Annotated in this window: 44 protein-coding genes (2 of these 44 only partly in view); 15 read left to right on the top strand and 29 right to left on the bottom strand. The window is 67.0% G+C overall.

All coding sequences use genetic code 11. The features are described 5' to 3' along the window. Nucleotides 1–1,160, bottom strand: partial view of a diguanylate cyclase gene (locus AC07P1_RS23210; protein ID WP_494698065.1) — the start only. 1,957 nt of this gene lie to the left of the window's left edge; 1,160 of the gene's 3,117 nt are visible here — the first part of the coding sequence; its start codon is at nt 1,158–1,160; its stop codon lies off the left edge, out of view. 384 nt (nt 1,161–1,544) lie between these two features. Between AC07P1_RS23210 and AC07P1_RS23205 the strand changes: the two genes are divergently transcribed. Continuing rightward, the gene (locus tag AC07P1_RS23205; RefSeq protein ID WP_494698064.1) at nt 1,545–3,128 is read left to right on the top strand and encodes a DEAD/DEAH box helicase; all 1,584 of its coding nucleotides are present in this window, start codon (nt 1,545–1,547) and stop codon (nt 3,126–3,128) included. Between the two features lie 183 nt (nt 3,129–3,311). Beyond that, the gene (locus AC07P1_RS23200; RefSeq protein WP_494698063.1) at nt 3,312–5,324 is read left to right on the top strand and encodes an acyltransferase family protein; all 2,013 of its coding nucleotides are present in this window, start codon (nt 3,312–3,314) and stop codon (nt 5,322–5,324) included. Nucleotides 5,325–5,351: 27 nt separating this feature from the next. Here AC07P1_RS23200 and AC07P1_RS23195 read toward each other — a convergent pair whose 3' ends face one another. The 16 genes from AC07P1_RS23195 to AC07P1_RS23120 all read right to left on the bottom strand — a co-directional run bounded on the left by AC07P1_RS23195 (nt 5,352) and on the right by AC07P1_RS23120 (nt 25,713). Continuing rightward, a complete protein-coding gene (locus AC07P1_RS23195; RefSeq protein ID WP_494698062.1) occupies nt 5,352–6,209 on the bottom strand; it encodes a methyltransferase domain-containing protein in 858 nt (285 codons plus the stop codon). A gap of 165 nt (nt 6,210–6,374) precedes the next feature. After that, nucleotides 6,375–8,333, bottom strand: coding sequence for a hypothetical protein (locus AC07P1_RS23190; protein ID WP_494698061.1), 1,959 nt, complete (start codon nt 8,331–8,333; stop codon nt 6,375–6,377). 1 nt (nt 8,334) lies between these two features. Beyond that, a complete protein-coding gene (locus tag AC07P1_RS23185; protein ID WP_494698060.1) occupies nt 8,335–9,657 on the bottom strand; it encodes an NAD(P)/FAD-dependent oxidoreductase in 1,323 nt (440 codons plus the stop codon). A gap of 9 nt (nt 9,658–9,666) precedes the next feature. Then, entirely contained in the window at nt 9,667–10,059 is a 393-nt protein-coding gene (locus AC07P1_RS23180; RefSeq protein WP_494698059.1) for a GtrA family protein, read from the bottom strand. Continuing rightward, a complete protein-coding gene (locus AC07P1_RS23175; protein WP_494698058.1) occupies nt 10,059–11,033 on the bottom strand; it encodes a glycosyltransferase family 2 protein in 975 nt (324 codons plus the stop codon). The genes AC07P1_RS23180 and AC07P1_RS23175 overlap by 1 nt, the downstream gene beginning before the upstream one ends. Then, a complete protein-coding gene (locus tag AC07P1_RS23170) occupies nt 11,023–11,709 on the bottom strand; it encodes an NAD-dependent epimerase/dehydratase family protein (RefSeq protein WP_494698057.1) in 687 nt (228 codons plus the stop codon). The genes AC07P1_RS23175 and AC07P1_RS23170 overlap by 11 nt, the downstream gene beginning before the upstream one ends. Before the next feature lie 11 nt (nt 11,710–11,720). Further along, nucleotides 11,721–13,799, bottom strand: coding sequence for a DUF7024 domain-containing protein (locus AC07P1_RS23165; RefSeq protein WP_494698056.1), 2,079 nt, complete (start codon nt 13,797–13,799; stop codon nt 11,721–11,723). Beyond that, the gene (locus AC07P1_RS23160; RefSeq protein WP_494698055.1) at nt 13,796–14,197 is read right to left on the bottom strand and encodes a GtrA family protein; all 402 of its coding nucleotides are present in this window, start codon (nt 14,195–14,197) and stop codon (nt 13,796–13,798) included. The genes AC07P1_RS23165 and AC07P1_RS23160 overlap by 4 nt, the downstream gene beginning before the upstream one ends. Then, a complete protein-coding gene (locus AC07P1_RS23155) occupies nt 14,190–15,170 on the bottom strand; it encodes a glycosyltransferase family 2 protein (protein ID WP_494698054.1) in 981 nt (326 codons plus the stop codon). The genes AC07P1_RS23160 and AC07P1_RS23155 overlap by 8 nt, the downstream gene beginning before the upstream one ends. Continuing rightward, on the bottom strand, nt 15,167–18,292 hold the full coding sequence (locus AC07P1_RS23150) for a glycosyltransferase (protein WP_494698053.1): 3,126 nt from the start codon (nt 18,290–18,292) through the stop codon (nt 15,167–15,169). The genes AC07P1_RS23155 and AC07P1_RS23150 overlap by 4 nt, the downstream gene beginning before the upstream one ends. A gap of 8 nt (nt 18,293–18,300) precedes the next feature. Next, on the bottom strand, nt 18,301–19,629 hold the full coding sequence (locus AC07P1_RS23145) for an FkbM family methyltransferase (RefSeq protein WP_494698052.1): 1,329 nt from the start codon (nt 19,627–19,629) through the stop codon (nt 18,301–18,303). Continuing rightward, nucleotides 19,626–20,849: an ABC transporter ATP-binding protein gene (locus AC07P1_RS23140; RefSeq protein WP_494698051.1), complete on the bottom strand. Its 1,224-nt coding sequence runs from the start codon at nt 20,847–20,849 to the stop codon at nt 19,626–19,628. Before AC07P1_RS23140 ends, AC07P1_RS23145 begins: the two co-directional genes overlap by 4 nt. Continuing rightward, nucleotides 20,849–21,643 (bottom strand): ABC transporter permease, encoded by a 795-nt coding sequence (locus AC07P1_RS23135; RefSeq protein ID WP_494698050.1) that lies wholly within the window; start codon nt 21,641–21,643, stop codon nt 20,849–20,851. Before AC07P1_RS23135 ends, AC07P1_RS23140 begins: the two co-directional genes overlap by 1 nt. A 151-nt stretch (nt 21,644–21,794) precedes the next feature. Continuing rightward, nucleotides 21,795–22,538: a Crp/Fnr family transcriptional regulator gene (locus AC07P1_RS23130; RefSeq protein ID WP_494698049.1), complete on the bottom strand. Its 744-nt coding sequence runs from the start codon at nt 22,536–22,538 to the stop codon at nt 21,795–21,797. An 86-nt stretch (nt 22,539–22,624) separates the two neighbouring features. Then, nucleotides 22,625–23,845: a tetratricopeptide repeat protein gene (locus tag AC07P1_RS23125; protein ID WP_494698048.1), complete on the bottom strand. Its 1,221-nt coding sequence runs from the start codon at nt 23,843–23,845 to the stop codon at nt 22,625–22,627. After that, entirely contained in the window at nt 23,842–25,713 is a 1,872-nt protein-coding gene (locus AC07P1_RS23120) for a CHASE2 domain-containing protein (RefSeq protein WP_494698047.1), read from the bottom strand. The genes AC07P1_RS23125 and AC07P1_RS23120 overlap by 4 nt, the downstream gene beginning before the upstream one ends. 229 nt (nt 25,714–25,942) lie before the next feature. Here AC07P1_RS23120 and AC07P1_RS23115 point away from each other — a divergent pair, with 229 nt between their 5' ends. From AC07P1_RS23115 to AC07P1_RS23090, 6 genes are all read left to right on the top strand, one after another. After that, a complete protein-coding gene (locus AC07P1_RS23115; RefSeq protein ID WP_494698046.1) occupies nt 25,943–27,274 on the top strand; it encodes a FecR family protein in 1,332 nt (443 codons plus the stop codon). Nucleotides 27,275–27,676: 402 nt separating this feature from the next. Further along, on the top strand, nt 27,677–30,553 hold the full coding sequence (locus tag AC07P1_RS23110; protein WP_494698045.1) for a DUF4214 domain-containing protein: 2,877 nt from the start codon (nt 27,677–27,679) through the stop codon (nt 30,551–30,553). Between the two features lie 143 nt (nt 30,554–30,696). After that, nucleotides 30,697–32,235 (top strand): class I SAM-dependent methyltransferase, encoded by a 1,539-nt coding sequence (locus AC07P1_RS23105; RefSeq protein WP_494698044.1) that lies wholly within the window; start codon nt 30,697–30,699, stop codon nt 32,233–32,235. A 192-nt stretch (nt 32,236–32,427) separates the two neighbouring features. Next, nucleotides 32,428–34,254: a type I secretion system permease/ATPase gene (locus AC07P1_RS23100; protein ID WP_494698043.1), complete on the top strand. Its 1,827-nt coding sequence runs from the start codon at nt 32,428–32,430 to the stop codon at nt 34,252–34,254. A gap of 2 nt (nt 34,255–34,256) precedes the next feature. After that, nucleotides 34,257–35,618, top strand: a complete 1,362-nt coding sequence (locus tag AC07P1_RS23095) for an HlyD family type I secretion periplasmic adaptor subunit (protein ID WP_494698042.1) — start codon at nt 34,257–34,259, stop codon at nt 35,616–35,618. A gap of 5 nt (nt 35,619–35,623) precedes the next feature. Further along, a complete protein-coding gene (locus AC07P1_RS23090) occupies nt 35,624–36,976 on the top strand; it encodes a TolC family outer membrane protein (protein WP_494698041.1) in 1,353 nt (450 codons plus the stop codon). Between the two features lie 72 nt (nt 36,977–37,048). Here the strand turns inward: AC07P1_RS23090 and AC07P1_RS23085 are convergent, their stop codons facing one another. Continuing rightward, on the bottom strand, nt 37,049–37,936 hold the full coding sequence (locus tag AC07P1_RS23085; RefSeq protein ID WP_494698040.1) for a sulfurtransferase: 888 nt from the start codon (nt 37,934–37,936) through the stop codon (nt 37,049–37,051). Nucleotides 37,937–38,057: 121 nt separating this feature from the next. Here AC07P1_RS23085 and AC07P1_RS23080 point away from each other — a divergent pair, with 121 nt between their 5' ends. The 3 genes from AC07P1_RS23080 to dnaE all read left to right on the top strand — a co-directional run bounded on the left by AC07P1_RS23080 (nt 38,058) and on the right by dnaE (nt 42,217). Further along, a complete protein-coding gene (locus tag AC07P1_RS23080; protein ID WP_494698039.1) occupies nt 38,058–38,294 on the top strand; it encodes a ParD-like family protein in 237 nt (78 codons plus the stop codon). After that, complete coding sequence (locus AC07P1_RS23075; protein WP_494698038.1) at nt 38,294–38,569, top strand: type II toxin-antitoxin system RelE/ParE family toxin; 276 nt, start codon at nt 38,294–38,296, stop codon at nt 38,567–38,569. Before AC07P1_RS23080 ends, AC07P1_RS23075 begins: the two co-directional genes overlap by 1 nt. Before the next feature lie 84 nt (nt 38,570–38,653). Continuing rightward, entirely contained in the window at nt 38,654–42,217 is a 3,564-nt protein-coding gene (gene dnaE, locus AC07P1_RS23070; protein WP_494698037.1) for a DNA polymerase III subunit alpha, read from the top strand. Between the two features lie 162 nt (nt 42,218–42,379). On the opposite strand, the gene AC07P1_RS23065 is transcribed toward dnaE, so the two are convergent. From AC07P1_RS23065 to AC07P1_RS23055, 3 genes are all read right to left on the bottom strand, one after another. Continuing rightward, nucleotides 42,380–42,613: a DUF6139 family protein gene (locus AC07P1_RS23065; protein WP_315214039.1), complete on the bottom strand. Its 234-nt coding sequence runs from the start codon at nt 42,611–42,613 to the stop codon at nt 42,380–42,382. Nucleotides 42,614–42,677: 64 nt separating this feature from the next. Continuing rightward, entirely contained in the window at nt 42,678–44,729 is a 2,052-nt protein-coding gene (locus tag AC07P1_RS23060) for a glycosyltransferase family 9 protein (RefSeq protein ID WP_494698036.1), read from the bottom strand. A 57-nt stretch (nt 44,730–44,786) separates the two neighbouring features. Continuing rightward, entirely contained in the window at nt 44,787–45,644 is an 858-nt protein-coding gene (locus AC07P1_RS23055; RefSeq protein ID WP_494698035.1) for a glycosyltransferase family 2 protein, read from the bottom strand. A gap of 242 nt (nt 45,645–45,886) precedes the next feature. On the opposite strand from AC07P1_RS23055, the gene AC07P1_RS23050 reads away from it, so the two are divergent. Beyond that, nucleotides 45,887–46,933 carry an O-antigen ligase family protein gene (locus AC07P1_RS23050; RefSeq protein ID WP_494698034.1) on the top strand — a complete coding sequence of 349 codons (1,047 nt, stop codon included), beginning with the start codon at nt 45,887–45,889 and terminating at the stop codon, nt 46,931–46,933. Beyond that, a complete protein-coding gene (waaF, locus tag AC07P1_RS23045) occupies nt 46,930–47,967 on the top strand; it encodes a lipopolysaccharide heptosyltransferase II (RefSeq protein ID WP_494698033.1) in 1,038 nt (345 codons plus the stop codon). Before AC07P1_RS23050 ends, waaF begins: the two co-directional genes overlap by 4 nt. Before the next feature lie 8 nt (nt 47,968–47,975). On the opposite strand, the gene AC07P1_RS23040 is transcribed toward waaF, so the two are convergent. The 3 genes from AC07P1_RS23040 to AC07P1_RS23030 all read right to left on the bottom strand — a co-directional run bounded on the left by AC07P1_RS23040 (nt 47,976) and on the right by AC07P1_RS23030 (nt 50,374). After that, nucleotides 47,976–48,710, bottom strand: a complete 735-nt coding sequence (locus AC07P1_RS23040) for an alpha/beta hydrolase (protein WP_494698032.1) — start codon at nt 48,708–48,710, stop codon at nt 47,976–47,978. 17 nt (nt 48,711–48,727) lie between these two features. Then, nucleotides 48,728–49,390, bottom strand: coding sequence for a DUF3108 domain-containing protein (locus AC07P1_RS23035; protein WP_494698031.1), 663 nt, complete (start codon nt 49,388–49,390; stop codon nt 48,728–48,730). 66 nt (nt 49,391–49,456) lie between these two features. Then, on the bottom strand, nt 49,457–50,374 hold the full coding sequence (locus AC07P1_RS23030; RefSeq protein WP_494698030.1) for a LysR family transcriptional regulator: 918 nt from the start codon (nt 50,372–50,374) through the stop codon (nt 49,457–49,459). Nucleotides 50,375–50,488: 114 nt separating this feature from the next. Between AC07P1_RS23030 and AC07P1_RS23025 the strand changes: the two genes are divergently transcribed. Further along, on the top strand, nt 50,489–50,884 hold the full coding sequence (locus AC07P1_RS23025; protein WP_494698029.1) for a RidA family protein: 396 nt from the start codon (nt 50,489–50,491) through the stop codon (nt 50,882–50,884). Here AC07P1_RS23025 and AC07P1_RS23020 read toward each other — a convergent pair. The 5 genes from AC07P1_RS23020 to AC07P1_RS23000 form a co-directional block, all read right to left on the bottom strand. Next, nucleotides 50,856–53,075 carry a tetratricopeptide repeat protein gene (locus tag AC07P1_RS23020; RefSeq protein ID WP_494698028.1) on the bottom strand — a complete coding sequence of 740 codons (2,220 nt, stop codon included), beginning with the start codon at nt 53,073–53,075 and terminating at the stop codon, nt 50,856–50,858. The two genes, AC07P1_RS23025 and AC07P1_RS23020, sit on opposite strands and share 29 nt — an antisense overlap. Nucleotides 53,076–53,097: 22 nt before the next feature. Continuing rightward, nucleotides 53,098–53,313: a hypothetical protein gene (locus AC07P1_RS23015; protein WP_315214063.1), complete on the bottom strand. Its 216-nt coding sequence runs from the start codon at nt 53,311–53,313 to the stop codon at nt 53,098–53,100. A gap of 22 nt (nt 53,314–53,335) precedes the next feature. Continuing rightward, nucleotides 53,336–55,009: a phospholipase D-like domain-containing protein gene (locus AC07P1_RS23010; RefSeq protein ID WP_494698027.1), complete on the bottom strand. Its 1,674-nt coding sequence runs from the start codon at nt 55,007–55,009 to the stop codon at nt 53,336–53,338. A gap of 24 nt (nt 55,010–55,033) precedes the next feature. Beyond that, nucleotides 55,034–56,086, bottom strand: a complete 1,053-nt coding sequence (locus tag AC07P1_RS23005) for a DUF2278 family protein (RefSeq protein ID WP_494698026.1) — start codon at nt 56,084–56,086, stop codon at nt 55,034–55,036. A gap of 300 nt (nt 56,087–56,386) precedes the next feature. Beyond that, the gene (locus AC07P1_RS23000) at nt 56,387–57,205 is read right to left on the bottom strand and encodes a substrate-binding periplasmic protein (RefSeq protein WP_494698025.1); all 819 of its coding nucleotides are present in this window, start codon (nt 57,203–57,205) and stop codon (nt 56,387–56,389) included. Nucleotides 57,206–57,495: 290 nt separating this feature from the next. On the opposite strand from AC07P1_RS23000, the gene AC07P1_RS22995 reads away from it, so the two are divergent. Further along, nucleotides 57,496–57,671, top strand: partial view of a phosphocholine-specific phospholipase C gene (locus AC07P1_RS22995; protein ID WP_494698024.1) — the 5' end (the start) only. The gene runs 2,002 nt beyond the window's last position; 176 of the gene's 2,178 nt are visible here — the first part of the coding sequence; the start codon lies at nt 57,496–57,498; its stop codon lies off the right edge, out of view.

The following is a 57,671-nucleotide window of genomic DNA, read 5'->3' as shown; positions in this document are numbered from 1 at the left end:
CGCCCGTCCGGCGCCCGCGCCAGGCTCAGCAGCGCATTGCTGGCCGGCGCCGAGCGGCGGTCGATGCGGAAAGGCACGTGGCGCGTGAAGCCCTCGCTCGACAGGTTGGCCAGGGCGATGCCGTCGGTGAACGAGGCGATCCACAGCATGCCGCCGCGGTCCTGCATCACCGCGCGCAGGTTGTCGCCCGGCAGGCTGTATGGATCGTCGGCCGCGTGCACGAACTGGTCGAACTTGCCGGCGGCCTCGTTCCAGCGCAGCAGCCCGGCCGACAGGGTGGTGCACCACAGCACGCCCTTGTCGTCGACGTCGAAATTGGTGATGCGGCTGTACGGCGAATCGATCGCCTTGCGCGTGTTCCAGTCGCTCTTGCCGTCCCAGCGGATCACGCCCGACTCGGTGCCGATCCACAGGGCGCCGGAGCGGTCGAACTGCAGCGCGCGCACGATGTTGACGCGGGCGTCGGGCACCGGCGACGGATCGACCTGGTGGTGGCGGAACACCTTGCCGCCGGGCGCCAGGTAGTCCAGGCCGCCGGGCCAGGTGCCGATCCACACGCCGCCCTTGTCGTCCAGCGCCAGCGCGTTGAGGTCGTTGCTGGCCAAGCTGTCGGGGTCGTTGTCGTCGTGGGCGTAGACGGTGAACTTGCCGGTGTTGGGGTTGAAGTGCTGCAAGCCGCCCCAGCTGCCGATCCACATGCCGTCCTTGCCGTCGGAAATGATGTTCTTGACGATGCGGTGGTTCTTCGGCGCCTTGGGCGGGGCCACCACGGTGAAATTGTTGCTCTCCGGATTGAAGCGCGCCAGCCCGGCCTGGGTGCCGGCCCAGATGCGGCCCTGCTTGTCCTCGTAGATGGCCGAGACGCGGTCGTGCGGCAGGCTGGTCGGGTCGTTGGGGATGTTGGTGTACTTGACGGCGTGGTAGCCGTTGTAGCGGTACAGGCCGTTGGTGTGGGTGCCGACCCACACGTAACCTTTTCTGTCCTGCATCATCGACAGCATCGACGGCTCGTCGCCGCCCAGTGGCCCTAGTTTCTTGAAACGCAGCGACGGCGCCGGCGCCGATGGGCCCGGCGCGGCCGGGGCGGCGTGCGCGGCCGGCGAGACAACCGGCAGCGCGGCCGGCAGCGCTGCCAGCAGCACCGGGAAAATTGACAGCAATAGGCGATAGCCGCGGCGTAAGGCCGTTAATAGCACAAACATGGTGGAGTATCCGATGGCGTAACGAAGTGCACGTCAGCGAGCGATGTTAGGCTCGACTAAGATAGATTCTGAATAGAAACCGTATTATACATGCCAATGATGCAATGGTTTCGATATAAAAGCTGGCATTTTTAGCGTGTTTGCCGTATTTAGGGTATAGTTTACGGCGCTTATTGTCTCCTGCTCGTTGTATTTGCTGCCATAGCGCTGCCACCGCATCATCCTTTTCGCACTTCCCCGGTTCCGCCTGCGTCGTGGGGCGCGCCGCCGGGGCGGGCAGCGCAGAATTTGTCGTTAATTGAAGAAAGCTTGGCTGTCCGCCGCAGGACCGCCGCATACACTATGTCCGAAACCGAGATCACCACCCCGTCCGCCATCGAACCGGCCGCCGCCGAAGCCGCCACGCCAGAGGCGCAAGTGGCGCCAGCGGCGCAACAGTCCGCGCCGGCGCCGCTGGAAGTCCCGCAAGTGCAACAAGTCCGTTTCGCCGATTTCGGCCTGTCGCCGCACATCCTGCGCGCGCTCAACGACCAGGGCTATGTGCACCCTACGCCGATCCAGGCCGAAGCCATCCCCGTGCTGCTCAAGGGGCGCGACGTCATGGGCGCGGCCCAGACCGGCACCGGCAAGACCGCCGGCTTCGCGCTGCCGATCATCCAGATGCTGCTGGCCCACGCCAGCACCAGCACCTCGCCGGCGCGCCACCCGGTGCGCGCGCTGATCCTGACGCCGACCCGCGAACTGGCGGTGCAGGTGGCCGAGAACGTCAAGGCCTACGCCCAGCACACGCCGCTGCGCTCGACCGTCGTGTTCGGCGGCATGGACATGAAGGGCCAAACCATCATCCTCAAGGCCGGCGTCGAGATCGTCATCGCCACGCCGGGCCGCCTGCTGGACCACATCGAACAAAAGAACATCAGCCTCGGCCAGGTGCAGATGCTGGTCATGGACGAAGCCGACCGCATGCTCGACATGGGCTTCCTGCCGGACCTGCAGCGCATCATCAACCTGCTGCCGAAGCAGCGCCAGAACCTGATGTTCTCGGCCACGTTCTCGCCGGAAATCAAAAAGCTGGCCAACACCTTCCTGACCGACCCGGTCACGATCGAGGTGGCGCGCAGCAACCAGACCGCCGACAAGGTCACCCAGGTGGTCTACAAGGTGCCGGAGAACCAGAAGCACGCGCTGACCGCGCATCTGCTGCGCCAGCGCGAGTTGAAACAGGTGATCATCTTCTCCAACACCAAGATCGGCGCCTCGCGCCTGGCCAAGGGGCTGGAGCAGGAGGGCATGAACGCGGTCGCCATCCACGGCGACAAGACGCAGCAGGAACGCATGGCCGCGCTCGAGTCGTTCAAGAAGGGCGAGATCGACATCCTGGTCGCCACCGACGTCGCCGCGCGCGGCCTCGACATCACCGACCTGCCGTGCGTGATCAACTACGACCTGCCGTACAACGCCGAGGATTATGTGCACCGCATCGGCCGCACCGGCCGCGCCGGCGCCTCCGGCGACGCGCTGTCGATTTACTCCGACAAGGACGAGCGCCTGCTGGCCGACATCGAAAAACTGATCAAGCAAACCATCCGCCGCGGCGAGTTGACCGGCTTTAACCCGGCGCCTTCCCACGGCGACGGCGCCGAGCGCCGTCCGCGCCGCGACGACAGCGCCGGCCGCGCGCCGGCCGGCCGTCCGTCCGAGCGTTCGGACCGCGGCGAGCGTGGCGACCGTGGCGAGCGTGCTCCGCGCAGCGCCGGTTCGTCGCCGTACAGCTCGGGCGGCCGCCGCGACAAGGTCGATCCATGGTTCCTCAAGCCGTATGAGCCGGCCAAGTCGGCCGCGCCGGCGCCGGGCGCCACCCTGGGCGGCGCCACGGCCAAGCCGAAGCAGAAGCTGGCCTTCCTGCTGGGCGGCGCGCCCAAGTAAGGGCTTCGCCGGCCAGGATTGGCAGGCGCCATCGCCAGGTGGGCCGGCGGTTGGCCGGGCGGGGCAAAAGCGTTGTTTGAAGGAACGAAAAGGCCGCCGATTGTCCATCTGGCAATTGCTTTTCGACTACAATATCGCTTCGTCGGTTGCTTTGGCGTCTCAACGTCGCCCCCCGCTTGGCATATGAAATTAGAGAATCCCGCGTTTGCGGCCGCCTTGCCCGTGGCGCCGCCGTCCCACCCCGCTTACCGACCTGATATCGACGGCCTGCGCGCGCTGGCCGTGCTGTCGGTGGTGCTGTATCACGCCTTCCCGTCGGCGTTGCGCGGCGGTTTCGCCGGCGTCGATATCTTCTTCGTCATCTCCGGCTTCCTGATCAGCCGCATCCTGATCGCCGGCATCGAGGCAGGCACTTTCAGCTTCGCCGATTTCTACGCGCGCCGCGTGCGCCGCATCTTCCCGGCGCTGATCCTGGTCATGGGCGCCTGCCTGGCGTTCGGCTGGTTCGCGCTGTTCCCCGACGAATACAAAATGCTGGGCAAGCACGTGCTCGGCGGCGCCGGCTTCCTGTCCAACTTCTTCCTGTGGAAGGAAGTCGGCTATTTCGACACGGCCGCCGAGACCAAGCCGCTGCTGCATCTGTGGTCGCTGGGGATAGAGGAACAGTTCTATATCTTCTGGCCGGTGCTGATGATCCTGGCGTGGCGCCTGCGCGTCGGCCTGCTCAAGCTGGCCGCCGGCGTGCTGCTGCTGTCGCTGCTGGTCAATGTCGCCGGCGTGCATAAATTCGCCAGCGCGACGTTCTATTCGCCGGCGGGGCGCGTGTGGGAATTGCTGATGGGCGCCGTGCTCGCCTATCTGTCGCTCAAGGGCGTCGGTGGCGCCCCCCGCGGTGTCGAGGCGCTCATCGGCCTGGCCGGTCCGCGGGCGCGCAACGCCGCCTCGGCGCTGGGACTGGGGCTGCTGGCGGCGAGCCTGGCGCTGCTGCGCGCCGAGCGCCATTTCCCCGGCTGGTGGGCGCTGTTGCCGACCGTGGGCGCGGTGCTGGTCATCGCCGCCGGCCCGCTCGCCTGGGGCAACCGCGTGCTGCTGTCGAACCGGATCATGGTGTGGATAGGCCTGGTGAGCTACCCACTGTACCTGTGGCACTGGCCGCTGTTGTCGTTCGCGCGCATCGTCGAATCGGGCACGCCGTCGGACGGCATCCGCGCCGCCGCCGTCGCCGCCGCCGTGGCGCTGGCGTGGCTGACCTACCTGCTGCTGGAAAAGCCGCTGCGCGGCGCCGCCCACGGCAGCGGCAAGGTGGCCGTGCTGGCGGCGGCGATGCTGGCGCTGGCCGGCACCGCCGGCTGGGTGTACCAGCGCGACGGCCTGCCGTCGCGCGCCAGCGTGGTCGACAACGCCCTGCGGCAGCAGGATTTGATCCTGGTGGAGGACACCGCCAACGCGGCCGCCTGCAAGCGGCGCTACGGCTTCGACAGCCTCTACGAATACTGCCTGATGAACGATCCGGCCCGCGACCCGACCGTGGTGATGGTCGGCGACAGCCACGCCTACCACATCAGCGCCGGCTTGCTGAGGTACTACGGCGGCCAGGGCGAGAACCTGCTGTACCTGGGCACCCGCATCCCCTACGTGGGCCTGCCCGTCGGCGACGATCCGTATCAGCAGGCGACGCCCTTGATGATGAAGCTGGCGCTGACGCTGCCGGGCATCAAAACCCTGATCATCTCGACCAAGTCGAAGCTGCATACGGGCAATGACGACGGCCGCCGGCTGGTCGCCGCCTTGCGCGACACGGTGCGCCAGGCGCTGGCCGCCGGCCGCCAGGTCATCCTGGTGTACGACGTGCCGGAGCTGGACTTCGAACCGCGCGCCTGTATCGGCCGCGCCGGGGTGCCCAACTCCAGGACGCCCGCCGGCTGCGCGATGGCGCGCGCGGCGTTCGACCGCGCGGTGGCGCAGCACGACATCGCGCTGGCGGCCGTGCTCAAGGAATTCCCGCAAGTGCGCCTGTTCGACACGGCCGCGCCGTTGTGCGACGCCACGCGCTGCCGCGCGATGATAGACGGCGTGATGATGTACCGCGACACCCACCATCTGAGCTATCGCGGCGACCTGTACATGGGGGCGCTGTTCGCCAAACAGCAGGCCGCTTCGGGCGCCGGCGGCCCGGCGCCGGCGGCGCCGCCGTAAGCGCCGTCCCCTCGGGCAAGAAGCGCGTCAGTTCGGGCGCCTGCGGTAGACGCAGACCACGATGTCGCTGGGGAAGGCGCGCAGCACCGGCAAGGCCAGCATCACCGCCGCGTAGTTGGCGTACAGCGCGGCGGCACCGGTTTTTCCGGCACAGCGCAGGCGGGCCATCAGCCCGTTGGCGCGCACCGCCGGCAGCTCGGCGTCCAATTCCAGCGTGAAGCCGGCGCTGTCGGCCAGCCTGGCCAGATTACTCGGCCGGAAATAATGCACATGCGGTGACGGCAAGCCTTTTTGCCACAGCCGCTCGAACGGCCCGCGCCAGCCGACGCGCGCGAACAGTTTCGACAGGCGATAAAACAGTCCGCTGCTGCTGGGCAGGTTGAGGATCAGCACGCCGTCCGGGTTGAGCCGGTCGTGGCAGGCGGCCAGGGCGGCGCGGATGTCCGGGATGTGCTCGATGACGTCGTTGAAGACGATCACGTCGAAACGTTCGCCGTCGCGCAGCGCGCCGGGGAAATAGCCGTTGCGCACTGGCAGGCCGCGCGCTTCGGCGCCGGCCGCGACCGTGGTGTCGGGTTCCAGGCCGAGCACCCGGAAGCGGCCGGCCGCCGCCTCGAGGAACCAGCCGTGGGCGCTGCCGACATCGAGCAGGGTGGCGGCGGCGGGCGGCGCCAGCCGCGCCGCGTAGCCGGCGATGGTCCGGAAATTTTCCTGCCGTATCGCTTTCAGGCCCGCTTCGCGGTCGGCCTCGTTAAGCCGGGTGTGGGCGCCGGCGTCGTTGATGGTCGGCTCCAGGGCCGCGCTTTCATAGCCGCAGGCCGGACAAGTCCTGTGCCAGTCGGTCAAGCCGGGCACGGTGGGGGTGCCGCATACGACGCATGCCATGGACGCTCCTGATCATGTTGTGATGAAGCGTTTAAATTATGGCAAGATGAAGCAAAAGACAAGCGGTTTCTGTTATTCGCCCAAAAAGGGGGGGGCGGCCATGGCGCCCCCGGTCGCCGCCGGGATTTGCGCCGCCAGGCCGCCGGGGCGTTTCCAGATAAACGCTTATTGCTGCCCGAGGATCTGGAAACCGCTCATCGACACACCCAGCTGGCGGCTGTCGCGCGACTTGCCGTCGTCCGACGGACGGGTCGGGTTCGACGCGGCCAATTCGACCGTCGACACGCCGGCGCGGCAGTTGTCGGGCGGTATGCTGAAGCGGATCGGCGGCCCGTCGGGCACCACCGGTCCCTGCCACAACACCCGCTTGCCGGCCCGCACGGTCAGCGATTGCCGGCCGAACGGCTGCAACGTCAGCGCCACGCCGAACGCCTGGTCGGTGCGGTAGAACTGTTTGCCGCTGCAGGGGAAGTTGAGTTCCGATCGTTTGCCGATCGACCACACGCCCCACGGTTCCCGCTGGCCCCAGCCGCGTCCCAATACGAAGCCGCCGTTGTCGGCCAGACCCAGCTTGTACGGCTCGGGCGACACCGTCAGCAGCATCGCCATCGCCTGCGCGTCGCTCAGGTAGACATAGGCGAATTGCTGCGGCGCCTTGGCCGCGATCGCGCGCCGGTAGGCGCTCAGCTTGTCATTGTCGAACAGGCACTGGTTGGGCGACATCGCGCCGGGCGTGTTGACGTGGCCGATCAGCAGGGTCTTGCGGCAGTCCGGGCCGACGATCAAGTCGTAGGCGCGTTCCTCGCCGTGGCCGGAAAAGCGTTCCATGAAAATTTCCGGCGGCGGATCATACCAGGTTGGCAGCCTGGACTGCAGCGCGTACGACAGCGACGACGGCGTCACGTACTGCTCGGGCGTGCGTGGATCGTAGCGGCGGATCGAGGCGCCGGTCAGCACCAGGGCCACCAGCAGCGCCGCGTAGCCGCGCTTGCTGCCCCACGGGCATTGCTCGGCGATCCACAGCAACAAGGTGAACACCAGCGGCAGGTACCACAGCGCGTAGCGCGCCAGGCCCGGCGTGGCGCCGGAGTTGAGGTTGCTGGTCGACGACTGCGCGTAGAAGCTGACCACCAGGTAGGCCACGATGAACAACACCTCGTGCCAGCCATGGGACGCCTGCTTGGGCCCGCCGCGGCGCCAGCACCACAGCGCGGCACCGGCCAGCAGCGCGACCGTGCCCAGCGGCCAGTTCGGCAGCAGGCCCAGGTCCGGGTCGACGATCCACACGTAAAAGCTCGACAAGTTGCTGCCCAGCTCGGCGCCGCCGGCCAGCAGTTGCGGCGTGGGCACGCCGTAGCGCATCTCGTAGTAGGCCGGGTGCAGCAGCACGGTGACGGCGGCGGCCGCCAGCAGCAGCAATTCGGTCTTGCTGTAGCGCTGGCGCCATTGCAGCAGCACGCGGTAGGCCCAAGGAATGCCGGCGATCAGCGCGAAGCTCGGGTTCTGCGTCGACACCAGCGCGAACAGCAGCGAGGCGGCGGCGTAGCGCGAGCGGTGCATCTGCATCATGCCCAGCAACAGCAGGCAGACCGTGAACGGCTCGGTGTGCACCTTGTCGAGGAACCACAGCACCGGCGAGCCGACGATCATCAGCACCATCACGGCCGCGCCGCGCCAGCCGTAGTAGCGGTAGGCGGCGGCCGTGGTGCCGCCCAGCAGCAGTGCGTGCAGCGTCAGGAAGCTGGCGTGGATCGACAGCTGGACGCCGACCAGCAGCGCCGCCTTCTGGCACGCCAGCGCCAGCAGGCTGTAGAACCAGAAATGGTTGAAGTCGGTGGTGTCGCCCACCCGCAGTTCGCTGAAGGCCTCGTAGAACCAGGTGCGCGGCACCAGGCCGACCACGTCGGACCCCTTTTGCAACTGGTCGTAGGCGGCGTTGGCCGCGGCCGTCATCCACGGCCGCCAGCCCTCGCTCCAGGCGTAGAACATGGCGTAGTACTCGGAGCCGTCGCCGACCCGCTCGCCCGGGCGCCGGCCGAACCAGAGGAACAGCAGCGCGGTGGCGAGCGCGATCAGCAGATAGGGCAGGGCGCGGCGCGCCTCTTGCGGCGACAGGCGGGCCACCTCAGGCTTCCAGGCGCTTGGCGATCTCGGCGGCGACCGAGCGCCCCTCGCGGATCGCGTAGTTGGTGCCGCGGTCCTCCGGATAGATCTGCGCCATGGTGCTGATGGTGGCGTTGCCGAACGGCGTGGCGCGCCCCGGCACGTAGTCCGAGTAGCCGCGCTCGGTGATCGGCTGGGCGTAGTCGGCGCGCCAGACGCGGAACTCGTGGATCCATTCGCGCTTGAAGTCGGGGAACATGCGCTGCAGGTGGCCCAGCGCGAAGTCCAGGTAGGCCTCGTCGCCGTAGCTCCACAGCGGGTCGGCCTTGGGCAGGTAGCGCGACAGGAACACGATGTGCTTGCCGTCGTAGTTGGCCGGGCTGTCGAAATTGGTGTGCTCGATCACGCCGACGAACGGGAAGCCCGGATCGTTGACGTTGATCCAGTAGGTGTCCGACAGGCTGCGGTCGAGCTCGAGCACCAGGCACAGGTTGGCCAGGTAGCCGACCCGGCGCAGGCTGGCCAGCCAGGCGGCGTCGGCGCTGCCCTCGAGGATGTTGGCGATCACCGGGAAGGCCGGCGTGAGCAGGTATTCGCGGCCGCTCACCGGACCGGCCGGCGTGTGCATGGCCGCGATCGCGCCGTTTGCCGCGTCGACGCCGGTGACCGGCGTGTTGTAGCGCACCTCGCCGCCGAGGCGGGCGATCTCGTCGGCCATGGCCTGCGCCAGGCGGCCGAAGCCGCCCTTGAAGTAGGCCAGCTGCTCGCCGCCCTTGGCGTCGCGCGTGCTGCCGCGCAGCACCAGCTTCTTCCACATCCACACCGCGTTGACGACGTCGGCCACCACCGAGAACTTGTTCTCGATCAGCGGTTGCCAGACGATGCGGTAGGCGTTCTTGCCGCACAGCGGCTCGAGCCATTCGCGGATGGTGAGGTGCTCGATCGATTTCCAGTCCTTGACCTTGCGCACCTTGAGCACCATCAGTCCCAGGCGCACGCGGTCGATCAGCGGCAGCGGCTTGAAGCGCAGCAGGTCCAGCGGGGTCGACAGGCGCCAGTGGCGGCCGTTGAAGTACATGCCGGTCTTGGACGGCATGATCACCACGTCGCCCTCCATGCCCAGCTCGCGCACCAGTTCGGGCACGTAGACGTCGTTGTCGAACCAGTGGTGGTAGAACTTTTCGATGGTCACGCCATCGCGGAACTCGAAGGTGCCGGCCAGGCCGCCGGGGCCGGTGTCGGCCTCCAGCACCAGTACCTTGTGGCCGGCGCGCGCCAGTTGCAGGGCGGAGGTCAGGCCGGTGAAGCCGGCGCCGACGATAACTGCGTCAAAAGAGGTGGTCATGGATCGGGATCAGGTCGAAGGGTTTGCGCCGCGCTGGGCGGCGTTGAAGGTGAGGCGGCGGTTGAGCGTAAATTGCAGCACCACCACCATGGGCAGGGTCAGCACCTTGGCCAAGCGCGGGTCGATGCCGACGTGCTGCACCAGCACCCACAGCAGGACGGCCGAGGCGCCGAAGCCGACCGCGGCCACGCCGAGGAACATGGCCAGGCGCTGCGCGACGCGGTCGCGCATGCCGAAGGTGAGCACCCGGTTCAGCGCAAAGCTCAGCAGCGTGCCGGCCAGGTAGCCCAGCAGGTTGGCGCCCTGGTACCACAGGCCGGCCGTCACGCACAGGTAGAACACGGCGTAGTCGGTGCTCACGCCGAGCCCGCCGCACAGGCAATACAGGAGGAATTGCCGCATCAGCGCGCCTCCCCGCCGGCGCCGGCGTCCAGGCCGACGGTCTCGCCGACCACGTACTGCGGCCGCGAGTTCAAGGTCAGCAGCACCCGGCCCAGGTATTCGCCCAGCATGCCCAGGGCGACGAGCTGCACGCCGCCGATCATCAGGATGGTGACGATCAGCGACGACCAGCCGATCGGCATGGCGTCGACGGTGAATTTCTGGATCACCAGCAGCACCGCCAACACGAAGCCGAGGCCGGCGATGAGCAGGCCGGCGAACGAGGTCAGGCGCAGCGGCACGATCGAGAAGTTGGTGGCCATCTTCAGCCACAGCGAGATCGACTTGCGCAGGCTGTAGCCGCTGTCGCCGGCGTAGCGGTCGTGGTGGTCGACGTCGACCGTGCCGATGTTGCGCGTGACCGACAGGATCAGGCCGTCGACATACACGTACGGGCCGCGGTAGCGCAGCACGTCGCGGATGATCGAGGCCTTCATGGCGCGGAACGGCGACAGGTACAGGCCGGCCGGCTTGTTCATCAGGTAGCCGGCCACCTTGTCGTTCAGGCGGCTGCCCCAGATCTTCCAGCTGGCGTGCTTGCGGCTGCGAAAGCGCGCGTAGACGACGTCGCGCCCGCCGGCCAGCTCGGCGAGCAGCGCCGGAATGTCCGACGGCGCGTGCTGCAGGTCGTCGTCCATGGTCATGACGATCTGGCCGCGCGCCTCGGCGAAGCCGGCCATCAGCGCGTTGTGCTGGCCGGCGTTCATGCGCAGCAGGATGCCGCGCACCCACGGGTGGCTGGCCGACAGCGACTGGATCACCGCCCAGCTGCGGTCCGGCGAGCAGTCGCACACGAAGATCACTTCATAGTTCTTGCGCGCCAGCGGCAAGGTCTCCATCACCTCGTCGAGGCGCGACACCAGCTCGGGCAGCACCTTCTCGCTGCCGTACACCGGGATCACGAACGACAGGTAGGGCGCGGTGTCAGTCGGCATAGTATTTCCGTATCAGTTGGTGGATGTAGTTGTCGTCGATGACGATGCCGGCCTCGGCGGCGGCCGACATGGCCAGCTCGACGTCGATGTCGTAGCTGCCGCCCGACTCGATCAGGTCGAAGTAGGCGCGGCGGTCCATCACCGATTCGAAGATGCGCACCAGGTCCAGGATCGCCACCGGGAACGGGCAGGCGATGTTGGTGACGCGGTTGTCGGCGTCGCCGCGGGCGAGCAGGCGCGCGCCGATGGCGGCCACGTCGTCGACGTCGATCAGGTTGCGGCGCGCTTTGGTCCAGACGTGGAACATGTCGCCGCTGGAGATGGTCTGGTACAGATAATTGGTCAGCGTGTGCGGGTTGTCGATGCGGCCGACCACCTGCGGCAGGCGGAAGATGGCGTAGTGGGCGGCGCGCCCGGCGATGAGCGCCTCCTGCGCCTGCTTGTGCAGCACGTAGGGGGCGTTGGCCTGGTCGGGGTCGGCGATCGAGCAGCTGCTGAAATACACCAGCTTCTTGCGCTGGTCGAGCGCCTTTTCCAGCATGCGCCGTTCGCGCGCGAATTCCTCCGGATCGGTTTCGCGGGAATTCGACACGCCCGAGGCGAACACGATCACGTCCGTGTTGTCCGCGAGGTAGGGGGTGTAGGCCCTGGCCAGTAGTCCGTTACCGATAATCATAGTCTTTTTCTTCAGTTGGTTGTTGCGGTGTTTGCCGGCGCGATCACTTCGCCGACTTCAAGATAAATCAGGGCCATGCCCAGTTCGCGGGTGTCGCCGCCCATGCCCAATTGTTGCGGCGAGACGGCGTGCGGCACGTCGATCACCAGCGTGTGTTGCAGGCCGTCGCTGCGCAGGCGGAACGTGTGCTCGCTCAGCTGGCCCGACAGGGTGAACGGGCGCGCCTGGTCGCCCACGCGCAGCGTGAAGCGCTGGCCGGCGTTGGGGCCGAAGGCGCTGGCGTTGAGGAACACCGTCATGTCGCGCGGCAAGGGTTTGGTGAAATGCAATACCACGCGCTTGCCGTTGGACCAGCTGCCCCACGGTTCGCGCTCGGCCAGGCCTTCGAAGCCGCTCAGCGTGTCGTCGCGCTCGGGCAGGCAGAACATCACCTGCCGCGCCACCCGCGACGGCGGCAGCACAGTCAGAGTATAGTCGTTTGTCACCACCTGCGGCGCCAGTTCGGGCGGCAGCGCATGCTGGCCGATCACCATCAGGTGGCCCAGGCCGCGCGGCAGCAGGCTGGCCTCGACCGGGGTGCCCGGCGCCACCGGCATGATCCGGGTGGCGGCGCGGTCGACGTGGAACAGCGCGCGCGGCAGGCCGGCACCCTCGTCGCCGAGCAGCAGCATGGCGTCGCGCTGGTGCGGGGCGAGCTGGCGCGCGGCGACGCCGGCGCGGTCATAGGCGTCGGGCGCCGCCGCCTGCGCCAGGCGCTCGTGGGTGGTGATCTCGGCGCGCAGCGCGAAGGCCGGCAGCAGCAGCCACAGGAAGGCCGCGCGGCCCAGCCGCGGGCGCCAGTACCAGGCCGCGACGGCCGCCAGCTGCAGCCCCGCCAGCAGGTGGAAGATGTTGCGCTCGCCGGTCGCGCTGGCCAGCTCCGGGCCGTCGACATAGGAGAGTTGGTAGGTCGGCAGCAGCTTGAGCGTGGCGTAGCACAGCAGCGCGCCGGCGGCCAGCGCCAGCGCCAGGCGCACGCGCGGCGCCAGCGGCGCGGCCAGCAGCGGCGAGGCGGCGGCGATCGCCAGCAGCGGGAACACGAAGTCGTAATAGCGCAGGTGCAGGCGCACGCCCTCGAGCGGGCCGGCGTCGGCGATCGACGCCGTATAGGCCACCGTCATGCCCAGCGCCGCACCCAAGGTCAGCACGGTGTAGACCAGCGCGGCGCGCCCGTCGCGTCCGGCGGCGTCGCGCGCCGGCCGCCCGGCGGCGGCCGCCGCCAGGGCCAGCAACGGCAGCGCGAACAGCAGCGTCAACGCCATCGCGTGGCCGCGCAGGTTCCACAGCGCCGGCGCCAGCAGCCGTTCCAGCACGGCGCCGTGCTTGTTGCCGGCGTGGCTGCCGTAGAAGCTGCCCAGCAGGTCCAGTCCGGCCGGCCCGGCCAGCAGCCAGCCCAGCGCGAACTTGACCGCGAGCATGGTCGCGGCCAGCGCCAGCGCGCAGCGCACGCCGGCCGCCGGGCGGGCGTCGCGCCAGCCGCGCCACAGCGCGTGGACGACCAGCGCCGGCAGCAGGAACAGCGCATGCACCTTGACCAGGCTCATCAGGCCGAGCAGCAGGCCGGTCACCAGGCCGCCGCGCAGGCCGATGCCGCCGATCTCGGCCAGCACCGCCCAGCTCAGCACCCAGAAGCACAGGAAATACATCGATTCCGGCATGAAGTAGGCGGTGTACGAATTGGCGCCGCTGAGCACGCCGGCCAGGGCCACCGCCATCGCCGCGTCGCGCCCGGTCACCGGCCGCGCCACCAGGTAGATGAAGGGCGCGGCCAGCACGAACAGCGCGGCGTTGCCCAGCCGGGCGCAGCCGAGGAAGGCGTCGCCGCAGGCCGAGGTGGCGCCGAACAGCTTGAGGTACAGGTACGACGGCAAGGTGCTCTCGGCCAGCGGCAGCAGCCGCGCGAACTGGCTGTAGAGCCATTCGTCGGCGAACACCATCGGCAGCGGGCCGCGGTTGCGCAGCACCATGTACACGAACACGGCCAGCAGCGCGGCGCCGAACGCGAGGTGGGCGCGGCGCCCGCCGCCGAGCGATGGGGGGGATGTGGTCATACGGCCTTTCCGGAGGTGAACACCCAGTGCTTGCCCAGCAGGTAACCGTTGACGGCGACGATCGGCAGCGAGACCAGCTTGCCGGCCAGCGCGCCGCCGCCCAGGCGCAGCGACAGCGCCACCACGGCCAGCGTGAGCAGGTAGTTGACGAGCACCAGGCACAGGTAGCGCAGGAAGCTGGCGCGGCTGGCGTGGCTGAAGGTGACGCGGGCGTGGAAGGTGTAGTTGACCAGGAAGCCGGCGGCGAAGCCGACGCTGGTGGCCAGCAGCTCGGCCATGCCGCCGGCGATCAGCAATTGCATGACGGCGACGTCGAACGCGGCGCTGAGCACGCCGCCGAGCAGGTAGACGAGGAACTGGGCGCGCGCGCGCGGCGCCGACGGCGCGGGCTTAAGCACGGCGGAACCCCGTCATGCGGTGGATCGCGCGGCGCGGCACCGAGGCGATGTCGTACGCCAGGAACGCCAGCACCAGTTGCGCGCCCATCAGCACGGGCAGCGCCGACAGCATCACGGTGCCGGGCGCCGTGGCCACGCCGGCCTTGGCCGAGGCGATCCAATGGAAGAGGCCGTACACGGTGCCCCAGCCCAGCAGCGCCAGGCCGACCGGCAGCTCGACCGAGGCCAGCGACATATTGCGCAGATAGTAGTTGTAGAAGATGCGCTTGCCGAAGTTGCGCGCGTGCTTGAACAGGAATTCGCTGACGATCTTCGAGATTTTCAGGTTGCTGACCTCGTCGCCGTAGCTGGCGTCCATCGGCACGTCGACCGCCACCGCGTTGAGCGTGTTGAGGCGGAACAGCATGTCGGTCTCGAAGAAGTAGCGCTTGCTGATCTTGTCGAACGGCAGGTGGCGCGCGGCGTCGGCGTGGATCGCCGTGTAACCGTTGGTCGGATCGAACAGGTCCCAGTAGCCCGACGACAGCTTGGTCATCAGCGACAGCACGGCGTTGCCGAACAGGCGCATCGCCGGCATCCGGCGGATCTGCTCGAGGTCGAAGAAGCGGTTGCCCTTGGCGTAGTCGGCCTCGCCGTTGACGATGGGGGCGACGAAGCGCGGGATCAGCGCCGGATCCATCTGGCCGTCGCCGTCGACCTTGACGATCACGTCCATGCCGTCGGCGATGGCGGCCCGGTAGCCGCTCATGACGGCGCCGCCCACGCCCTGGTTGTCGGCGTGTTCGATGACCCGCACGCGCGGATCGGCGCACTGCGCGCGCACCAGCGCGCCGGAGCCGTCCGGGCAGCGGTCGTCGACCACGTAGACGCGCGCCACCTCCGGTCCGATGCCGGCCAGCACGCCCAGAATGTGGCGCGTGACGCGGTAACTCGGGATCACCACGGCGACGCGGGCCGCTGCGCGCCCGTTCATGGCGCGCCCGTGGTCGACGGCGCCAGCTGGCGGTGCCAGCGCGCCTGCGTGAGCGTTTGCACCAGTTGCGCGGTGCTGTCCTTCCAGGTCAGCCACGGCAGCGCCGCCGACTGCGGCGCGCGGCCCTCGGCGTGCAGCGCCAGCCATTGCGCCAGCGTGGCCGCCAGCGCGCCGGCGTCGGCGGCGTCGAAGTAGTAGGCGTGCTCGCCGCCCACTTCCCTGAACACCGGCAGGTTGCGGGCGATGATCGGCAGGCCGTGCTGGGCCGCCTCGATCAGCGGCAGGCCGAAGCCCTCGCCGACCGAGGCGGCCAGCAGCGCGGCGCACGCGCGGTACAGCTTGAGCAGCATCTCGTCGGACACGCCGGCCAGCCAGAACAGGCGCCGTTCGCGCTCCGGGTGCGTGCGCAGTTTTTCGGCCAGCGCCTCCATCATCCAGCCCTGCTTGCCGACGACGACGAGGTTGGCGTCGACGCCCTGGCGCCACAGCAGCTCGAACGCCTCGAGCGCCTGCGCCTGGCCCTTGCGCGGCTCGAGCGTGCCCACCATCAGCAGGCTGGGGCGCGCGGCGACGGCCGCCAGCACCTGTTCGGCGTTGTCGGGCAGGCCGAAGCTCGGCGCGCTGGCGTCGATGTCGGCGCCGAGGTGGAAGTAGCCCAGCCGCAGCGGGTCGGGGCGGGCGCGGTTCGGGCGCGCGGCCAGCCAGTCGTGCAGCTCGTCGGCGACGGCGCGCGAGATGCACACCAGGCCGTCGGCGACCTCGCCGATGGTGTCGAGGTAGTCGGCGAAATAGCCTTCGGCGCCGAGCGGGAACACGTCCGGGCGCAGCACCGGCAGCAGGTCGTAGACGACGAAATACACTTGCACGCCGTGGCGGCGCATGTCGCGCAGGCGGCGCCGGTTTTGCGCGGTGCCGTTGGTAAACAGGTCGAGCCCGAGGAACATGTCGCCGGCGCGCACCTCGAGCGGCGCGTCCTCCAGCGCCATCGGCTCGCAGCCGAGCATGGCCAGGGTGTAGGCGCGGGCGTAGCGGTAGGGGCGGTTGCCGCCGTCGCTGTAGACCGGTTCGATGCGGTAGCCGGCCGGCGGCGCCTCGATCAGGCCCAGCACGATGCTGCGCACGACGCGCTGGATGCCTGTTTTGAGGTCGCTTTGCACCAGCGCCGAGATATCGACGAACAGCTGGCGCGGCGCGCGCGGCAGGCGGTTGGCGGCGATCGCCTCGGCGGTGCGGGTCAGCTCGGCGTCGCCGGGCGCCGGCAGCCGGCGCAGCGCCTCGACCAGCGCCGCGTAGTGGCTGCGCGGGCTGGCCGCGGTGAGCGCCTCGATGGCGTCGCGGAACAGCGGGCCGACCTGTTGCGGCGCGTGGTGGGCGGCCATGTGGGCGCGCGCCCGCGCGGCCAGCGCGGCGCGCGCGCCGGCGTCGGCGTGCAGGCCGGCCAGGGCGTCGCCCAGCTCGCCGCTGCCGCACTCGTCGGCCAGCCGCACCAACACGTCCGCCGGCAGGTCGGCGCTCGAGCCGTGCGCGTTGACCACGGTCGGCAGGCCGTACAGCAGGCAGTCGAGCACCGAGGCCGAGGTCTCGCCGCGCGTCATGCTGCGCAGCTGGACGGCGGCGTCGGCGGCGGCCAGCCAGTCGGCGTATTGGCCGGCGCTGACGAAGCCGGTCACGCGCACGCGCCCGGCGGCCGCGCTGGCGGCGATCTTGCGGCCGATCTCGCGCCCGTACAGGCCGGGATCGGCGGCGCCGACGAACACCAGCCGGCAGCGCGGATCGGCGCCCAGCGGCGAGGCCAGGAAGGCGTCCAGCAGCAGGTCGTTGAGCTTGGTCACGCCCATCATGCCGAAGCTGCAGACGACGAACTCGTCGTCGGCCAGCCCGAGCGCGGCGCGGGCCTGGCCGCGCGCGGCGCCGGCCTGGTGGCCGGGCGGCAGGCCGCGGATCAGCGGCACCGTGCGCCACAGCGCGGCGTCGTCGCCGCCGTACCAGTGGCGCGCCAGGCGGCGCGAGAACTCGGAGTGGACGATGACGCCGGTGGCGTTGTCGAGCACCGCCTTGTTGCAGGGGAATTGCCAGATCGACGGGTTGCGGCCGTCGCGCCGGTGCGCCAACAGGCCGCTGTAGCCGTGCGACTCGTACAGCGCGCCGAGGAAGGCGTGCGGCAGGTAGCCGTCGCGCTCCATGTTGTCGAGCACGCCGCTGAGGAAGAAGTCGTGCAGCACCACCACGCCCGGATGGCGGCGCAGCAGTTCGAACATGTGCTGGTGCACGCCGTTGTTGCCGAAGTGGTAGAGCACGCGGTCGTACTGGCCGGCGTGGCGCTCGAACCAGTCGACGTCGCGCAGCGTGAAGCAGGCGCGCAGGCGTTCTTCGCACGCGTCCGGACGCTCGACGATCAATTCGATGTCGTAAAACTGTTCCAGCTGCGCCAGCAGTTCGACGCTGTAGTCGGCGATGCCCGATTGCTGCGGCGGCAGCGGCGACAGATAGGCCATGCGCGGCTTGGCGCGCGGCGCGGCCGGTACGGCCGGGGCCGTGGCCGCGCCGGCCCGCAGCAGGGCCGCCAGCAAGGCCTCGGCGTGGTCGGCGACGACCACCTCGACGCCGGGCGCGGCCGCGCGCAGGGCATCGGCGGTGGCCGCGTCGGGCGCCGTCAGCAGGCGCGCCTGGCGCAGCGCCTGCTGTTGGCGGTAGAACGGCGCGCCGGCCTGGCCGGCGCCGGCCGGCGGCGCGGCCAGCGCGGCGGCCGCATCGACCGTGTAGGCCGACGGCACGGCGCCGACGCAGACGGCCGGCGCGCCGGCGCGGTCGAAGGCGCCCGGCGTCCACACCAGGTCGGCGCGCAGGTCGGCCAGCATGGTCTCGCGCAGCGCCTCGGCGGCGCGCTGGCTCCAGGCGCCGTCGCCGGCGGGGGCGTCGAACACGTGCAGCCGCCCGGCCGGCAGCAGCGGCGCGAACGCCAGGCGCAGCGCGTCGATGGCGTCGGCGTGGCGCGCGTGCAGCAGGATCAGGATGGTGTGGTCGGCGGCCAGTCGCGCCAGGCTTTGCGCCATGGCCAGGGTGGCCGCCGGGTCGGCGGCGGCGCCGTTCTGGCAAGCCTGCAAGTCGATAACGATACGCATGGTGGGGATCAGGAAGTGGAACGGGAGCGCTGCAGGTCGGCCAGCACTTGGCGCGCCGACTGCGGCAGATGGGCCAGCGCCGGCGGCACGCCGGGCTGCGCCGGCGCCGGCGCCATGGTGCCGCGCAGGCGCGCGTACCAGCCCATGGCGCGCGCGTCGAGCGCCGGGAAGCGGCGCAGCACGGCCAGCGCCGCGCGCCGCACGAGCGGGCGCGCGGCCAGCGCGACGACGCCGCGGCGCAGCGCGCGGCGCAGCTTCGGCGCCACCGCCCCGGCCCGGCTGTAGCGGTCGGCCAGGCGCAGCGGCTTGGTCAGCCGCCACGACCAGCTGGCGTGGGTGGCGTTCAGGCTGCTTTCGAGCTCGCGCGCCCAGGCCGCCGTCTCGCGGCGGCTGATCTCGGCCGCGTCGGCGTGGTCCTGGACCGTCTTGCTGGCGCGCTCGGCCTCGCGCAGCGCCTGCTCGGCGGCGTGGAACTGTTCCTGCGCCTGCGCGGTCTGGGCGCGCGCGTCGGCCAGCAGCGCGCGCGCCTGGGCCAGCTCGGCGGCGGCGGCGGCGATCCGGCCCTCGGCATCGGCCTCGGCGGCGGCGGCGCGGCCCTCGGCGGCGGCGGCGGCCAGCTCGGCGGCGGTGGCGCGGCGCCACGCCTTGTCCAGGTGGTGGCTGATGTAGTCGTCGAAGACGTTGGGCTGCACGCCCAGCGCGGCCAGCAGTTCCGGATGCTCGTCGGCCACGTAGTAGCGGTTCAGGCCGTCGAAGTGGGCGAACTGGTAGCCGTGCGGCGTGACCAGCGGCTCCCAGCTGGCGTGGTTGGTTTCGCGGCTGTTGGGCAGGGTCGCCTCGATCACCAGCAGCCACGGGCGCCAGCGCCGCAGGTCCATGCCGCGCAGCACCTCGCCCTCGAAGCCCTCGACGTCGATCTTGAGGAAATGGATCTCGGCCGGCGCGTGCTCGGCGCAGATGCCGGCCAGGGTGCGCAGCGGCACCTCGGTCTCGACCACGGCGATGCCGTCGGCGCGGTGGGCGCTGGCGGTGGCGGCGTCGGTCGAGGCCCAGCCGTTGACGGCCGGCGTGTCGAACAGCGTGATGCTGCCCTCGGCGGCGCCGCAGGCGACGGCCAGGTTGATGTCGCGCGGGCGCTCGCGCAGGAACACCTCGTGGTAGGAGGGCATCGGCTCGATGTTGATGCCGTGCCAGCCGGCGTCGTAGAACGCCTTGGTGACCGAGTGCTCCTCGGGATCGTTGGCGCCGACGTCGATGTAGAATCCGGCCGGCAGGTGCTTGAGCGCGCGCCACAGCAGCACGTCTTCGGCGTTTTGGGCGTAGGAGATAAAGCTCATGGGTGGGAAATTTCTATCGACGGGTCGAGGAAGGCCGAGCCCTCGAAATGGGGACGGCGCATATTGACCACGGTAAACACCAGCGCCAGGTCGCGCCACTCGTAGTTGTTGACCAGATGGGTGTCGGTGCTGACGATGGCGGTGGCCACCGAATACGTGCCGGCGCCGAGGTTCATCGGGAAGCGGAAGCGGTAGACCACCCGGCGGCCGGCGTCGACGTGCTCGAGCGGCATCTGTTTGAGGTCGGTGTTGGTGCCGTACATGGTCTGGCCCAGGCGGTCCTTGATCATGTAGCCGAGCACCATGCGCGGGATGGCCGCGCGGGTGGACACGGTCACCTCCAGCGTGACCTCGGCGCCGACGTCGACCACCTCCACCGGCGCGCCGGCGGCGTCGAGCAGGGCGATCGCGCTGACGGTCGCCTCGCCGGTGCCGGAGATGGTCTGGACCTTGCCGTCGTCGAGCGCGGCCACCTGCACGGTGGCGTTCTCGCGCTCGGCGATCAGGGCGTTGTAGTAGTCCATGATCTCCTCGGGCGGCCCCTGGCGCGCCAGGCGCCCGCCGTCGAGCAGGATGGCGCGGTCGCACACCGACTGGATCGCCTGCTTGTCGTGCGACACCAGCAGCAGCGTGGTGCCGGCCGCGCGGTACTGGCGGATGCGCTCGAAGCTCTTGTGCTGGAAATAGGTGTCGCCCACCGACAGCGCCTCGTCGACGATGAGGATGTCGGGGCGGCGCGCGGTGGCCACGCTGAAGGCCAGGCGCATCTGCATGCCGCTCGAATACACGCGCACCGGCTGGTCGATGTAGTCGCCGATCTCGGCGAACGCCTCGATCGCGGGCATCAGCGCGGCGATCTCGTCGAGGCGCAGGCCCAGCAGCTGGCCGGCCATGACCACGTTCTGGCGGCCGCTGAAGTCCGGATGGAAGCCCATGCCCAGCTCCAGCAGCGCGGCCACGCGCCCCTCCATGTGGACGGCGCCGGCGCTCGGCTGCGAGGTGCCGGTGATGAGCTTGAGCAGGGTGCTCTTGCCGGCGCCGTTGACGCCGATCAGGCCGACGGCCTCGCCGGCGGCGACCTGGAAGTCGATGTCGCGCAGGATCCACTTGACCTGGTGGCGCGGGCCGCGGAACGGCAGCAGCCATTCCCACAGCCGCGACCAGCGGGTGGGGTAGAGCTTGTAGGCCTTGCCCAGCTTGCTAACGGTGATCGCGCCCATCAGAGTTCATCCACCATTTCGCCGGCGCGCTTGCGGAACAGGCGCATGCCCAGCGCGCACAGCAGCAGCGCGGCGACGGCGGCCGGCAGCAGGGCGGCCCAGTCCGGCGCCTTGCCCGTCAGCAGCACGGTTTGCCACGACTGGATCACCGCCGCCATCGGATTCCACGCCAGCAGCGGGCGCAGCTCGGCCGGCAGGATCGAGGCCGGATAGACGATGGGCGTGAACCAGAACCAGAACTGGATGAAAATCTGGAAGAACTGGCCGATGTCGCGGAAAAACACGTTGAGCACGCCCAGCACCAGGCCCAGGCCGATGGCCAGCGCCACCTGCAGCGCCAGCAGCGGCAGCAGCAGCACGAACACGGCGCCGGGAAACTGCCCGGTGGCGACCAGGAACGCGGTGAACAGGCCGAAGATGATGCCGAAGTTGGTCAGCGCGTTGAGCACCACGATCACGGGCAGGCAGATGCGCGGGAAGCTGATCTTCTTGAGCAGGTTGGCCTGCTCGAGGAACATGTTTTGCGCGCGCGTGGTGATTTCGGCGAACAGGCCCCAGGCCAGCACGCCGGCGCACAGGTAGATGCTGTAGCCGTAGCGGCTGGCGTCGCCGGGCAGGCGGCTGTGCATGACTTGCGAGAAGATCAGCGTGTAGACCAGGATCATCGCCAGCGGGTTGAGCACGGTCCACAGCCCTCCCAGCATGGTGTTGCGGTACTTGGACTGGAACTCCCTTTGCACGCTGCCCAGCACGAATCCGCGGCTGTGCCAGAGGGCACGCAGCATCGCGCTCATGCGCGGCGCGGGCGGGCGCCCGGAAACGTGGGGTGGAGGAGAAAAATCATAGCTGCCTGTCGTGGTGAGCGCGCGATTATACCCTATCGGCGCGGCACTTTTGCCATGTTCGTAACACATTGTTACGCCAGGGGCGCGCCCGGAGCCGGCCCTAGCCGGCCGTTTTGCCCAGTTGCCGCAAGGTGGCCAGGTCCAGGATCAGCAGCCGGTGGGCGTCCTTGCGCACCACGCCCTGCTGCGCCAGGGTCAGCAGCGCGCGGGTGACGGTCTCGCGGCTGGTGTTGATCATGTTGGCGATATCCTGGTGGGTCGGCAGGTTCTCGACCACGTCCTCGCCGTTGCTGTGGCTGTGCTGCAGCAGCAGGAAGTTGTAGATGCGCCGGGTGGTGTTGTTGATGCTGAGCAGGGCGCGGAACTCCGAGTCGCGCTGGATCTTCTGGGCCAGGTGGCGCAGCATCTGCTGGGCCACCCACGGCGAGTGGGAGAACAGGTGCATGGCCGTCGGCGCCGGCAGGAAGGCCACCAGCACGTCGTTGGTGGCCACCACCGACGCCGAGCGGGTCGAATTGTTGATCAGCGCGATCTCGCCGAAAAAGTCGCCCGGCACCAGCATGCGCAGGCCGATGGCGCGCCCGTCCTCGGTGATGTCGACCACCTGCAGCTGGCCGGCCAGCAGGAACAGCAGGCCGTCGCCGCTGCCGCCCTTGTGCAGCACCACCTCGCGCTTGGCGTAGCCGCGGATGCGGATGTCGGCCTTGACCTTGGTCATTTCGTCCTCGGTCAGTTGCGACAGCAACGGGATCTTGCGCAGGTGGATGTGCAGGTCGGGCGGGCGCGCCGCCGGCTCGGGCACGGCGGCGTCCTGGGGCGGCAAGTTGGCGTCGGTGTTCTGCATGGATGGCGGGCGGGGTTGTTCTCTTCGGTGTCGGGGTGGCGCGGCCGGCGCCGGCGGCCGGGGGGCGCGCACGGCGCCCGGTCGATTCACGGGCTCAGCCACTGCCAGCTTAGCTGCAATTGGCGGTCATTGTACTGAAAGATCGAAATGTTTTCCTTGTTTTGGGTGCGCCGCGCCTCGAGCAGCAGGTTCTGGTTGGCGCCCAGCGGGTAGGTCAGGGTGACGCGCCAGGCCTGGGTGGCCTGGCGCCGCACCGTGTCGATCAGCCCGGGGGAGTAGGCGCTCTGGCTGCGCCAGGTCTGGCGCGTGTAGCCCACTTCGCCCGTGGCCTGCGCCGGCAGCAACTGGCGCCACTGCAGCGCGAGCAGCTTGCCGTGGCGGTCGCCGCCGGGCCGGTCCTCGCTGGCGCGGTCGTTCAGCAAGCCCAGGCTGGCGCTGGCGTAGTGGTTGCCGCTGCGGTAGACCAGCCTGCCGCGCACCTCGGCCGTGTTGCCGCGGAAGTTGGCCAGCGTGGTGTAGTCGACGTGCGTCAGGCCGGCGTGCAGCGACAGCTGCACGGTCTCGGGCAGCGGCAGCGGCGGCAGCAGCTGGCCCTGGAGCTGGGTTTGCCGCTGGTACAGCGCCCCGCCCAGCGTGGTCAGGCCGACGCTGGCGCTGGTGCGCAGCTTCCAGTCGCCGTGGCGCCACGGCGTGTCGACGCCGGCGAACAGCGCCGCGCTGTCGTAGGCACTCAGGCGGTCGTTGCGGCGGTCCTGGAATTGCACGAAGCCCTGGGTGCCGTTGGGCGTGAGGTCGCGGATGTAGTCGGCCGACAGCACCGAGTACTGGTCGTGCTTGGGCAGGAAGTCCGGCAGCAGCACCAGGCCGCCGTCGCCGCCGGGCGGTTGGTACAGCGCGCTGTCGGCGCCCTGGTTGACGTTCTGGTCGATGCCGCGGCTGAGCATGACGCTATACTGCGCGCGCGCGGTCCAGCCGGCGCAGCCGCCGGCGCGCGCCTGCGCGATCAGCGCCCCGATCTCCGGCGGCGGCGCGAAGCGCCGCTCGATCGCCTCGAACAGCCGCTCGGCCTCGGCGGCGCGGCCCAGCGCGCACTGGATCAGCGCCAGGTCCAGCCAGGCGCCGGCGTGCAGCGGCTCGCGCTCGATGACGCGCTGCAAGGTGTCGCTGGCGTCGTCGCGGCGGCCCTCGGCGATCGAGCGCAGCGCGTCGCGGTACATGTCCTGGGTGGTGTCGGCGTCGTCCTGGGCGCGCGCGCCCCCGGCCAGCAGCGCGGCGCCGAGCAACAGGGCGGCGGCGCGCACGCTCATGCGGACGGCGCCGCGGCGGCGGCGGTGGACGTGGCGGCGATGGTGAACAGGGCGGTGCTCTTTTCCTTGCCGCGCAGCAGGCGCTCGCCCAGCGGGATGAACTGGTGGCGGCGCGCGCGCGCCACCGTGCCGGCGCCGACGATGACGTCGTGCGGGAACTCGCGCGCGGCCTGCTCGAGCCGCGAGGCGGTGTTGACGCTGTCGCCGACGGCGGTATAGATGCTGCGGAAGCTGGTGCCGAAATCGCCGGCCATGGCCGGGCCGCTCTCGACGCCGATGCGCACCCGCAGCGGCGCGAAGCCGTCGCGTTCGCGGCTCTGGCTCAGCGCGCGCACCCGGCGCACGATCTCGGCGGCCGCCTCGAGCGCCAGGTCCGCGTGCTCGGCCTGCGGCAGCGGCGCGCCCCAGAACGCCACCAGGCCGTCGCCGGTGTATTTGTCGAGCGTGCCCTGCTGGTCGATGACGGGCCCGGTGAGGCAGGCCAGGAAGCTGCGCGTGAGCAGCGCGCCCTGTTCCACCGGCAGCGCCTCGACGTGGCCGGTATAGCCCTCCATGTCGGCGATCAGGGTGGTGACGTCGAGCTGGCGCGGCTTGAGCGGGTCGGCGATGTCCTGGCGCAGCAGCTGCTGCACCACCGACGGCGCCACGTACTGGCGCAAGGTGCCCAGCAGGTGGCGCGAGCGGCGCTGCGCCTGTTGCCACTGGTAGGGCACGGCCACCGTCAGCAGGAAGCCCAGCGTGGCCAAGGGGGCGGTGCTCACCAGCGCCGGGTCGTGCGGGACCAGCGCGTAGGCCAGCGCCAGCCACAGCGCGGCGGCGCCGGCCAGCAGGGCGACGCCGGCCGCCGCCGACAGCCGCGGCAGCGCCGCCATCACCAGCAGCGTGGCGGCGCCCGCGTACAGCGTGGCCAGCAGGCGGCCGGGCCACGGCGCCGGCGACGCGCCGGCCTGGTTGTCGAGCAGCGCCGACAGGATTTCCGCCTGCACGCCGAGGCCGGGCCGGTTCGCCGCCAGCGGCGTGGCGACGCGGTCGCCCAGTCCCAGCGCCGAGGAGCCCACCAGCGCCACCCGGCCGGCGGCGCCGTCGGCGGCGATGCGCTGGGCCAGGATGTCGGCGGCCGACACCACGGTGTAGGCGTTCCAGTCGCGCCGGTAGGGCACGCGCAGCACGGCGCCGTCCGGCGCGGGCGCCGGCGTGGCCGCGCAGCAGCCGCGCAGCAGCGCCAGCGCCAGCGCCGGATAGGCCCGGCCATCGAATTGGGTCAGCAGCGGCACCCGCCGCAACACGCCGTCGGCGTCGGGCACGTAGCCGATGTTGCCGACGTGTGGCGCGTCGCGCCAGCCCGGATGGTTGCCGATGTAGCCGCTCGCGGCCGGCAACCGGTCGCCGGGCGGCAGCGGCCCGGCGCCGGCCAGCAGGCCCTCGCGCAGCGGGGCCGGACGATGGGCGCCGTAGTCGAACGCCTGCGCCAGCACCAGCGGCGCGTGGGCGGCCAGCAGCGCCAGGCGGGTGTCGCCGTCGGCGTCGGCCGGGCGCGGCAGCACGATGTCGAGGCCGACGCCGCGCGCGCCATAGCTGGTGAGCAAGGTTTCAGCCAGGTCGGCCAGGCGCGCGCGCGGCCAGGGCCACGGCCCCAGTTCGGCCATGCTGGCCTCGTCGATGTCGACCACGAGGATGCGCGGTTCGGGGGCGGTGCTGACGCGCATGCGCAGGAAACTGTCGCGCAGCCATTCGTCGGCGAAAAAGGAATTCCCGGGCGAGCTGAGCCAATGCGAAGCCGGCGTCAGCAGCACCGCCGCCAGCGCGATGCCGCCGCGGGCGAACAGCGCGGGCGCTGGGCGGCGAAAGGAAAATCCCGAAAATGTCATCTATATAGTAAGAACGTCGCCGCGAGGCGGGCCGCTTCCGGGGGCGGATGCCGCCGGATCAAATGTTCGAGTATAGCTTAGTTGCCGCAGGAAACATAATCGTGGCCCCTTTGCTACAAAGTGTAACGCTAGCCTGAAGGAAATTGTTATTTCTGTAGAATTGTGACGGCCATCACCGCGCCTGGTGTCGCGCGCCGGATAATGGTATACGGAAAAAAGGGAGTTCATCATGCTGCGTCAATTTGTTTGCATCGCCGCCGCCGCATTGCTTGCGGGGCAAGTTCTTGCCGGAGAGGCAGGGAAGATCATCTTTGTCGCCGGCGCGGCCAAGGTGGCGGGCAATCCGGCGCGGCTGGGCGACCCGGTGGGCGAGGGCGAACTGCTGCACACCGGCGCCGACGGCTATGTTTATATCAAGACGCTGGACAAGGGCTTGTTCATCCTGCGCCCGAACACCGAGGCGCGCATCGTCAGCTACCACGTGGACGCGGTCAACCCGGCCAACACCCGCATCAAGCTCGAACTGCTGAGCGGGGTGGCGCGCAGCCAGTCGGGCGAGGCGGTCAAGCTGGCGCGCCAGAACTTCCGGTTCAACACGCCGGTGGCGGCGATTGGCGTGCGCGGCACCGATTTCACGGTCTTCACCGACAAGGACACCTCGCGGGTGGCGGTGGTGTCGGGGGCGGTCACGGTCAGCGCTTTGGCCGGCGGTTGCCGGGCCGAGGGCACCGGTCCGTGCGAAGGGGGCGGCGCGCGCGAGCTGGCGGCCGCGCAAAAAGGCCAGTTGCTGCAGATTCAGCGGGGCCAGGCCGCGCCGCAGTTGTTGTCCAGTCCGTCACTGATGCCGGACGTGGCGTCGCCGCCACACCCGGACGAGGGCAAGGGCGCGCCGGCCGGCGCCGCCAACGAACCGAGCCTCGACGCCAAGAAAAACCTGAGCCTGCAAACGCAGATCCAGATCAACACCGCGCCGCCGGAGCCCACTCCGATCCCGGACACGCCGCCGCCGGTGGCGCCGCCGGTGGCGCCGCCGCTGATCGAGGTCGGTCCGGCCCAGGCGGTGAGCTGGGGGCGCTGGCAAACGCTGGTCGACAAGGCGCCCAACGCCACCCTGAGCAAGGACGGGGCGGTAAGGCTGGCGTCCAACGAAGTCTATGTGTTGTTCCGCGGCAAGGAAGGGGCGCCCTACGTGTTGCCCGAGCGCGGCAGCGCCGGCTTCGCGCTGGCCGGCGGCGAGGCCTCGGTGCGCGATTCGCAGACCCAATTGCGCAGCGCGGCGGCTTTGCAAAACGGACAATTGAATGTTGATTTCGGCAAGGCCAGTTTCACCACCAGTTTCGACGTGATCGACCAAGCGACATTATATAAGCTGGCCACGTTCGGCAATGTGACCAAGGACGGCCAGTTCACTTCGGTGAACCAGTTTGCGCTGCCAAGTAATATGCTGGTGTATGGCGTGCTCGGTGGCGACGGCGGCGCGACCTATCTCTTCCAGAGTAATCTGACGGCGCGCCGTGTCATTTCCGGCGTGACGGTGTGGACCGCCGCCCCCGCCAGGTGAGGGTATCGAATTAAAAGGCGGCCGCGAATGGCGGCCATCTCCGCCGACCGGCGCCCCGTGTATATAACGACACGAGGCGCCGGTTTTTTTATGCCTGATAATAAGTTAAAAAAGTTAATAAGTTAATGTGCGCGCCGAATATACGCGAATTCTCACACTTTCGGCGGCAATGTTGCTCAACGAAGTAAACTTATTGATTTCTTCACTTCCATCTCTGATAATGGCCGGCGTGGTAATTTCTGTCGCTAAAACGCCAAAAATAAGGTGTGAATTAAGGTTTCTTGTGATGCCCGTCACATCATGCCGGAATACACATCTGCCATTATTCGGTACGCACTGGCCGCAACTGGCAAGCGTTACCGGTAGTCTAACTTTCGAAATCACCTAGGAGCTTTACCAACCATGGCTACAACCGCACAGATCGCATCGATCCAACAACTGTACGTTGCATACTTCAACCGTCCTGCAGACGCAGCTGGCCTGGATTTCTGGGCCAAGCAAGTCGCCAACGGTGCAACGCTGGACACCATCAGCGCCACTTTCGCCGCTACTCCTGAGTACAAAGCTCTGTTCGCTGGCATGAGCAACGACCAAGTCGTCAACCAGATCTATCAGAACCTGTTCAACCGCGCACCAGATGCTTCCGGCCTGAAATTCTGGTCCGACAAGCTGACCGATGGCGCCCTGACCGTCGACAACGTCGTCGCCGCCGTCGCCGCTTCGGCACAGCAAGACCCGGCCGTCGGTCCTGACACCGTCGCCATCCAGAGCAAGGTTGCCGCTGCTGTCGCCTTCACCGACTACCTGAACACCGACGTTGACGCACGTATCGCTTACTCGAGCGGTGCGGTCAACTCGGTCGGCGTGAACTACATCCACAGCGTCACCAACGCGGCAACCCTGGCTGCCGCCCAAACCTCCCTGCCAACCACCATTGATGCCGCGCTGGAAAACGGCGGCGGCGTGCCTGGCTCGACCTTCGCTCTGACCCTGGGTAACGACACCATCGTCGGCACCGCTGGCAACGACACCATCACCGCAAACAACGACACCGCTTCGGGCGCAAGCACCGTTACCGGCCTGGACAACATCAACGGCGGCGCCGGCAACGACACCCTGAACATCACCGACGCATCGATCGCTGACACCATCGACCTGAGCGTCGCTACCGTCGCCAACGTCGAAACGCTGAACGTGACCTCCCTGCGCGGCGTGGCTGGCAATGCCGCTGACGTCTCCGGTTTCACCGGCCTGACCCAAGCTAACTTCAACACCAAAGCTGTCGCTACGACGACCTACACCGGCGCCACCACCACCGCCGCTACCATCGCTACCATCGCTAACACGACCGCTCAAGGCGTGACCGTTGTTGGCTTCGGCGGCAACGTGTCGGTTACCACCGGCGCAGCCGCTGTGATCATCGGCGACGCATCGGCTCCAGCCGCTTCGGACGCTAACGCGATCGTTTCGGCAACCGTCAAAGGCGGCACCACCGTCGCTGTGACCGACAACTCGGGCGCGGCTGGCGTTGTTGGCGCAACCCTGACCACCGTTTCGTTGAACGGCAACACCGGCGCAGCCACCCTGACCGGTAACGCCATCACCAACGTGACCGTGACCAAAGGTGTCGCAGCTTCGGACGTGACCGTCGCCAACACCAAGGCACACGCCCTGACCCTGACCCTGAACGAGTCGACCGGTCTGGACGTGACCGATGCCGAAGCTACTTCGGTTATCCTGGGCGCCACCGGCAAAGCTTCGGATCTGACCCTGGTCGCGGCTAAAGCCACCTCCCTGAGCGTCAATGGCGACAAAGACGTCACCCTGAACGGCTCGACCCTGAGCAAGCTGACCACCGTTACCGTTGCTGGCGCTGGCGTATTCAAAGCCGACCTGAGCGGTGTTACCACCCTGGACACGGTTAATGCTTCGGCAGCAACCGGCGGCATCGACGTCACCATCGCCGGCACCAACGGCGTTGGCACTGGCGAAGCTCAAAGCGTCACCGGCGGCGCCGGCAACGACAAAGTCACCATCACCGGCACCCTGAGCAAAGGTTCGGTTCTGGATCTGGGCGCAGGTACCGACACCGTGGCAGTCAGCGGTGGTCTGATCCTGGGCGACGCTGTGGTTGACGCTGGTGCCGGCAACGACACCCTGAGCCTGTCGGTTGTTGACGCAACCAACGTCGGCGCGTTCAAAAACTTCGAACTGTTCGATGTCGCCAACGTTACCGGTACCTTCGACCAAGCAATTCTGGACACCAAGAACGACGTTACCGGCTTCGTCGGTACCGGTGCTCTGACCGGTGCCACCGAACTGACCAACGTCGGTGCAGGCGTAGGCTTCACGGTTCTGGGCACCATGGGCGTCGCTAACGCGCTGACCCTGACCCAGGCAACCGCTGGCGCGCTGACCATCACGTCGAACGTCGACCAAACCGCAGCTGCTGCTGCCGTTCAGAACACCGACGCGCACATCATTGCATCGAACGCCACTTCGCTGAACCTGGTGTTCAACAACAACAACATCGACAAGCTGGCTGACTACGCCAACACCGCGACCCTGAAAGTGGACGCTGGTGTTTCCGGTTCGGGTGGCGCGACCTCGATCGCCATCGTTTCGGGTGGTTCGGAAGTGAAGAACATCGCTGAAATCACTGGCTCGAAAGCCGGCGCGACCAACGATGCGCTGACCTCGATCACCGTGACCGGCGACCAGGCCCTGACCATCAACTACACCAAAGACGGCGTTCTGAAGCTGGCTTCGGTTGATGCCTCGGGTCAAACCGACGGCGGCCTGACCTTCGACCTGGCGAACCTGACCACGGCCGGTACCATCAAGCTGGGCGCTGGCGATGACGTCCTGACCGGTGTCACCAGCAACACCATCACGGGCATCGGCACCATCCAGACCATCAACGGTATGGAAAAAGCTGCTGCCGAAGGCCAGACCTCGACCGCCGGCTTCGACGTTCTGACCGTTGCAAGCGCTGTTCAAGCTGCTGATCACGCATCGGGTGGCGCTGGCCAATACGTCATCAAGGATGGCGTGTACACGCTGGCAAGCGGTGTCACCACCCTGGCTAGCGCTGTTGCCCAGATCGCTACCAACCTGCTGGTCAACGAAGTTGTCACCTTCAACTACGTAGGCACCACCTACGTGTACGCCGCTGGTGCAAGCACTGCCCAGACCGACGACGTACTGGTCAAGATCACCGGCACCACCGGTGTGACCGGCCTGGACGTTGACACTGGCAACATCTACCTGATCGGCTAATATTGCCCGCTACCGGAATGTGGCGACATGTTCCGGTAACGGAGTAGTATGCTAGGCGGCCCCGCTTTCGATGAAAGCGGGGCCGTTTTTCTTTTTGAAGGACCGCTTCGGCACGTCGCCCGGCGGAGGTTTAGAGGATATGCATGAGCGCAGAATGGACAGCCGGCTACGTCGCCGATATTGGTTACACCCATGGTTATTATCCAGAATTGAATCCGCTGCGCCTGCAGCTGGCCTTCCTCCACGCGGGGCTGGCGATGCCCCAGGCCGGTACGGCCTGCGAGCTGGGCTTCGGCCAGGGCGTCAGCGTCAATCTCCACGCCGCGGCCGGGGTGGCGCGCTGGAGCGGCACCGACTTCAACCCGGCCCAAGCCGGTTTCGCGCAGGAGCTCTCGGCCGCTTCCGGTGTCCAAGCGCAGCTATACGATGAATCGTTCGCCGAATTCGGCGCCCGGGACGATCTTCCCCAATTCGACTACATCGGTTTGCACGGCATCTGGAGCTGGATCTCGGATGAGAACCGCGCCATCGTGGTCGACTTTATCCGTCGCAAGCTGAAAGTAGGCGGGGTGCTCTATATCAGCTACAACACACAGCCGGGCTGGTCATCGTTCGCGCCGATCCGCCACCTGATGACACAGCACGCCGAATTGATGGGCGCTCCGGCCGAAGGCATCGTCAGCCGCATCGACGGCGCGTTGGCCTTCACCGACCAGCTGCTGGCGACCAATCCTTTATACAGCCGCGTCAACCCGCAAGCCATCAGCAGGTTTGAAAAGCTCAAGGAGCAAAACCGCCAATACCTGGCGCACGAATATTTCAACCGCGACTGGCATCCGATGCACTTTGCGACCATGGCGGAATGGCTCGAGCCCGCCAAGCTCAGCTTCGCCTGCTCTGCGCATCTGCACGATCATATCGAGGTCCTCAACCTGACGGCGGAGCAGCGCACCTTCATCGCCGGCTTGGCCGACGCCGGACTGCGCCAGACTACACGCGACTTCATGGTCAATCAGCAATTCCGGCGGGACTACTGGGTCAAGGGCGCGCGTCGTTTGACGCCGCTTGAGCAGGCTGAGGGCTGGCGCAAGGTGCGTCTGGTGTTAATCACCCACCGTGGCGCCGTGCCGACCAAGATCAACGGTTCGTTGGGCGAAGCGGCGCTGACTGCAAGCATTTACGACCCCATCCTCGACTTCATGGCCGACCACCAGATCCGTACGATCGGCGAGATCGAACGCGTGGCCGCGGCAAAGCAGATCAGCTTCGCGGTGGTGATCGAAGTCGTGATGGTGCTGGCCGGTGCCGGGCACGTCGCCGTGGCGCAGGACGACCCGGTGATCGTCAAGGCCAGGAAGGTCACCGAGCGCTTGAATAGCCACCTGATCCATAAGGCGCGGGGTGCGGCGGAGGTTAATCACCTGGCCAGCCCGGTCATCGGTGGTGGCGTGCAGGTCGGGCGCTTCCAGCAACTGTTCATTCTGGCACGACAGCAAGGGCATAAATCGCCGCAGGAGCTGGCCTCGTTCGTTTGGGCGATATTGGGCGGGCAGGGCCAGCGCATTTCGAAGGCAGGGGCGGTGCTGGCGACGACGGAGGAAAACCTCGCCGAGTTGACACAGGAGGCCGAGCGGTTCAACACGCAAATGCTGCCGGTGCTGAAAGCATTGCTTGTGGCATAGATAAATTTCCATAGAAAACTTGCCAGAATGTGCGTTTTTAGCGAAATTTGTGATTTGCGTCACAAATTTTGAGGATTTCGAGCGATAATGAGCGCGAACTGAACATTAGTGTCTTGCTTCGTCGGTGAGAAGCGGAACGTTTGTTCGGATACTTTCGCCGTCCGCGACGGCTTAAATTTGCGTAAGCACCTCATGAAAAACTCATTCTTCAATGCTAACAACGAAATCGCCGAGGTATTGGCGACGTTAAAACGCACATTCTTCACGGTTGGTATATTCAGTGCGGTCACCAATCTGTTGATGCTGGCGCCATCGCTTTACATGTTGCAGGTGTACGACCGCGTGCTCTCCAGCCGCAACGAAACAACCTTGCTCATGCTCACGCTGATGATGCTGGGTGCCTACGTGGTGGTCAGCGCGCTCGAGCTCGTGCGCAGTTTCATCCTGGTGCGGGTCGGGGCGCGTTTCGACATGGAGCTCAACAAGCGCGTCTACAGCGCGGCCTTCGAGCAAAATCTCAAGCGCGTCGGCAGCAATGCCGGCCAGGCGCTCAACGATCTGACCAATGTGCGCCAGTTCCTGACCGGCAACGCCTTGTTCGCGTTCTTCGACGCGCCCTGGTTCCCGATTTACCTGCTGGTGATTTTCGTGTTCGAACCCAGCCTCGGCGTGTTCGCGCTGTGCGGCACGGTGATCCTGGTCGGTTTGGCCTACGTGAACGAACGGGTAACAAAAAAGCCGCTGGCCGAAGCCAATATGATGGCGATAGCCTCCAGCACGCTGGCAACCAATAACCTGCGCAACGCCGAGGTGATTGAATCGATGGGCATGCTGCCCAACCTGATGGCGCGCTGGTTCAAAATGCACGGCAAGTTCTTGCACCTGCAAGCCGAGGCGAGCGAAAAGGGCGGCATCATCACCGCCATCACCAAATTCGTCCAAGTGTCGTTGCAATCGCTGGTGCTCGGCTACGGCGCCCTGCTGGTACTGGAGAACAAGATTTCGCCCGGCATGATGATCGCGGCATCGATCCTGGTGGGCCGGGCGCTGATGCCTGTGCAGCAACTGATCGGTGTCTGGAAAAACTTTTCCAGTACCCGTAGCGCCTACGAGCGTTTGACGGAACTGCTCAAGACCAATCCCAAGCGCGCCGTCGGCATGGAACTGCCGAAACCGGTCGGGCGCCTGACCGTGGAAGGCGTGACCGCCGCAGCGCCGGGTGGCACTGTGTCCCTGTTAAAAAACCTGTCGTTCGGGATCGTCCCCGGTGACGTGCTGGGCGTGATCGGGCCTAGCGGCTCGGGCAAGTCGACCCTGGCCCGCCTGTTGGTTGGCGTATGGCCCGCCGGCATCGGCAAGGTGCGCCTCGACGGCGCCGACATCTTCCACTGGAACAAAGCCGAATTGGGCCCACACCTGGGCTATCTGCCCCAGGACATTGAATTGTTCGCCGGCACCGTCAGCGAAAATATCGCCCGCTTCAGCGAAGTGGACGCGGAGAAGGTCGTCCAGGCGGCGCAGCGCGCCGGTGTGCATGAGATGATCCTGCGTTTGCCGGCCGGGTACGACACCGTGCTGGGCGATGGCGGCGCCGGTTTGTCGGGCGGCCAGAAACAGCGGTTGGGCCTGGCCCGCGCCATGTATGACGACCCTGCCGTGCTGGTGCTCGATGAACCCAATTCGAATCTCGACGAGTCCGGCGAAGCTGCGCTGCTCGCGGCCGTCTCCGATTTGCGCGCGCGCGGCAAAACCATCGTGCTGATCACCCATCGCACCAACGCGATCGGCATGACGAACAAGTTGCTGCTGTTGCGCGATGGCGCGCTGGAAATGTTCGGCCCGACCCAGCAAGTGCTCCAGGCCTTGCACGACAATAATCAGAAACAGTTGCAGGCGCAGCAGGCCGCCCAAGCCCAAGCCCAGGCGCAAGCCCAGGCCCAGGCCCAGGCCCAGGTGCCGGCGCAGGTCCCGCAGGGTGCTCCGGCGCCCGCCGCCGCCGCAACCACGGAACAGGAGTAATCATGAAAGCGTTAGGCAACGAAAACAAGTCGCTGGCGACCGATGTTATTTCGCATGACGTCTCGCCGCTGACCGTTCATACCGACACCTGCGGCTATGGCAGGATAGGTTGGCTGGTGGTGGTGCTGGGTGTGTGCGGTTTCTTCCTGTGGGCGACGGTGGCGCCGCTCGACAAAGGCGTACCGCTGCAGGGAACGGTCGCCAAGGAAGGCAACCGCAAGACCATCCAGCATTTGAACGGAGGGATCGTCAGCGACATCCTGGTGCACGATGGCGACGTGGTCAAGGCAGGCCAGGTGCTGGTGCGCATGAACGACATCACCGCCAAGTCGCAGGTTGAAGTGGCGCGCGTGCAGTACTACGCGGCCCGCTCCGCCGAGGCCCGCCTGACGGCCGAGCGGGACGGCACCGCGATGGCGTTCCCGGAAGCGCTCAAACGCTACAAGGACGATCCGCGCGTCATCGAGAACGTCGAACTGCAGAAGCAGCTGTTGGCCTCGCGCCAGTCGGCGCTGAAGAACGAACTGGCGGCCGTCGATGAGAACATCGCCGGTCTGCGCGCCCAGAACAAGGGTTTGGAAGAGTCGCGCCAGAGCAAGGTTCAGCAGATGGACTTCCTGAAGGAGCAACTGGAGAACATGCGCGAGTTGAGCAAGGAAGGCTATGTCGCCCGCAGCCGCCTGCTCGATCTTGAACGCACGTTCGCTCAGCTTAGCGGCTCGGTTTCCGAGGATATCGGCAATATCGCGCGCAGCCAGCGGCAAGTGATGGAGCTGTCGCTGCGTCGTATCCAGCGTACCCAGGAATACCAGAAGGAAGTCCGCGCCGCGCTGTACGACGTGCAGAAGGAATCGGACGCGCTGGTGGCGCGCTTGGTGTCGCTCGACTACGATCTGGCCAATTCCGAGGTCAAGTCGCCGGTGGACGGTATCGTCGTGAACTTGGCCGTGTTCACGCGCGGCGGCGTTGTCGGCACCGGTTCGCATTTGATGGACATCGTGCCGGTGGACGACGGCCTGGTGGTCGAAGGTATGTTGCCGGTCAATCTGATCGATCGGGTGCACACCAAGCTGCCGGTCGAACTGATCTTCTCCGCGTTCAATTCCAATCTCACCCCGCACATCGCCGGCGTGGTGGAGCAGGTGGCGGCCGACCGCTTCGTCGACGAGCGCACGGGCCAGGCCAGCTACAAGGTGCGCGTGAAGGTCACGCCGGAAGGCACGCGCATGATTGCCCACCACCACATGGATGTCCGTCCGGGCATGCCGGTGGAGATCTTCGTCAAGACGGGCGAGCGTACGATGATGAGCTACCTGCTCAAGCCGGTGTTCGACCGCGCCAAGACTTCGCTGTCGGAGGACTGAACGTGATGCATATCCAACGTATCGCGCCCCGCAAGCTGGCTTGCCTGGTCGCTGGCGGGCTCGCCGCGATGCTGCATGTGGGCGGCGCCAACGCCATCAGCTTGTTGCAGGCATATGACGCTGCGCTGCAAAACGACCCGACCTTCCGAAGCGCCACGCACGAGTATGAAGCCGGCATCGAAAACCGCATCCTGGGCCGCTCCAATTTGCTGCCCAGCATTTCGGGCAGCTATTCCAACAGCAAGGTTAAAGCCGACGTCGATATCATCAGCAGGGGCGCCGCCGGGCCGACCAGCCACCTGGAGTATTTAAGCAAGGTGGCGACGGTGCAATTGCGCCAGCCGCTGTTCAACCTTGACGGACTGGCCCGCTACAAGCAGGGGGTGGCACAGAGCAACTACTCGACCGCGCAATTCGCCTTCCGCAAGCAAGATCTGATCATACGGCTGGTGAGCGCCTACACGGACGCGCTGTTCGCCGGCACCCAATTGCGCCTGGCCGAAGTGCAGCGCGATGCCTATGTCGAACAGCAAAGCGTGAACCAGCGGCTGTTTGAAAAAGGCGAGGGCACCAAGACCGATATGCTGGAAACCCAAGCCCGCCTCGACTTGGCCGAGGCACAGGTGTTGGAAGCGGCTGACAATGTGCAAACCTCGCGCGCGACGTTATCCGGCCTGGTCGGCGAGGAGGTCGAGGTGCTGGACGACGTCACGGATAACTTCAGGATCTCGCCGGATGCGGTGATGAGTCTGGCGGAGTGGCGCGAGATCGCGCTCAAGCAGAACCCGGAACTGGCCGCGCTGGCATTTTCGGTCGAGTCCACGCGCCAGGAGGTGAACAAGAACCGGGCCGGCCATGCGCCCCGCCTCGATTTCATCGCCAGCTACAGCAAGAACACGTCCGACACGCTGAACACCTATAACCAGGACTCGACGCAGAAAGCGATTGGTATCCAGTTGACGGTGCCCCTGTACTCCGGCGGAGCTGTGAACGCTTCGACCCGGCAGGCGGTGGCCAACCAGGAAAAGGCGAAATCCGATTTGCAGGCCAGCACCGACAGGGTCCTGGTCGAGTTGCGCAAGCAGCATGCGCTGGTGATCAGCAGCGTCTCGCGCATCCGCGCGCTGGATAAGGCGGTAGCGTCTGGCACCTTGCTGATCACTGCCACCGAGCAGAGCATCAAGGGTGGCGTGCGCATCAATCTGGACCTGCTCAACGCCCAGCAGCAGCTGTACACCACCAAGCGCGACCAAGCGCAGGCGCGTTACAACTATTTGCTGGGGCTGCTGCGGCTGCGCGCCGCGGCCGGCGTGCTGGACATCGACGCGCTGCGCGAAGTGGCGGCCTATTTCCGCTAAGCCGCAGTTTGAGGTGAAAAAAAACCTGCGGCGCCTTTATGGCGCGCGCAGGTTTTTTTATGCGGTGGCGATTTATCTGCCGTAGCAATGCGGGCACGACTTCTCATACACATACTCCGGCGACAACTGCTGGCGCGGCGTGACCACGGCGCGGCAGACGAAGCACTGCACGGTCTCGGTCGGCTCCAGCTTGGGGTTGAGCGCGGTGCGGTAGTCGAACACGAAGCAGTCGCCCGTGTAGTGTGCGCCGCCGACCTCCTCGAAATATTTCAGGATGCCGCCCTCGAGCTGGTAGACGCTGTCGTAGCCGATGTTCTGCATGTGGATCGCCGCCTTTTCGCAGCGGATGCCGCCGGTGCAGAAGGTCACCACGGTCTTGCCGTCGAAGTCGGGCTTGTGCGCGGCGATCACTTCCGGGAACTCGGTGAACTTGGTAATGCGGTAGTCGACCGTGTTGTCGAAGGTGCCGACGTCGACCTCGAAGTCGTTGCGGGTGTCGACCATGACCACCGGCTTGCCGTTGTCGTCGACACCGGTGTCGAGCCAGCGCTTGAGCGTGTGGGCGTCGACGAACGGCGCGCGGCCTTCCTCGGGCTTGATCAGCGGCATGCGCATGGTGATGATTTCTTTTTTGATCTTGACCAGCATGCGCTTGTGCGACTGCTCGACCGAATAGCTTTCCTTCACTTCCAGGTCGGCGAAGCGGGCGTCGGCGCGCACCCAGGCCAGGTACTCGTCGATGTGCGAGCGCGGGCCGGAGAGGAACATATTGATGCCCTCGGGCGTGAGCAGGATGGTGCCCTTGAGGCCGAGCCGCTTGCAGATGTCCTGGTACAGCGGACGCATCTCTTCGGTGTTGTCGAAGGTGACGAACTTGTAGGCGGCGATGTTGACGTGGGCGGCAGCGGCTGCGATGGCGGCGGCATGCGCTTCAGCTTGTAAAGCGGTATTAGCGAGCATGATGGATGGGATCAAAAAAACGGAAGAGCCGATATTATACGCGTTTTCTTTTGCTTATAAAACAGGCAGGTCAGCGCGTGAGATGCTAAGATGGTTACTACAAATGTAGCAAGGAGGCATCATGGCGAACAGTACATCGATTCGTATTGATCAGGAGTTATACGAGCAGGCGAAGCAGGATGCCGCCGCTGAGCATCGGTCCATCTCGGGGCAGATCGAATTTTGGGCGCGGGTTGGCAGGGCGGCGCTGGACAACCCCGACTTGCCCGTCGGCTTCATCGCCGAGTCGTTGGCGTCACTGGCCGAACCTCGTGAATTGGCGCAGCCGTTCGTGCCGCGTCCCGACCGGGTTAAGTAATGTGGCAAGTTCGGCAGACCAGACGATTTGGCCGACAATACAAAAAATTGCGAGCCAACGTCGCGGCTGATGTGGACGCTGCCGTTGCCTTGGTGCAGGCCGATCCGCACACTGGCGAGCTTAAGAAGGGCGATCTGGCAAAGCTGAGGGTTCATAAATTTCACAGTGGCCGGCAGCTTTATCTGCTCGGTTATACGCTCGATGAAGGTGTGCGCCTGATCTACCTGGAAGCGGTCGGGCCACATGAGAACTTTTATCGCGACATGAAGCGTTGAGGATCGTAATCCAGCAATCAGATTCCTCGCTCCCGCCGCGTGCGCTGTAAAATAGCCGGTTATTGAACCAGCGGTGGGCGGCATATGAACATGGTAGCAAACGAGCAATTAGCGGAACACGTCGTGGCGCCGGACGAGGGCGTCGTGGCCCCGGTCGGCCCGGCCTTCGTCCACCTGCGGGTGCACTCGGAGTATTCGATCGTCGACGGCCTGGTGCGCATCGACGACCTGGTCGGCGCCGCCGCCAAGGACAAGCAGGCGGCGCTGGCCGTCACCGACCTGTCCAACATGTTCGGCATGGTCAAGTTCTACAAGAGCGCGCGCGGCAAGGGCATCAAGCCGGTCATCGGCGTCGATGTCTGGATCACCAACGACGACAACCGCGACAAGCCGTCGCGCCTGATGCTGTTCGCCAAAAACCGCATGGGCTACCTGCAGCTGTGCGAGCTGCTGTCGACCGCCTGGCTGACCAACCAGTACAAGGGCCGCGCCGAGATCCGCACCGAGTGGCTGGCCGAGCTGACATCGAAAACCTACGACCTGCTGCCCGACGATAATCCGGCCAACGGGCTGATCGCGCTGTCCGGCGCCCATTTCGGCGACGTCGGCATCGCCATCGAGAACGGCAACCCGGCGCTGGCCGAAAAGAACGCGCAAAAATGGGCGGCGATCTTCCCCGGCCATTTCTACATCGAGATCCAGCGCGCCGGCCAGGCCAACCAGGAGACGCAGGTGCGCCATTCGGTGGCGCTGGCGGCCAAACTGGGCTTGCCGGTGGTGGCCACCCATCCGGTGCAGTTCATCTCCGGCGACGAGTACATCGCCCACGAGGCGCGCACCTGTATCGCCGAAGGCGAGATGCTGGCCAATAACAAGCGCGTGCGCCGGTTCAACGAGAACATGCGCTTCCTGTCGCAGGCAGAGATGCGCGAGCTGTTCGCCGACCTGCCGGCGGCGCTGCAAAATTCGGTGGAAATCGCCAAGCGCTGCAACCTGACCCTGGTGCTGGGCAAGCCGCAGCTGCCGAACTTCCCGACCCCGCCCGGCATGACGATCGACGAGTTCCTGGTGGCCGAGTCGAAGGCCGGCCTGGATAAGCGCTTGATCCACCTGTACCCGGACCCGGAGCGGCGCGAGAAGGAAAGGCCGCGCTACGAGGCGCGCCTGAAGTTCGAGACCGACACCATCTGCAACATGAAGTTCCCCGGCTACTTCCTGATCGTGGCGGAATTCATCCAGTGGGCCAAGGAGAACGGCGTGCCGGTCGGACCGGGCCGCGGTTCGGGCGCCGGTTCGCTGGTCGCCTATTCGCTGCTGATCACCGATCTGGACCCGCTGAAATACAACCTGCTGTTCGAGCGCTTCCTGAACCCGGAACGCGTTTCGATGCCCGACTTCGACATCGACTTTTGCCAGGAGGGGCGCGACCGCGTCATCCAGCACGTCAAGGATTTGTACGGCAAGGAGGCGGTCTCGCAGATCGCCACCTTCGGTACCATGGCGGCCAAGGGCGCGATCCGCGACGTCGGCCGCGTGATGGACTTCGGTTATAACTTCTGCGACGGCGTCTCCAAGCTGATTCCGTTCAAGCCGGGCAAGCCGGTGTCGATCGCCGAGGCGATCGAGGAGGAGCCGATGCTCAAGGAGCGCCAGCAGAACGAGGAGGAGGTGGCGCAGCTGCTCGATCTGGCGCAGCAGGTCGAGGGCATCACCCGTAACATCGGCATGCACGCCGGTGGCGTGTTGATCGCGCCGGGCAAGCTGACCGACTTCTGCCCGCTGTACACGCAGGGCGGCGACGGCGGCGTGGTGTCGCAGTACGACAAGGACGACGTGGAGGCCGTGGGCCTGGTCAAGTTCGACTTTTTGGGCCTGACCACGTTGACGATCCTGGATCGCGCGGTGCGCTACATCAAGGCGCTCGATCCGGCGATGGCCGATTTCGACCTGGCCACGCTGGCGCTGAACGACCGGCCGTCGTACGAGCTGCTGACCAAGGCGAAAACCGTCGCCGTCTTCCAGCTGGAGTCGCGCGGCATGCAGGGCATGCTGAAGGACGCGCGTCCCGACCGTTTCGAGGACATCATCGCGCTGGTGGCGTTGTACCGTCCGGGCCCGATGGACCTGATCCCCGACTTCTGCAAGCGTAAGCACGGCGAGAAGTTCGACTATCCCGATCCGCGCACCGAATCCATTCTGTCCGAAACCTACGGCATCATGGTGTATCAGGAGCAGGTGATGCAGATGGCGCAGATCGTAGGCGGCTATTCGCTGGGCGGCGCCGACATGCTGCGCCGCGCGATGGGCAAGAAGAAGGCCGAGGAGATGGCCGAGCACCGCGAGATCTTCCGCGCCGGCGCCGCCAAGGACGGCCTGACCGCGCAGAAGGCCGACGAGATCTTCGACTTGATGGAAAAGTTCGCGGGCTACGGCTTCAACAAGTCGCACGCCGCCGCCTACGCGCTGCTGTCCTACCACACCGCCTACCTGAAGGCGCACCACCCGGCCGCGTTCATGGCGGCCAATATGTCGCTGGCGATGGACGACACCGAGAAGGTCAAGATCCTGGTCGAGGATTCGATCGACATCTGCGGCCTGACCATCCTGCCGCCGGATATCAACAAGTCCGATTACCGCTTCATGCCGGACGGCCCGCCGCCTTCGGTGACCGGCAAGAAGGTCACGCAGATCCGCTACGGCCTGGGCGCCGTCAAGGGTTCGGGCCAGAGCGCGATCGAGGCGATCATCGCCGCGCGCACGGCCGGCGGCCCGTTCACCAGCCTGTTCGATTTCTGCAAGCGGGTCGACAAGAAGCAGATCAACCGCCGCACCATCGAGTCCTTGATCCGTTCGGGCGCCTTCGATTGCCTCGGCATCGACCGCGCGATTTTGCTGGCGTCGGTCGGCTTCGCGATGGAGTGCGCCGACCAGGAAGCCAAGGCGGCCAACCAGGTTAGCCTGTTCGGCGGCGACGACAGCGATCTGGTGGCGCCTCCGGAGTATGTGAAGTGCGCACCGTTCACCGACCGCCAGAAGCTGGCCGAGGAAAAGATCGCGCTGGGCTTCTATTTGTCGGGCCACATGTTCGATTCGTTCGCGCCCGAGGCGCGCCGTTTCGCCCGCACCAAGTTGTCCGAGCTGGAACCGTCGCGCGAGCCGCGCATGCTGTGCGGCGTGATCACCGGCATCCGGCCGCAGATGACGCAGCGCGGCAAGATCCTCATCGTCACCTTGGACGACAAGACGGCGGTGGTCGAGGTGACCGTGTATTCCGAGGTGTTCGAGGAGAACAAGCGCATGTTCAAGGACGACGAGTTCCTGGCCGTCGTCGGCAAGGTGTCGGAGGACCGCTTCTCGGGCGGGCTGCGGATCTCGGCCGAGCGGGTGTTCGACATCGTCACCGCGCGCGTCAATTACGGCAAGCAGCTGGCCTTGTCGTTGCCGACCAATGTCGACGCCAAGAAGATGGCCGAGTTGCTGGCGCCGCACCGCATGGCCGATGGCCTGCCGGTGGCGATGAAAGTCGCGCCGCAGGGCGTCAAGTGCGTGCTGCAGCTGGGGGAGGGCTGGCGCGTGGCGCCGTCGGACGATTTGCAGCTGGCGCTCAAGCAGGGCCTGGGCGCGAGCGAAGTCGAGATCGAGTACTAAAAATAGACGTATTCCACGTAGGGCGGATTAGGCGGAACGCCGTAATCCGCCAATGCGTGAGTCGTCGAAACGCACGCAATGGCGGATTACGCTGCGCTAATCCGCCCTACGTGTCTCCACGGTTTGCCACCGACGTGTCCTACACGTCCGTGCCGCATCGAGTCAGAGTTGTTCGTTCAAGCTGGTGATCGCGTAGCCCTTGGCGCCGATCTGCTCCAGCGGGTGCACGATGTGATAGCGCGGCAAATCGTCGCTGTCGTCGTCGACCTCCACCTTCTGCGCCTCCGGCTGCCAGTCGGTATTGGTCGCTTCCTCGGGAATCGGCTTTCCTTCCGGCACGGCTAGATAGCTGTGCTTCCCTTGTGCTTCATCTCGGCAATAAATATCCACACGCATGACATTTCCTCCTTGGACGAAAAAGTCATAGTACCGGATTTTGATTTGCCGGCGCGCACGCCGTTCAGGCGGCGGCCTGGGCCGCCTCTTCGCGCCATCCCTGGACGATGTCGAAGACTTGCTGCGGCGCGATCGCCAGCATGCAGGTGCAGCGCGCCGGGTCGGCGCAATGGCCGCAGGCCTGCGCCGTGACCAGGTTGTGCGCGCGCGGACCGATGGCGGCCCAGCGCGACGGGTCGATAGGCTTGAGCGGCGGGAACAGGCCCACCACCGGGCGGCCCAGCGCGGCGGCCAGGTGCAGCGGCCCGGTGCCGCTGGCGATCAGGCCGTCGCAACCGCCGATCAGCGCCGTGAAGCCCTCGAGGTCGAGGCGGCCGCACATGTTTTCCACGTTGGGCAGCGCCAGCAGCGCCGGCGCCTGCTCGGCCAGCAGCTCGCCCTCGGCGGCGCTGCCGGTGACCAGCACCCGCACGCCGTGGCCGGCCGCGCCCAGCATGCGCGCCAGCGCGGTGTAGTGTTCGAGCGGCCATTCGCGGCCGTTGCCGTTGGATTTGGGATGCAGGATCAGCTTGAAGCCGGGCCCCGCCAGCACGGCGTCGGCGGCCGGGTGGCGCGGCGTCGCCAGGCCGTACAGCTTCCACACCTGTTCCAAGGTCGGCACGTAGTCGATGCCCAGCGGCAGCAGCAGCTTGAAGCTGAGCTGTGCCTCGTGCAGCGGCGTTTTCTTGGCGCTGATGTTGATCAGGCGGTTGGCCGTGAACCAGTGGTAGACGCGGCGGCTGCTGCCGACGCGGCGCTCGATGCCGGCGCGCAGCGCGGCGATGGCCAGGTGGCGGCGCGGGAAGGCGAACAGCACGGTGTCGCACTCGGCGCGCGCCATGGCGCCGGCCTGGTCGTCGCCGAGCTCCTCGAGCGTGAGCACGCGGTCGACGTGGCGGCACTGGGCGACGACGGCGGCGGCGTAGCGGCGGCACAGGAAGACGATTTCGGCCTGCGGATAAATTTGCTTGAGGTAGCCGGCCAGCGACAAGGTCAGCACCACGTCGCCGATGTTGTCGGTGCGCGTGATCATGATGCGGCGTGGCGGCGTATTGTGCCGCGCCGCCAGGCACAGGCCGCTCAGGCCGCCCACCAGCATCACGTAGAACGGCTCGGGCGCCAGCGCCAGCGGCATCGTGCCGTCCAGGCTGAAGCCGACGAAGGCGGCCACCAGCACCAGGCCGGCCAGCGCCAGCGGGTGCTGGCCGCGGTCCGGGCGGCGTAATTGGACGATGAAGTGGCACAGCGGCGCCAGGTACAGCAGCAGCAACACGGCGCTGTCGAGCACGGTGCCGGCGGCCAGGTAGCGCTGCACTTCCTCGAAGGCGGCGCCGATGCGCCCGGCCATGCCGACGGCCGGCGTCACGCAGGCGATCACCAGCGCCAGGCCGCACAGCGCCAGCAGGCGGCGGTCGGCCAGCGCGCGCGCGTACACCAGCAGCGGGATCAGCGCCAGCGCCAGGGCCAGCCAGCCGCGCGCGCCCGCCAGCAGCGACGCGGCCATGCCGCACAGCATCGCCAGCACGGGCAGCCAGGCCAGGCGCGTGTGACGCAGGGCGCCCAGGCCGCACAAGCTCATCAGGCCGCAGGCCAGCGCCAGGTCGCCGTAGGTCGGCGCGTCGGCGGGCAGGGCGGCAGCGCCGGGCAGGTGGTAGATCGCCAGCAGCGCGGCCAGCACGCCGGCCGCGCACAGCCCGGTCCAGAGCTGGCGCGCGCGCGGGCGCAGGTGGTACACGACGCCGATGCTGGCCAGCCCGAGCAGGGCCAGCGCCGGCGCGCCGAACGCGGCCCCGCCCTCGGCCGGCCCCGGCTGGCCCGGCGCCGCGCGCAGCAGCGCGACGGCGAACCAGGCGCAGAAGGCGGCGATCACGCCGGCGAGCTCGAAGCCGTAGCGCCGGTAGGCGCGTAACACGGGACGCGGGCGCAGCAGGATAATCAGCAGAAAGATCGGCAACAGCACCACCTGCGCCGCGCCGGCCCCGCCCGCCAGTGCCAGCGCCGGCAGCGCGAACAACAAGGCGGAAGCGAACGGACTGCCCGTCTCGGGCAGCGGCAGCGAGTTACTGGCAGTATTCATGGGCGCGAGGGTGGGTGGCGACGGGCCGGGATGGTATTAGCGGTCGATTATAACAGTTCATTGTGGCACTATCTGGCCTGCGGCGAGGGGCGCCGGTTCCTGTTGTTCCCGCAATCCGCGCACCGCCCACGTGCAGCGTTCGGCCGCGCGCTGGAGCACCAGCGCGCGGTTGCTGCGGGCCTGGTCGCGGGCGTTCTCGCGATGCCACAAGTGGAACACCTCGGTGGCGAAGGCGCCGTCCTTGCGCATCACACCGGCGTTGAACAGGCGCATCACCAGATCGGCGTCCTCGTGGCCCCAGCCGAGGAAGCTCTCGTCGAAGCCGTTGACCAGCTCGAGGTCGGCGCGCCAGACGCCCAGGTTGCAGCTCTTGATGCGGCGCCAAGTGAAACGCTTGCTGGTGCGCTGCCAGTCGGGCAAGGTCATCATCAGCTGCACCACCTTGTTGAGATCGCCGCCCAGGCGCCAGCGCAGCTTCTCGGCCAGGCTCAGGCGCTGCAGGTCGAGGTGCTGTTCCAGGGTGCGGCGGGTGGCCGCCTCGCTCAGCAGGACGCGGCTGCCCGAGACCAGGTGGCCACGTTGCGCCAGCTTTCTGTGTTGGCTGATAAAATTTCGCTGCGGTACGCAGTCGCCGTCGAGAAAGATGATGTAATTGCCCTTGGCGGCCAAGGTGCCGAGGTTGCGGGCGCGGGCGGCGCGAAATCCCTTGTCCTCCTGCCACACGTGGCGCAGCGGTAGCGGCGCGCGCGCCTGCAGCGCGGCCACGGCCTGGCGCGTGTTGTGGCCCGAGCCGTCATCAGCGATAATGATTTCGTACCCCAGGTCGGACTGCGCGAAGCACGCGTCGACCACGGCCGTGAGCGCATCGGGCCGGTTGTAGGTGGTGATGATGAGTGAAATATTGACGGCTGACATGTAATGAGCGCTACGAAATGCCCTGTAGTAATAATATCTAAAAGTGAATGAATAATACCTTAACCAAGTTCTCCGTCGGCACTGTCTTTATCCACAGCCTGGTCTTTTGTTTGCCGTTTCTGGTCCTGATCACCAACTTTGGCGTGGGCTTGTGCAGCGTTGGGTTTTTGGTGGTGGCACTCTACCACTGGCGCCGGGCGACGCCAGTCTTGTTACCTCATGTTACTGAGATTCGCGGTGTTTTGATAGCGTTCGGTATCTTCCTGTTGCTGGCGGCGGTGGCCGCCGCCGGTGCCGACGGACGCACCCGCAACCTGGAAAAACCGTTGCGCATGCTCATCGCGGCCAGCGCCATGCTGACCGTGCTGGTGTGCCGCCCCGGCCGCAAGGCGCTGTGGTGGGGGCTGATCGCCGGCGCGTTCGCCGGCGCCGCGTTCATCGCCTACCAGCGCTGGGGCCTGGGGATGGAACGCCCGGGCGGCTTGATCAACGCCATCACCTTCGGCGACCTGATGCTGTGCATGGGGTTGCTGTGCCTGGCCGGCACCCTCGATTTCGCCGGCCGCGGCGCCATCTGGCCCGGCCTGGGCGCGCTGGCCGGCCTGCTCGGATCGGTCGCCACCGGCACGCGCGGCGGCTGGGTCGCCATCGTGTTCTCGATGCTGCTGTTTGCGCGCTACGGCCACGTGCTGCGCGGACGCCTGCGCAAGGGCCTGGCGCTGGTGGGATTGGGATTGCTGGTGAGCACCTATTTCATTCCGCAAACGGGCGCCCGCGACCGCCTCGACCAGGGCATCAGCGACGTGCGCCAGTATGTCGACGGCGAGCAGCGCTACACCAACGTCGGTGTGCGGATCGAGTTGTGGCGCACGGCGCTGCGCGTGATCGAGCGCAATCCGCTGATGGGCGCGAGCGAGCGCGACGTCAGGCAGCAGCTCGAGCACATGGTTGAGACCGGCCAGAGCCGGCCTTTCGTGCTGGAGTTCGAGCATTTCCATAACGATATCCTGCAGCAAACCGTCTACGGCGGCGTCATCGGCTTGCTGGCGTGGCTGGCCACCTTGTTCGTGCCTTTCCTGTTCTTCCTGCGGCAGATGCGCCATCCCGCCGTGGCGGCGCCGGCGTTGGCCGGCATGCTGCTCACGCTCTGCTATTTCAGTTTCGGCCTGACGGAGGTGATCTTCTGGTCGACGCGGGCAGCGATGTTCTATGCGTTGATGCTGTTCGTGCTGATCGGCTTTTGCCTGGGCGGCAGGCCGGTGGCGCCGCCGGCGCGGACGGCGCCATGAGCGCGCCGCGCATCCTGGTCATCTCCCCCAACTGGATCGGCGACGCGGTGATGGCGCAGCCCCTGCTGCAATTGCTGCGCGCGGCCCACCCGGACCAGCCGATCGACGTGCTGGCGCCGCCGGCGGTGTCGCCGGTGTGGCGGCAGATGGCCGAGGTCGACGAGGTGCTGGAGACGCCGTTCCGCCACGGAGCTCTGCAGCTGCGCGAGCGCTGGAAGTACGCGCGGCTGCTGCGCCGGCGCGGCTACGGGCAGGCCTATGTGTTGCCCAACACCATTAAATATGCGCTGATCCCGTGGCTGGCCGGGATCAAACGGCGGGTCGGCTACAAGGGCGAGAGCCGGCACGGCCTGATCAACGTCATGCACCGCGACGAGACGCCGCCGCGCCCGATGGTGGCGTTTTACGCGGCGCTGGCCGGCGCGCCGTTGGCGGTCCAGGGCGACGCGTTCCGCGCCGCGCTGCCGCGTCCACGGTTGGTGGCCAGCCCCGCGCAGATCGCCGCCGTCTGCGCGCGCACCGGCATCGATCCGGCGCGGCCGCTGGTGGCGTTCGCGCCGGGCGCCGAATTCGGCGGCGCCAAGCGCTGGCCGGCGCGCCATTTCGCCGGCCTGGGCCAAACCATCCTGGCCAACGACCCGTCCACGCAGCTCGCCTTGCTCGGCTCGCCGAAGGACAAGGAGGCGTGTGCCGAGGTGGCGGCCGCCATGCCCGCCGGCGCGGCCGTGTTCAACCTGGCCGGCGCCACCAGCCTGGCCGAGGCGATCGCGCTGATCGCGCGCGCGTCGGCGGTGGTGGCCAACGATTCGGGCCTGCTGCATATCGCCTCGGCGCTCAACCGGCCGGTGGTGGCGCTGTACGGCCCGACCGATCCGGGTCACGCGCCGCCGTTCTCGGACATGGCGGCGTCGATTTCGCTGCGGCTCGATTGTTCGCCGTGCAAGCAGCGCGAGTGCCCGCTCGGACACCAGAACTGCATGGTGCAAATGGCGCCGGAATTGGTGTGGCACAGCCTGCGGCCGATGCTGGCCTGAAGTCGTCCTCAGCGTCCGGCGATCCGGCGCAGCGCCTCGTGCGCGACCGGCGCCGGCACCACGTGGGCGCCGTCGAATTCCGTGTAGTGGACCTCGTAGTCCTCGCGCGCCAGCTGCGTGGCGATGGCGCGCCCCTGCGTGACCGGCAGCACCTCGTCGCCGCTGCCGTGGGCGACGAACACGCGCGGTCGTCCGACGCGCCGCATCGGCTTCATGAAGCCGGGCGAAAACGCCACGATATCGCTGAACAAATCCCCGTTCATCAAACCGACGGACAGCGCGTAGGAAGCGCCGTCGGAAAAGCCGCCGATCACCAGCGCGTCCGGGTCGACGCTGTAGCGCCGCATGGTCCATGCCAGCACGCGGTCGAGGAAGGCCAGGTCGGGACCGTAGCCGCCCCGTATCACGTCCCAGCTGTCGGTCAGCGAGCGCGGTATCAGCAGCAGCGCGCCATGGCGTTGCGCGTGCGCGATGGCGCTGTCGTCGGCGCCGCCGAGCAGCTGGCGCACGCCGTGCAGCAGCACGATCAATTGCAGCGGGCGCGCCGGCGCGCCGTCGGCCGGCGCCGGCACGTGCAGGACGGCCTGGCGGCCGTTGGCGAAGGCCAGGGTGTGGCGGCCGGGCGGCAGTTGCAGCGGCGGCGGGTGCTCCAGCAGCGCCAGCGGCCGCAACGCCGGGCGGGCACGCAGGCGGCCGTCGCTATGCGGGTCGGCCTGGGGCGAGGGAGGGGACTGCGTGGCCACGGCGCGTCCCCATGCCGCTACTTGGCGCGGACGTAGGAGGTCAGCTCCCAGCTGTCGCGGTTGGCGATGCGGCCCTGCTTGTCGGTCTCGAGGTAATCGAGTTTGACGAAGTTGTTCAGCTCGGGAACGAACCATATCGTTTCCGTCAACTGGCCGTCGTTGTCGGCGCCGGCGCCCTCGCCGCGGTAGCGCGCGTCGACCACCACTTTGAGCGCGTCGAACTCGCCGGCCGGCACCTTGATTTTTTCCCAGTCCAGCACCTTGCCCTTGATGGCGTAGCGCAGTTGCTTGCCCAGTTTTTGATTGTCGCCGACGACATCGCTGGTCCATTCAGTGCCGGGCGCTAGCGGAAACACGAAGCGCGAGAACGAGGGCGTGAAGTGCATGGCGCCACGGTCGATCGGATTCATATCCGTGCTGAACAACTGCCGCGTCGGCGGCGAGCCGCCGTCCGCGCGGCGCACGTCGACATGCACGCCGGCGTTGTCGATCGACGTCACTTCAATACGGTTGAGGTTGCCTTTGAGGCCCTTGCGGACATCGGAGTATTGGTAGGTCCACGAGTCGCCGACGGCGGGTGTGGGCGTCGGCGCGGGCAAGCGCGCCTCGGCCAGCGCGAACGGTCCGGCCAGGACCAGGCAAAAGGCGATACAACTTTTCAGGGTGATGCTGTTGCGCATACTGTCTCCTTTAATTGTAATTTGTTCGACAACGTTATCACAATCCGAGACGCTCTCATCGGCTTTTCATCGGCCTTCGACGGGCGCGTGTTCCTTCATCAGATCGGCCACCCAGTCGATGAACACGCGCAGCCGGGTGCTGACGTAGCGGTTCTGCGGATACGCCACGTGCAGCGGCATGGGGGGCAGGCGCCAGTCCTCCAGCAGCGGCAGCAGCTCGCCGCTGGCCACATGGGGTTTGGCCATATAGCGCGGCAGCCACAGCACGCCCATGCCGGCCAGGCCCGCCGCCAGATAGGCGTTGCCGTCGTCGACGGCGACCACGTAGCGGCCGTCGATGGTGTGCGTCTCGTCGCCGCGGCGCAACACCACCGGATAGGTCTTGCCGGTGCGTCCCCACAAAAAACCGACCACGCGCTGGGCGCCGTGTTCCAGCTCGCGCGGATGGGCGGGCGCGGCGTTGCGCGCCAGATACGCGGGCGCCGCGTACACGCCCAGTTGCAGGTCGCCCACGTGCCTCGCCTTCAACGACAGGTCGCGCAGCTCGCCGCCGCGTATCACGCAATCGACGCTCTCGCCGATGAGGTCGATCGTGCGGTCGCTGACGCCCATGTCGATTTGCAGCTCGGGATAGCGGGCGTGGAACGCCGGCAGCGCCGGCATCAGTATCATGCGCGCCAGCGGACTGGGCACGTCGACCTTGAGTTTGCCCTTGGGCTGGGCCGACGCGCGGGACAGGACCGATTCGGTATCGTCCAGGTCGGCAAGCAGGCGCACCACGCGCTCGTAATATGCCGCGCCGTCGGCCGTCACGTTGACCTTGCGCGTGGTGCGGTTGAGCAGCTTGACACGCAGGCGCGCCTCGAGCTGCTGCACCAGCTGGGTGGCGCTGGTGCGGCTGATGTTGAGCGTCTCGGCCGCCTTCGTGAAGCTGCCCGTCTCCACCACCCGGACGAACGCCGTCATCGCATCGAACCTGTCCATATCGTCTCCAAGTAATTGTTTGGATTATACAAACAGTGATGGGGTATTTCTGGCGTTTATCTTCGGTTTGATTGCAATTAGACTGGATTCTTCTAAACACTTGAGGAGTTAAGCATGGCAACCCGTGACGTTGTATCCCCGCCTGGCCGCCACGCGCTGTATGAAAAACACCGCTACTCGCCGGCCGTGCGCGCCGACGGCCTGCTGTTCGTGTCCGGACAGGTCGGCAGCCGCGAGGATGGCTCGCCGGAGCCGGATCTGAAAGCGCAGGTGCGGCTGGCGTTCCAGAACCTGAACGCGATCCTGGCCGCCGCCGGCTGCACATTTGACGACGTGGTCGACGTCACCATCTTCATGATCAATCCGGACCAGATCTTCGAGATGATATGGGAAGAGGTGGCGCCCGAGTACTGGGGCCAGGCGCCGTTCCCGACCGCCACCGTCGTCGGCGTGACGTGGCTGGCCGGTTTCCAGTTCGAGATCAAGGTGGTGGCGAAGCTGCCGAAGTAACGCGGATGCGGGCGGCGGCGATGGCCGCTTCGTTCTCGCGATACTGCGGATCGGGATCGCAGTCGACCGCCAGCCGGATGTGGCGCAGCGCGTCGTCGTGCCGCCCCAGCGCCGAGAACTCCGCCGCCAGATTGTTGTGGGCGGCGGCGTGCCGTGGATGGATGGCGACGGCCGCCTGCGCGTGGCGGATGGCGCGCGCGCTGTCGCCCAGCTCCGACGCGGCCAGTCCGACGTTGGCGTGGAGGTCGGCGTCGCGCGCTTCGTGGCGCAAGGCCAGGTCGTAGCTGGCCAACGCCGCGGCGGCGTCGCCCGCCGCCAGGCCCAGGTTGCCCAGTTCGCGCATGGCCCGCCACTCGGACGGCTTGATGACCAGCGCGCGCTCGAAGTCGGCGCGCGCGCCGTCCGCGTCGCCGCGTTGCGCGCGCAGGACGCCACGGTTAAGGTGCGCCTCGTAGTAGGGCGGCGACAGCGCGATCGCCTTCGCGTAGGCCGCCAGCGCCTCCTCCTCGCGGCCGTCGAGCCGCGACAGCAGATTACCCAGGTCGTTGTAGTACTCGGCGTAGAACGGGTCGCAGGCGATGGCGTCGCGCAGCCGCTGCTCGGCGCGCACCGTGTCGTTCACCAGTTCGTAGACCTGGCTGGTGTTGTAGATCAGGATCGAGCGGTGCAGCTGGAATCGGTCCGCGCCGTATTTGTCGACGATGTCGGTGATGCCTCGCTCGCACAGCGCCAGCGCCTCGTCGAACTTGCCCTGGCGCGCCTTGATGTAGGCATAGGCGTTCTCCGCGAAGACCTTGATGTAGGTATGGCGCGGATGGTCGGGGAATTTCTCGTCGATGAGGCGCAGATTACGCACGGCGCAGTCCTCGGCGGCCGGCAAGTCGACGGGAATCTGATAGCGTCCGTACGTCATCGACTGCGCGTACAAGGCGGTGGGCACGAAGCGGCTGTCCGGCGCTTGCGCGAGGAACTCGTTCAGGAACGACAGCGCGGCGGCCGTATAGCCCATCGAGTAGAGGACGAAGGAGGCGTTGATGAACAGGCCGTCGACGGCGTCGTTGCCGGTTTCCTGGCGGCGTTGCGGGCGCGCCGAGAACATCGTCGCGAAGAACTCGAACCAGGTATCGTACAAGCCGATGCCCATCAGGACGTCGCAGGGTTCGACCAGCGCCTCGAGGCGGCGCATGGGGTCCCTGATCGCCAGCGCATGGACCAGCACCAGCGGACCGGCTCCGGCGAGGTGGCGCTCCAGCGCCGCAGCGTGTTGCGCGTGATGCAGCTCGTCCATCGGCACGTCGGGCATGGCGGCGGCGTTGCGCTCGGCGATCGGATCTCCCCGGCCGCCGGCGGCGACGAATTCCGCCGCCATCTGCGCGCGCCGCGTGCTGTCGAGCGTGCCGAGATACAAATCGATGACCGTCGCGACGGGCAGGGCTGCCGCCGTGCCCAGATCCTTGCCCAGACAGGTGGCCAGAGCCTTGCAGATCAAAGGATTGCCGTCCGATTGCACGTACACCGCTTCGCGCCGCGCAGCGGGAAGGTGGCCGATTTCGGTCGCGGCGGCGGCTTCGAATTCGGCTCGCGTCGGCGGCGGCAGTACGATGGTCGGCAAGTCCCAGCCGCGTTGCGCGGCGCCGCGCTCCAGCAGGACGAAGCGCAGCTTGTCCGACAGGCCCGGCAGCCGCCGCAGGATATCCAACAGGTGCCGGGATGTGGGGGGCATGCGCTCGGCGTTTTCAATCACCAGGGTCGCCGTATCCGTTGACGCGGCCATCGCCTCGATGACGAATTCGGCGAGTCCGACCAGCAGCTTGTTCTGATACTCGTGATGATAGAACCGCGTGCGTTCCTCGCGGGGCGCGGTGCCGGTCAGGTCGCGCGTCACCTTGAACGCCGCGCAGTGTCGCCATGGCCAGAGGCGCTTGAGGCTTTGTTCATGCCGCGCCACCAGCGCAGGGTGGTCGGCCGCCGCATCGTCCAGCAGCCGCAGGATGAACGGCTCGAAGCCGGCCAGATAGCCGTGGGTGTGGCCGTCGCCGTCCAGCTCCCACGTCATGGCGCGGGGCAGGGTGGCAAGCGCCGCGCGCACCGTGGCGCCGGCGCCGAAGCCGCGCCCGCCGGCGACCACGACGATCCCGTGCTCGCGCAGCGCGGCCGCTATCGGCTGCGTAAAGTCCTGGCGGATGTTCATGTCCGGCCGATGCTATCGATCGTTACACCGTGCCGAGATACGGCGTGGTGGTGCGGATCTTGATCTTGGAGACGGTGACCTTCTTGATGACGGAAGTCCCCCTCGGCGCGCCGGACTCGTAGACCAACTTTTGTTCCTCGGTGCTCTCGACGCGTTCGTCGGTTTCCGTTTCGGTGATGATTTCCGGGTATTTGGCGTTGTGCGGGTTGGTGCTGGGGGTTGTACTCAATTCGCTCATGATGCGACTCCTTCGGTTGTGACTACACTGTGCTGCGGGAAAAATACCGGCGTTGCCGACTCCTGAAGCCCGGGCCGAAGTAGTCCGCGGCCCAGGTGCAGTCCTCGTTCAACGGTTTGCTGGTGAAAGGCGTCCCGGACAGGGCCGCCGATTTGACGGCGTCGCGGAACGCGTAATGGGTGTACGAGCGCATGAACTCGCCCAGGTAGATGTCGGCGACCTCGTGGTCGCCAGCGATCACCAGCATGTTCTCGTCGTTTTGCTTGCTGGAGGCGACGCTGAAGTTGCCCGAGCCGGTGATCACCAGCGGACGCGCGCCGAGCGGATCGATCAGCATGAATTTGGTGTGGACGAACTGCACATGCTTCGCCATCGGGTTTCTGCGTTCGAGCAGGAATTGGTCCAGCGCGTTGGTCCTCAGATAGGCGCCGACCGCCACCCGCCCCGCCTCGGTGGCGCGGATCTTCTGGACGGTTTGTTTGAGCTTGTCCACCTGGGTTTTGTTGCCCTTCAAGCCGTCCATCAGCACGTAGCGCAGGCCGGCGTGGCCGGGCGTCAGCGCCGCTCCCAGTTGCGCGTCGATGGAAAACGCCAGTGTGAGCAGCACCGCGTCTGCCTGCGCGATTTCGGCGATGTAGCGGTCCAGCGCATCGCGCTCGCGCCTCGGACTGAACACGGGAGTGCAGCCGTCCGGCCATCGTGCGGGAAGCGGGAAGGCGGAGACCAGCGCCGCGCGCAGATCGGCGCCGCCCGGATCGCCCGCCAGCAATTGCCAGTAGCTCAGGAACTGACGCGCCACGCGCTCGTCCCACACCTCGTGCCCCGCGTTGAGCTGGCCGAAGAATCCATTCTGCGACCAGTTGAGCGAACCGCTCCACACCGCCGCCGGGGCGCCTCCTTTGGACAGCACCAGGAACTTGTTATGCGCGATATAGCCGGGGTTTTGCTCGCGCGCGATCGCAACGTCGGCCAGTTGCGCGGCGTCGATCTGGTCGCTGTTCTCCTCGCGCGGAAAGGCCGGGCTGTCGCCGTCGCCGTTTTGCTTGGCGTCGTAGACCAGGCGCACGTCGGCGCCCCGGTCGCGCGCCTGGCGCAGCGCTTCGAGCACCGGCGCGTGCCGGGCCTCGTAGATCGCCACGTGCAGCGCGTCGCCGGCCCCGGCCCGGGTGATGAAAGCCAGCAGCGCTTCCGGCAGTCTTCTGCCGAGCCAATCGAAGGCCTGGCCGTTGGGCACATCCTCGGGCGCGCGGTTGTTGAAACGGCGCGCGTATTCCTGGGCCGCCACCGCGCCCCGGTTGAAGTGCACGGCGTGGCCGGACGCGGTGCGCGTGATGGTGCGCACCGTGACCTCCGCCTCGGCCAGCGGCTCCAGCGTGGCGGGTGTACCGCCCAGCGCGGCAACGCGGTAAGTGTAGTCGCCGTCCGGCCGCACCGTGTAGTCGGCCCACTGGAAGGTTTGCAGCGGGTGGTGGCGCGTGGACACCTTCGCCCCGGTGGCGGTGCCGGGGTCGGTGGAAAGATAGCGCTTCTGGCTATCCAGCCAGTCGGTGCGGCCGGTGCCGTGGTCGGTGCGGTGCAGGGCGAAACCCTGCAGCTCGCCGGCGCGCGCGGCAGGCCAGTCGAAGCCGAAGATCACGACATGGCTGCCGGCGATCGCCTGCACGTGCAGGTCGCCCTCGGTGCGGTGTGCGCGCATGCGACCTCCGTGGGTTTGAGAATTTTAGAACTTCAGTGAGTAGCCGGGATTGGACGCCTCGGCCTTGGTGTAGCTGACGCCATCGACGCGCAGGCCGTCGGCGTTGAGCAGCGTGATGATGCCGCCTTTGTTGGGCAGCACCACCGGCGCCGCCAGGGTCACGCGCAGGGTCTCGCCGGCATTGATGGTGCCCGACAGCGGCATGGCGTGCTTGTCGCGGTCGAGCAGCTTCCAGCCGGCCAGGTCGACTGCCTGCGACGTCAGGTTCAACAGGGTGACGGTCTCCACTTCCGGCGAGCGCACTGGATTGACCAGCGCGGCGACGATGCGCAGCGCGCCGTCGGGCGCCTCGGGCGTCGGCAGGTGGCCCGGCTCGAACGGGTCGGGCGGGTTGGGCTGGTCGCCCGGCGGCCCGCTGACGCCGCCCTCGATGCGGTGGCCGGTCTGGTCGTCGCTGTGCCAGGTCTGCGACTGGAACTTGAGGAAGATCGCGACCCACTGGTTCTGGTCGGGGAAGTGCAGCAGCAGGCCGCCGTCCTGGTAGACGCCGTCATCCTTTTTGAAGTCGGAAGCGTTGGCCTGGTTCATGTGGATGTCGTGCACGCCATTGCCCGGCATGAAACCGAAGATCTTGTCCTTCTTGCCGCCCTCCGGCCCCCAGCGCTCGCCGAAGGCGTACAGCAGCGCGTTCTCGTCGCTCATGGCGCGCTGGATGTGCTGGTCGATCTTGTCGTTGAGATCGTTGTCGGGGCCGTTGATGCTCAGCGGCAGCGGCACCATCTTGCGCGGGTCGAACAGGTTGCCCCGGATGAAATCGAGCGCCGCGCCGGCCGGCGTGGACGGTAGCGGCGACCAGCCGATCGGCAGTTCGTCCAGATGCTCCAGCAGCGGATGGGCGAAGTGCGGCTCGACCACGTACTCGACCTCGGACGGCGCCAGTTTGGATTTGACGTTGATGGCGATGCGGTAATCGGTGGTGTCGTCGACGACATGGACCTGGTAGTGGGAGTTTTGGCTGGAACCGAGCTGGCGATTGATCGGACGTCCCTTCAGGACGCCGTAGTGCTTCAGTGGCATGGTGTTCTCCGGATGGTGGCGGGAGCGCAGTCCGATCTGTGGGCAATCAGACGATAGCTAGATGACAATATAGCCGGTGGCCGGAGAAGTTCAAGCGAGCCCATCGTCAAAAAAATTACTTGCCGAAGGCGTCGCGAGCGGGTGTCAGGGGGGCCACTCGCGGGCAGCATCCAGCACACGCAGCACGCGAACCAGGTCGCCGACGGTGTCATTTGCATCGACCCGGAGGGTGAAAGTTGCTTCGCTCATGGCTTTGTTCCGATGTGTCACTGCGTAATTACATCGTAGCACGCACAGGATTCAGCCGCATCGCGGCGGGGGCGGGTGAGCAGCGCGATTGGCACCGCCATCGGCGGCGGCCCCGGACGGCGCGAGCACGCCGTGCCTTGCCGCCATGCGGGCGAATTCGCCCGAGCGCACCATCTCGGTAAACAATGCGCTGTACTGGTCGCGCGCAGCCGCGAACGCCGCGCCGCGCGGGAAGGCGAGATAGCCGTCCAGCTGCGCGATGGCGGGGCACAGGGCGACCATGCGCCCGCTCGCTTGCAGCGCGCTGATCAGCGTGGCACCGTTGCGCTCATTTGTCGCCAGCAGGTCGACCCGGCCGTGCATCAGCATTTGCACGCCGTTCTCCAGTTGATTGACCTCGCTGATGTCGAGCCGGGGCCGGGCTTGGTCGAAGCGCGCGCCGTAGTGCCAGCCACGCACGGCGGCGATGCGCGTGGCGTTGAGCGGGCCGAACTCGCCGTGCCATGGCGGGTTGGCGCCGCTGCGCGCGTAGAAGACCAGGCGGTCGCGGTAGAAGGGCAGGTCGACGAAGGCGAACTGCTTGTCCCGTTCGGGCGATTTGTAGGGGCCGATCAGAATGTCGGCCTGGGCGTGTTGCACCATGGCTTGCGCGCGCGCCCACGGATAGATACCGAAGCGCACCGTGTCGCCCGCCCTTGCGGCCAGCGTGCGCAGCACGTCGACCCCCAGGCCTTGCCATTGGCCGTCGGCGCCCTGCTCGAAAACCAGGTCGAAGCGCGCCCCCACGGCCACGCGCTCGGCGGCCGTGGCGCACTGCGCCGCGCCGAGGACAGGCAAACATGCGAACAATAGGTGTCTAAGCGCGCTCATGAACAGGTTTCCCGGGCCGGTCGATGCCGCCTAGTCTAGCATGCGGTGCCGGGAAGCAAGTTACTTGCGCGGGTGTGGCGGTACCGCGTTGTTTGCCAGCCAGCGCTCGACCAGGATTGTTATCGAAATAAGTAAAGTGCGATAAATGCATGCCATGTCATCAACGTTTCATCGTTGCTGCGTAAGCTGCCGTCTTGCATGACCTCAGTTTTCGTGTTTCCCCGACAATCGACCTGGATCAATCAAATGCATATTTTCAAATTCGCGTTCGCACGCACGCAGGTGCATGCATGAGCCGGCGTGACTTCCTCCGCACGATGGGCAAATCGGCCGGCGCCAGCGCCGTGCTGGCGACCTTTCCACCCTCCATCCAAAAGGCGCTGGCCCTCCCCGCCAACCAGCGCACCCGCAGCCTGCAAGATGTCGAGCATATCGTCGTGCTGACGCAGGAGAACCGCAGTTTCGA

It is taken from the genome of Duganella sp. GW821-FHT07F09 (assembly GCF_059418705.1).
The sequence above is the reverse complement of the archived record's forward strand: the minus strand, read 5'-3'. Positions and strand labels throughout refer to the sequence as shown.

Excerpts from the sequence above, each read along its gene's own strand:
- AC07P1_RS23205 (WP_494698064.1), top strand. The coding sequence starts at position 1,545 with ATGTCCGAAACCGAGATCACCACCCCGTCCGCCATCGAACCGGCCGCC.
- AC07P1_RS23200 (WP_494698063.1), top strand. The coding sequence starts at position 3,312 with ATGAAATTAGAGAATCCCGCGTTTGCGGCCGCCTTGCCCGTGGCGCCG.
- AC07P1_RS23195 (WP_494698062.1), bottom strand. The coding sequence starts at position 6,209 with ATGGCATGCGTCGTATGCGGCACCCCCACCGTGCCCGGCTTGACCGAC.
- AC07P1_RS23185 (WP_494698060.1), bottom strand. The coding sequence starts at position 9,657 with ATGACCACCTCTTTTGACGCAGTTATCGTCGGCGCCGGCTTCACCGGC.
- AC07P1_RS23180 (WP_494698059.1), bottom strand. The coding sequence starts at position 10,059 with ATGCGGCAATTCCTCCTGTATTGCCTGTGCGGCGGGCTCGGCGTGAGC.
- AC07P1_RS23175 (WP_494698058.1), bottom strand. The coding sequence starts at position 11,033 with ATGCCGACTGACACCGCGCCCTACCTGTCGTTCGTGATCCCGGTGTAC.
- AC07P1_RS23170 (WP_494698057.1), bottom strand. The coding sequence starts at position 11,709 with ATGATTATCGGTAACGGACTACTGGCCAGGGCCTACACCCCCTACCTC.
- AC07P1_RS23165 (WP_494698056.1), bottom strand. The coding sequence starts at position 13,799 with ATGACCACATCCCCCCCATCGCTCGGCGGCGGGCGCCGCGCCCACCTC.
- AC07P1_RS23155 (WP_494698054.1), bottom strand. The coding sequence starts at position 15,170 with ATGAACGGGCGCGCAGCGGCCCGCGTCGCCGTGGTGATCCCGAGTTAC.
- AC07P1_RS23150 (WP_494698053.1), bottom strand. The coding sequence starts at position 18,292 with ATGCGTATCGTTATCGACTTGCAGGCTTGCCAGAACGGCGCCGCCGCC.
- AC07P1_RS23145 (WP_494698052.1), bottom strand. The coding sequence starts at position 19,629 with ATGAGCTTTATCTCCTACGCCCAAAACGCCGAAGACGTGCTGCTGTGG.
- AC07P1_RS23140 (WP_494698051.1), bottom strand. The coding sequence starts at position 20,849 with ATGGGCGCGATCACCGTTAGCAAGCTGGGCAAGGCCTACAAGCTCTAC.
- AC07P1_RS23135 (WP_494698050.1), bottom strand. The coding sequence starts at position 21,643 with ATGAGCGCGATGCTGCGTGCCCTCTGGCACAGCCGCGGATTCGTGCTG.
- AC07P1_RS23130 (WP_494698049.1), bottom strand. The coding sequence starts at position 22,538 with ATGCAGAACACCGACGCCAACTTGCCGCCCCAGGACGCCGCCGTGCCC.
- AC07P1_RS23125 (WP_494698048.1), bottom strand. The coding sequence starts at position 23,845 with ATGAGCGTGCGCGCCGCCGCCCTGTTGCTCGGCGCCGCGCTGCTGGCC.
- AC07P1_RS23120 (WP_494698047.1), bottom strand. The coding sequence starts at position 25,713 with ATGACATTTTCGGGATTTTCCTTTCGCCGCCCAGCGCCCGCGCTGTTC.
- AC07P1_RS23115 (WP_494698046.1), top strand. The coding sequence starts at position 25,943 with ATGCTGCGTCAATTTGTTTGCATCGCCGCCGCCGCATTGCTTGCGGGG.
- AC07P1_RS23110 (WP_494698045.1), top strand. The coding sequence starts at position 27,677 with ATGGCTACAACCGCACAGATCGCATCGATCCAACAACTGTACGTTGCA.
- AC07P1_RS23105 (WP_494698044.1), top strand. The coding sequence starts at position 30,697 with ATGAGCGCAGAATGGACAGCCGGCTACGTCGCCGATATTGGTTACACC.
- AC07P1_RS23100 (WP_494698043.1), top strand. The coding sequence starts at position 32,428 with ATGAAAAACTCATTCTTCAATGCTAACAACGAAATCGCCGAGGTATTG.
- AC07P1_RS23095 (WP_494698042.1), top strand. The coding sequence starts at position 34,257 with ATGAAAGCGTTAGGCAACGAAAACAAGTCGCTGGCGACCGATGTTATT.
- AC07P1_RS23090 (WP_494698041.1), top strand. The coding sequence starts at position 35,624 with ATGCATATCCAACGTATCGCGCCCCGCAAGCTGGCTTGCCTGGTCGCT.
- AC07P1_RS23085 (WP_494698040.1), bottom strand. The coding sequence starts at position 37,936 with ATGCTCGCTAATACCGCTTTACAAGCTGAAGCGCATGCCGCCGCCATC.
- AC07P1_RS23080 (WP_494698039.1), top strand. The coding sequence starts at position 38,058 with ATGGCGAACAGTACATCGATTCGTATTGATCAGGAGTTATACGAGCAG.
- AC07P1_RS23075 (WP_494698038.1), top strand. The coding sequence starts at position 38,294 with ATGTGGCAAGTTCGGCAGACCAGACGATTTGGCCGACAATACAAAAAA.
- dnaE (WP_494698037.1), top strand. The coding sequence starts at position 38,654 with ATGAACATGGTAGCAAACGAGCAATTAGCGGAACACGTCGTGGCGCCG.
- AC07P1_RS23065 (WP_315214039.1), bottom strand. The coding sequence starts at position 42,613 with ATGCGTGTGGATATTTATTGCCGAGATGAAGCACAAGGGAAGCACAGC.
- AC07P1_RS23060 (WP_494698036.1), bottom strand. The coding sequence starts at position 44,729 with ATGAATACTGCCAGTAACTCGCTGCCGCTGCCCGAGACGGGCAGTCCG.
- AC07P1_RS23055 (WP_494698035.1), bottom strand. The coding sequence starts at position 45,644 with ATGTCAGCCGTCAATATTTCACTCATCATCACCACCTACAACCGGCCC.
- waaF (WP_494698033.1), top strand. The coding sequence starts at position 46,930 with ATGAGCGCGCCGCGCATCCTGGTCATCTCCCCCAACTGGATCGGCGAC.
- AC07P1_RS23035 (WP_494698031.1), bottom strand. The coding sequence starts at position 49,390 with ATGCGCAACAGCATCACCCTGAAAAGTTGTATCGCCTTTTGCCTGGTC.
- AC07P1_RS23030 (WP_494698030.1), bottom strand. The coding sequence starts at position 50,374 with ATGGACAGGTTCGATGCGATGACGGCGTTCGTCCGGGTGGTGGAGACG.
- AC07P1_RS23025 (WP_494698029.1), top strand. The coding sequence starts at position 50,489 with ATGGCAACCCGTGACGTTGTATCCCCGCCTGGCCGCCACGCGCTGTAT.
- AC07P1_RS23020 (WP_494698028.1), bottom strand. The coding sequence starts at position 53,075 with ATGAACATCCGCCAGGACTTTACGCAGCCGATAGCGGCCGCGCTGCGC.
- AC07P1_RS23015 (WP_315214063.1), bottom strand. The coding sequence starts at position 53,313 with ATGAGCGAATTGAGTACAACCCCCAGCACCAACCCGCACAACGCCAAA.
- AC07P1_RS23010 (WP_494698027.1), bottom strand. The coding sequence starts at position 55,009 with ATGCGCGCACACCGCACCGAGGGCGACCTGCACGTGCAGGCGATCGCC.
- AC07P1_RS23005 (WP_494698026.1), bottom strand. The coding sequence starts at position 56,086 with ATGCCACTGAAGCACTACGGCGTCCTGAAGGGACGTCCGATCAATCGC.
- AC07P1_RS23000 (WP_494698025.1), bottom strand. The coding sequence starts at position 57,205 with ATGAGCGCGCTTAGACACCTATTGTTCGCATGTTTGCCTGTCCTCGGC.